This window comes from Mesorhizobium sp. M0771 (assembly GCF_040320155.1).
In the GTDB taxonomy this organism is placed as follows: Bacteria; Pseudomonadota; Alphaproteobacteria; order Rhizobiales; family Rhizobiaceae; genus Mesorhizobium.
On sequence record NZ_JAMYPC010000029.1, the window covers coordinates 1 to 56,663 of the forward strand.

General features: G+C 62.9%; 51 protein-coding genes, 1 tRNA gene, 1 pseudogene and 1 riboswitch (1 of these 54 running past the window's edge). Of the genes and pseudogenes, 24 read left to right on the top strand and 29 right to left on the bottom strand.

Annotated features, from left to right (window positions below; genetic code table 11):
- From NKI05_RS29050 to NKI05_RS29070, 5 genes and pseudogenes are all read left to right on the top strand, one after another.
- Window positions 1-234, top strand: a pseudogene (locus NKI05_RS29050) (S-(hydroxymethyl)glutathione synthase); the annotation flags it as partial.
- 64 nt (window positions 235-298) lie between these two features.
- Window positions 299-772: a YaiI/YqxD family protein gene (locus tag NKI05_RS29055; protein WP_023695438.1), complete on the top strand. Its 474-nt coding sequence runs from the start codon at window positions 299-301 to the stop codon at window positions 770-772.
- A gap of 21 nt (window positions 773-793) precedes the next feature.
- On the top strand, window positions 794-1,486 hold the full coding sequence (locus NKI05_RS29060) for a DUF1345 domain-containing protein (protein WP_023688301.1): 693 nt from the start codon (window positions 794-796) through the stop codon (window positions 1,484-1,486).
- A 137-nt stretch (window positions 1,487-1,623) separates the two neighbouring features.
- The gene (locus NKI05_RS29065) at window positions 1,624-2,499 is read left to right on the top strand and encodes a cytochrome b/b6 domain-containing protein (protein WP_023815380.1); all 876 of its coding nucleotides are present in this window, start codon (window positions 1,624-1,626) and stop codon (window positions 2,497-2,499) included.
- A 1-nt stretch (window position 2,500) separates the two neighbouring features.
- A complete protein-coding gene (locus NKI05_RS29070) occupies window positions 2,501-3,292 on the top strand; it encodes a molybdopterin-binding protein (protein ID WP_023815381.1) in 792 nt (263 codons plus the stop codon).
- 151 nt (window positions 3,293-3,443) lie between these two features.
- Here the strand turns inward: NKI05_RS29070 and NKI05_RS29075 are convergent, their stop codons facing one another.
- On the bottom strand, window positions 3,444-4,445 hold the full coding sequence (locus NKI05_RS29075) for a hypothetical protein (protein ID WP_023710640.1): 1,002 nt from the start codon (window positions 4,443-4,445) through the stop codon (window positions 3,444-3,446).
- A gap of 199 nt (window positions 4,446-4,644) precedes the next feature.
- A riboswitch (glycine riboswitch) is annotated at window positions 4,645-4,731 on the top strand.
- 149 nt (window positions 4,732-4,880) lie between these two features.
- On the opposite strand from NKI05_RS29075, the gene gcvT reads away from it, so the two are divergent.
- Genes gcvT through gcvP form a run of 3 tightly spaced genes read left to right on the top strand, consistent with a single transcriptional unit; the run spans window position 4,881 to window position 9,183 of the window.
- Entirely contained in the window at window positions 4,881-5,981 is a 1,101-nt protein-coding gene (gene gcvT / locus NKI05_RS29080; RefSeq protein WP_023815382.1) for a glycine cleavage system aminomethyltransferase GcvT, read from the top strand.
- A gap of 5 nt (window positions 5,982-5,986) precedes the next feature.
- Complete coding sequence (gcvH, locus tag NKI05_RS29085; protein WP_352793826.1) at window positions 5,987-6,355, top strand: glycine cleavage system protein GcvH; 369 nt, start codon at window positions 5,987-5,989, stop codon at window positions 6,353-6,355.
- Between the two features lie 17 nt (window positions 6,356-6,372).
- Window positions 6,373-9,183: an aminomethyl-transferring glycine dehydrogenase gene (gcvP, locus tag NKI05_RS29090; protein ID WP_023708464.1), complete on the top strand. Its 2,811-nt coding sequence runs from the start codon at window positions 6,373-6,375 to the stop codon at window positions 9,181-9,183.
- 12 nt (window positions 9,184-9,195) lie between these two features.
- On the opposite strand, the gene NKI05_RS29095 is transcribed toward gcvP, so the two are convergent.
- The 10 genes from NKI05_RS29095 to cpaB all read right to left on the bottom strand — a co-directional run bounded on the left by NKI05_RS29095 (window position 9,196) and on the right by cpaB (window position 19,378).
- Entirely contained in the window at window positions 9,196-10,359 is a 1,164-nt protein-coding gene (locus NKI05_RS29095) for a GGDEF domain-containing protein (protein ID WP_023704532.1), read from the bottom strand.
- 161 nt (window positions 10,360-10,520) lie between these two features.
- Window positions 10,521-10,967, bottom strand: a complete 447-nt coding sequence (locus NKI05_RS29100) for a hypothetical protein (protein WP_245261158.1) — start codon at window positions 10,965-10,967, stop codon at window positions 10,521-10,523.
- Window positions 10,968-11,124: 157 nt separating this feature from the next.
- Window positions 11,125-11,961 (bottom strand): PA3715 family protein, encoded by an 837-nt coding sequence (locus tag NKI05_RS29105; RefSeq protein ID WP_023725708.1) that lies wholly within the window; start codon window positions 11,959-11,961, stop codon window positions 11,125-11,127.
- A 146-nt stretch (window positions 11,962-12,107) separates the two neighbouring features.
- Complete coding sequence (locus NKI05_RS29110) at window positions 12,108-13,073, bottom strand: type II secretion system F family protein (RefSeq protein WP_023725707.1); 966 nt, start codon at window positions 13,071-13,073, stop codon at window positions 12,108-12,110.
- 1 nt (window position 13,074) lies between these two features.
- Window positions 13,075-14,040, bottom strand: coding sequence for a type II secretion system F family protein (locus NKI05_RS29115; RefSeq protein WP_352793828.1), 966 nt, complete (start codon window positions 14,038-14,040; stop codon window positions 13,075-13,077).
- A 4-nt stretch (window positions 14,041-14,044) separates the two neighbouring features.
- On the bottom strand, window positions 14,045-15,466 hold the full coding sequence (locus NKI05_RS29120; protein ID WP_023667600.1) for a TadA family conjugal transfer-associated ATPase: 1,422 nt from the start codon (window positions 15,464-15,466) through the stop codon (window positions 14,045-14,047).
- Entirely contained in the window at window positions 15,463-16,677 is a 1,215-nt protein-coding gene (locus NKI05_RS29125; RefSeq protein ID WP_023667601.1) for a CpaE/TadZ family protein, read from the bottom strand. Before NKI05_RS29125 ends, NKI05_RS29120 begins: the two co-directional genes overlap by 4 nt.
- Window positions 16,678-16,722: 45 nt before the next feature.
- Window positions 16,723-16,989: a hypothetical protein gene (locus tag NKI05_RS29130; RefSeq protein WP_023667602.1), complete on the bottom strand. Its 267-nt coding sequence runs from the start codon at window positions 16,987-16,989 to the stop codon at window positions 16,723-16,725.
- Between the two features lie 4 nt (window positions 16,990-16,993).
- Window positions 16,994-18,394, bottom strand: coding sequence for a type II and III secretion system protein family protein (locus NKI05_RS29135; protein WP_031262407.1), 1,401 nt, complete (start codon window positions 18,392-18,394; stop codon window positions 16,994-16,996).
- Between the two features lie 78 nt (window positions 18,395-18,472).
- Window positions 18,473-19,378, bottom strand: a complete 906-nt coding sequence (gene cpaB / locus NKI05_RS29140; protein ID WP_023701208.1) for a Flp pilus assembly protein CpaB — start codon at window positions 19,376-19,378, stop codon at window positions 18,473-18,475.
- Between the two features lie 257 nt (window positions 19,379-19,635).
- Between cpaB and parE the strand changes: the two genes are divergently transcribed.
- On the top strand, window positions 19,636-21,690 hold the full coding sequence (gene parE, locus NKI05_RS29145; protein WP_023667605.1) for a DNA topoisomerase IV subunit B: 2,055 nt from the start codon (window positions 19,636-19,638) through the stop codon (window positions 21,688-21,690).
- A 102-nt stretch (window positions 21,691-21,792) separates the two neighbouring features.
- Window positions 21,793-23,859, top strand: coding sequence for an FUSC family protein (locus tag NKI05_RS29150; protein ID WP_023815385.1), 2,067 nt, complete (start codon window positions 21,793-21,795; stop codon window positions 23,857-23,859).
- 4 nt (window positions 23,860-23,863) lie between these two features.
- Here NKI05_RS29150 and NKI05_RS29155 read toward each other — a convergent pair whose 3' ends face one another.
- A complete protein-coding gene (locus tag NKI05_RS29155) occupies window positions 23,864-24,985 on the bottom strand; it encodes a DUF2336 domain-containing protein (RefSeq protein ID WP_023815386.1) in 1,122 nt (373 codons plus the stop codon).
- 91 nt (window positions 24,986-25,076) lie between these two features.
- On the opposite strand from NKI05_RS29155, the gene NKI05_RS29160 reads away from it, so the two are divergent.
- Together NKI05_RS29160 and NKI05_RS29165 are read left to right on the top strand one after the other, a co-directional pair.
- Complete coding sequence (locus NKI05_RS29160) at window positions 25,077-25,589, top strand: MaoC family dehydratase (protein WP_444848965.1); 513 nt, start codon at window positions 25,077-25,079, stop codon at window positions 25,587-25,589.
- Window positions 25,589-26,464, top strand: coding sequence for an HpcH/HpaI aldolase/citrate lyase family protein (locus NKI05_RS29165; protein WP_023815387.1), 876 nt, complete (start codon window positions 25,589-25,591; stop codon window positions 26,462-26,464). Before NKI05_RS29160 ends, NKI05_RS29165 begins: the two co-directional genes overlap by 1 nt.
- Here the strand turns inward: NKI05_RS29165 and NKI05_RS29170 are convergent.
- Together NKI05_RS29170 and NKI05_RS29175 are read right to left on the bottom strand one after the other, a co-directional pair.
- Entirely contained in the window at window positions 26,461-28,362 is a 1,902-nt protein-coding gene (locus tag NKI05_RS29170; protein WP_023695448.1) for a CASTOR/POLLUX-related putative ion channel, read from the bottom strand. The genes NKI05_RS29165 and NKI05_RS29170 overlap by 4 nt on opposite strands.
- A 108-nt stretch (window positions 28,363-28,470) precedes the next feature.
- A complete protein-coding gene (locus tag NKI05_RS29175) occupies window positions 28,471-29,055 on the bottom strand; it encodes a nitroreductase family protein (protein WP_023695449.1) in 585 nt (194 codons plus the stop codon).
- 163 nt (window positions 29,056-29,218) lie between these two features.
- On the opposite strand from NKI05_RS29175, the gene NKI05_RS29180 reads away from it, so the two are divergent.
- Window positions 29,219-30,181, top strand: coding sequence for an RgsD C-terminal domain-containing protein (locus tag NKI05_RS29180; RefSeq protein WP_023815388.1), 963 nt, complete (start codon window positions 29,219-29,221; stop codon window positions 30,179-30,181).
- A gap of 59 nt (window positions 30,182-30,240) precedes the next feature.
- Here the strand turns inward: NKI05_RS29180 and NKI05_RS29185 are convergent, their stop codons facing one another.
- Together NKI05_RS29185 and thrS are read right to left on the bottom strand one after the other, a co-directional pair.
- Window positions 30,241-31,179, bottom strand: a complete 939-nt coding sequence (locus NKI05_RS29185) for a lysophospholipid acyltransferase family protein (RefSeq protein ID WP_023815389.1) — start codon at window positions 31,177-31,179, stop codon at window positions 30,241-30,243.
- An 85-nt stretch (window positions 31,180-31,264) separates the two neighbouring features.
- The gene (gene thrS, locus NKI05_RS29190) at window positions 31,265-33,238 is read right to left on the bottom strand and encodes a threonine--tRNA ligase (RefSeq protein WP_023815390.1); all 1,974 of its coding nucleotides are present in this window, start codon (window positions 33,236-33,238) and stop codon (window positions 31,265-31,267) included.
- A 206-nt stretch (window positions 33,239-33,444) separates the two neighbouring features.
- On the opposite strand from thrS, the gene NKI05_RS29195 reads away from it, so the two are divergent.
- Window positions 33,445-34,281 carry an SAM-dependent methyltransferase gene (locus NKI05_RS29195; protein WP_023815391.1) on the top strand — a complete coding sequence of 279 codons (837 nt, stop codon included), beginning with the start codon at window positions 33,445-33,447 and terminating at the stop codon, window positions 34,279-34,281.
- Between the two features lie 13 nt (window positions 34,282-34,294).
- Here the strand turns inward: NKI05_RS29195 and blaOXA are convergent, their stop codons facing one another.
- The 3 genes from blaOXA to NKI05_RS29210 form a co-directional block, all read right to left on the bottom strand.
- The gene (gene blaOXA, locus NKI05_RS29200; RefSeq protein WP_023667616.1) at window positions 34,295-35,110 is read right to left on the bottom strand and encodes a class D beta-lactamase; all 816 of its coding nucleotides are present in this window, start codon (window positions 35,108-35,110) and stop codon (window positions 34,295-34,297) included.
- A gap of 157 nt (window positions 35,111-35,267) precedes the next feature.
- On the bottom strand, window positions 35,268-35,636 hold the full coding sequence (yidD, locus tag NKI05_RS29205; protein ID WP_023667617.1) for a membrane protein insertion efficiency factor YidD: 369 nt from the start codon (window positions 35,634-35,636) through the stop codon (window positions 35,268-35,270).
- Window positions 35,637-35,759: 123 nt separating this feature from the next.
- Window positions 35,760-35,918, bottom strand: coding sequence for a hypothetical protein (locus NKI05_RS29210; RefSeq protein WP_023667618.1), 159 nt, complete (start codon window positions 35,916-35,918; stop codon window positions 35,760-35,762).
- Window positions 35,919-36,012: 94 nt separating this feature from the next.
- On the opposite strand from NKI05_RS29210, the gene NKI05_RS29215 reads away from it, so the two are divergent.
- Window positions 36,013-36,930: a LysR substrate-binding domain-containing protein gene (locus NKI05_RS29215; RefSeq protein WP_023667619.1), complete on the top strand. Its 918-nt coding sequence runs from the start codon at window positions 36,013-36,015 to the stop codon at window positions 36,928-36,930.
- Window positions 36,931-36,957: 27 nt separating this feature from the next.
- On the opposite strand, the gene tolA is transcribed toward NKI05_RS29215, so the two are convergent.
- Both tolA and NKI05_RS29225 read right to left on the bottom strand, forming a co-directional pair.
- Window positions 36,958-37,350 carry a cell envelope integrity protein TolA gene (gene tolA, locus NKI05_RS29220; protein WP_155923149.1) on the bottom strand — a complete coding sequence of 131 codons (393 nt, stop codon included), beginning with the start codon at window positions 37,348-37,350 and terminating at the stop codon, window positions 36,958-36,960.
- A gap of 40 nt (window positions 37,351-37,390) precedes the next feature.
- Entirely contained in the window at window positions 37,391-37,837 is a 447-nt protein-coding gene (locus NKI05_RS29225) for an iron-sulfur cluster assembly scaffold protein (protein WP_023691130.1), read from the bottom strand.
- A 241-nt stretch (window positions 37,838-38,078) separates the two neighbouring features.
- Here NKI05_RS29225 and folE point away from each other — a divergent pair, with 241 nt between their 5' ends.
- The 3 genes from folE to NKI05_RS29240 all read left to right on the top strand — a co-directional run bounded on the left by folE (window position 38,079) and on the right by NKI05_RS29240 (window position 40,264).
- Complete coding sequence (folE, locus tag NKI05_RS29230; RefSeq protein WP_023667622.1) at window positions 38,079-38,714, top strand: GTP cyclohydrolase I FolE; 636 nt, start codon at window positions 38,079-38,081, stop codon at window positions 38,712-38,714.
- 35 nt (window positions 38,715-38,749) lie between these two features.
- Window positions 38,750-39,208: a phosphoribosyl-AMP cyclohydrolase gene (gene hisI / locus NKI05_RS29235; RefSeq protein WP_023695458.1), complete on the top strand. Its 459-nt coding sequence runs from the start codon at window positions 38,750-38,752 to the stop codon at window positions 39,206-39,208.
- A gap of 84 nt (window positions 39,209-39,292) precedes the next feature.
- The gene (locus NKI05_RS29240) at window positions 39,293-40,264 is read left to right on the top strand and encodes a patatin family protein (protein WP_023667624.1); all 972 of its coding nucleotides are present in this window, start codon (window positions 39,293-39,295) and stop codon (window positions 40,262-40,264) included.
- Between the two features lie 15 nt (window positions 40,265-40,279).
- On the opposite strand, the gene recJ is transcribed toward NKI05_RS29240, so the two are convergent.
- The 4 genes from recJ to NKI05_RS29260 all read right to left on the bottom strand — a co-directional run bounded on the left by recJ (window position 40,280) and on the right by NKI05_RS29260 (window position 45,397).
- Window positions 40,280-42,064, bottom strand: coding sequence for a single-stranded-DNA-specific exonuclease RecJ (gene recJ, locus NKI05_RS29245; protein WP_023815392.1), 1,785 nt, complete (start codon window positions 42,062-42,064; stop codon window positions 40,280-40,282).
- A gap of 250 nt (window positions 42,065-42,314) precedes the next feature.
- Complete coding sequence (locus tag NKI05_RS29250; protein WP_023815393.1) at window positions 42,315-43,628, bottom strand: homoserine dehydrogenase; 1,314 nt, start codon at window positions 43,626-43,628, stop codon at window positions 42,315-42,317.
- A 50-nt stretch (window positions 43,629-43,678) separates the two neighbouring features.
- Window positions 43,679-44,896: an LL-diaminopimelate aminotransferase gene (locus tag NKI05_RS29255; RefSeq protein ID WP_023681615.1), complete on the bottom strand. Its 1,218-nt coding sequence runs from the start codon at window positions 44,894-44,896 to the stop codon at window positions 43,679-43,681.
- Window positions 44,897-44,986: 90 nt separating this feature from the next.
- A complete protein-coding gene (locus NKI05_RS29260; protein WP_023667627.1) occupies window positions 44,987-45,397 on the bottom strand; it encodes a hypothetical protein in 411 nt (136 codons plus the stop codon).
- 97 nt (window positions 45,398-45,494) lie between these two features.
- Between NKI05_RS29260 and phaC the strand changes: the two genes are divergently transcribed.
- From phaC to NKI05_RS29275, 3 genes are all read left to right on the top strand, one after another.
- Window positions 45,495-47,330, top strand: a complete 1,836-nt coding sequence (phaC, locus tag NKI05_RS29265; protein WP_023815394.1) for a class I poly(R)-hydroxyalkanoic acid synthase — start codon at window positions 45,495-45,497, stop codon at window positions 47,328-47,330.
- A 359-nt stretch (window positions 47,331-47,689) separates the two neighbouring features.
- Window positions 47,690-48,811, top strand: coding sequence for a D-Ala-D-Ala carboxypeptidase family metallohydrolase (locus NKI05_RS29270; protein ID WP_245261858.1), 1,122 nt, complete (start codon window positions 47,690-47,692; stop codon window positions 48,809-48,811).
- 324 nt (window positions 48,812-49,135) lie between these two features.
- Window positions 49,136-49,210: transfer RNA gene (locus NKI05_RS29275), tRNA-Glu, on the top strand.
- 145 nt (window positions 49,211-49,355) lie between these two features.
- On the opposite strand, the gene NKI05_RS29280 is transcribed toward NKI05_RS29275, so the two are convergent.
- The 3 genes from NKI05_RS29280 to NKI05_RS29290 all read right to left on the bottom strand — a co-directional run bounded on the left by NKI05_RS29280 (window position 49,356) and on the right by NKI05_RS29290 (window position 51,079).
- Entirely contained in the window at window positions 49,356-50,024 is a 669-nt protein-coding gene (locus NKI05_RS29280; protein ID WP_023705981.1) for a DUF2161 domain-containing phosphodiesterase, read from the bottom strand.
- 336 nt (window positions 50,025-50,360) lie between these two features.
- Entirely contained in the window at window positions 50,361-50,636 is a 276-nt protein-coding gene (locus NKI05_RS29285; protein ID WP_023815395.1) for a DUF6074 family protein, read from the bottom strand.
- 146 nt (window positions 50,637-50,782) lie between these two features.
- Window positions 50,783-51,079, bottom strand: a complete 297-nt coding sequence (locus NKI05_RS29290; protein ID WP_023688240.1) for a DUF982 domain-containing protein — start codon at window positions 51,077-51,079, stop codon at window positions 50,783-50,785.
- Window positions 51,080-51,358: 279 nt separating this feature from the next.
- Between NKI05_RS29290 and map the strand changes: the two genes are divergently transcribed.
- The 3 genes from map (at window position 51,359) to NKI05_RS29305 (ending at window position 54,372) form a co-directional block, all read left to right on the top strand.
- Window positions 51,359-52,192 (top strand): type I methionyl aminopeptidase, encoded by an 834-nt coding sequence (map, locus tag NKI05_RS29295; protein WP_023744793.1) that lies wholly within the window; start codon window positions 51,359-51,361, stop codon window positions 52,190-52,192.
- A gap of 113 nt (window positions 52,193-52,305) precedes the next feature.
- A complete protein-coding gene (locus NKI05_RS29300; RefSeq protein ID WP_352793838.1) occupies window positions 52,306-52,971 on the top strand; it encodes a JAB domain-containing protein in 666 nt (221 codons plus the stop codon).
- Window positions 52,972-53,118: 147 nt separating this feature from the next.
- The gene (locus NKI05_RS29305) at window positions 53,119-54,372 is read left to right on the top strand and encodes a tyrosine-type recombinase/integrase (protein ID WP_352793840.1); all 1,254 of its coding nucleotides are present in this window, start codon (window positions 53,119-53,121) and stop codon (window positions 54,370-54,372) included.
- A 377-nt stretch (window positions 54,373-54,749) separates the two neighbouring features.
- Here the strand turns inward: NKI05_RS29305 and NKI05_RS29310 are convergent, their stop codons facing one another.
- Window positions 54,750-56,663, bottom strand: the 3' portion of a protein-coding gene (locus tag NKI05_RS29310; protein ID WP_352793842.1) for an ATP-dependent helicase. The gene runs 9 nt beyond the window's last position; only the last 1,914 of its 1,923 coding nucleotides appear in the window; its start codon lies beyond the right edge, outside the window; it ends in the stop codon at window positions 54,750-54,752.

The following is a 56,663-nucleotide window of genomic DNA, read 5'->3' on the forward strand; positions in this document are numbered from 1 at the left end:
AAGGGTCTGTCCTTCATCCATCCCGAGCGCTTCCAGGAAGACGGCTGGTCACCGCCGGGCTTCACCGCTTTCGTTTCGTCGATCATCGAATCCGGTGTCGACCCCAAGCGCATGGACGGCATTCGCGGCCAGTTGAAGTCGATGGGCCTCGAGCCCTATGACTGTCTCAATCCCGGCCTGATGGATTACATAGCCACCTGGACGGCGAAGAAGTCGGGCGCGCTGCCGGCCTGACGGTACGAGATTTCTGGCATGGGGCCGGGTAACATGCCGGCCCCATGTCCGTTTTGGAGAGATAATGCCCGCACCCGCCATCTACGTCGACGCCGACGCCTGCCCGGTGAAAGCCGAGGTCGAGAAGGTCGCCGAGCGCCATGGTGTCGTCGTCACCTACGTCTCCAATGGCGGGCTGCGTCCGTCGCGCGATCCGATGATTCGCAACGTCGTCGTCTCTAAAAGCGCCGATGCCGCTGACGATTGGATCGTCGAGAACGCAAAACCCAACGACATCGTGATCACCGCCGACATCCCGCTTGCCGCTCGCACCGTGGCGCTCGGCGCGCATGTGCTTGGGCCAACCGGCAGGCCGTTCACGCCGGAGACCATCGGCATGGCGGTTGCAATGCGCGATTTGAAGCAGCATCTGCGCGAAACCGGCGAGAGCAAGGGCTACAATGCCAGCTTTGCGCCACAGGATCGCTCGCGTTTCCTGGGTGAGCTCGACCGTATCTTGCGGCGGGCTCTGAAATCCGTCACACCCGACCAGACGTGAAGCATCATCCGAGGTCGGGCTATGGCCGACACATCGCCGAATAACCCCTTGCAGCGGCACAAGCAGTTCTTTGTGTCGCTAGCCGTCGGTCTGGTCGTATTTGCCGCGGTATTGCCTTTGATTGGATCGCTCCCCGTCTCCACGCGGCTTGCCTATTCGATCTCGATTGCCGCCGATTCCTTCTTCGTCGTCTTCATCGCGCTCGTCATCGCCAAGATGCCGCTGCTGTCCGGCCGCTATCTCAGCAAGAACGCGCGCGAACTGGACCTCCCAGTGCTGGGCATCTTTGCCATCACGCTCGGCATCGTCGCCATGGCCATTGTCCTGCTGTTCCTTTTGATCAATCACAAGGATCGCGACCCCATCGAACTCGGCTTCGCCATGCTGTCGATCCCGCTTGGCTGGTTCACCATCCATGCCATGGCCGCCCTCCACTATGCGCATGTCTACTGGATGGACGGCGACGCGATCGATGCCGAAACCAAGAAGAAGATACCGGTCGGCGGCCTCGATTTTCCCGGCAGCAAACGGCCGGACGGTTGGGACTTTCTCTATTTCGCGACGGTGATCGGCATGACCGCGCAGACCGCCGACACCGCGATCACGACCTCGCATATGCGCCGCGTGGTGCTTGTCCATTCGATCCTGTCGTTCTTCTTCAACGCCGTCATCGTCGCCGCCGTCGTCAATCTCGCGGTGAGCCTCGGCAATTGAGTATCCGTGCCCGCGATAAACCCGTGCCCGTAATAAAAACGTGACCGCATGAAACATCGCTTTCGATAGCGACGTATTGGGAGGACAAAGGACGAGCGCGGCCATCCCAGGATCGCGCAGCCGGAGGCGAGGAAAAGATGGAAACCATTACCGTGAGTCAGCCCGGCGCAGGCGTCGATGCCGCCTCAACGAAGGATGCGACGCTGATCTACCGGCAATCGCGCTGGACCCGCCTGACGCACTGGCTGTGGGCGATCTCGCTGTTCTTCATGCTTTTGTCCGGCCTGCAGATCTTCAATGCCCGGCCGCAGCTCTACATCGGCAAGCAATCCGGCTTCGAGTACAAAAACACCGTCTTTGCCATCGGCGCCGAAAACACCGCCACCGGCCCGCGCGGCTATACCGAAATGTTCGGCCATCGCTTCGACACCACAGGCGTGCTCGGCTGGTCGGGCCCGGCCGGGCAGCAAACGTCGCGTGCCTTCCCGTCCTGGGCGACAATCCCGTCCTATTACGATCTCGGCACCGCCCGCGTCGTGCATTTCTTCTTCGCCTGGATACTGACAACCACCTTGGTCGTCTGGCTGGTCGCCAGCCTGGTCAACGGCCATCTGCGCCGCGATCTGGCGCCGCGCCTTGACGATCTCAAGCGGCTGCCGCAGGACATCATCGAGCACGCCAAGCTCAGGTTCCACCACACACGCGAATACAACACGCTGCAGAAAATGGCCTATGGCGGCGTACTGTTCGTGCTGTTGCCACTCATGATCATCACCGGCCTTGCCATGTCGCCGAGCATGAACTCGGTGCTGCCCTGGCTCAACGAACTGCTCGGCGGAAGGCAGACGGCGCGCACCATCCATTTCACGGTGATGGTGCTGCTGGTCGGCTTTTTCATCGTCCATATAATGATGATCCTCGCCGCCGGCCCGATCAACGAACTGCGCTCGATCATCACCGGCTGGTACCGCACCGATCCGCCAAGGCATGGCGACACCGAGAGGAGTGCGTGAGATGGCCAAATTCCAGATCAGCCGCCGAAAGTTCCTGACGGGCGCCGGCCTCGGCGTTTCCGGCATCATGTTGTCGGGCTGCGATGCCTTCGACAGCCAGCTCGGCATGGGCGATGGCCTGCGCAGTTGCCTCGAAAACGCCAATGGCCTGACCTACCGCGCGCAACGCTGGCTTGCCGGCCGCGATGCTCTGGCGCCGGAATTCACCGAGGCCGACATCCGCCAGCCGCAGCGGCCGAACGGCGTCACCGCGCCCGAGGATGACACCTACAAGGGCCTGCTCGCCAACAATTTCGCCGACTGGCGGCTGGAGGTAACGGGCCTGATCGAAAAGCCGCTGTCGCTCAGCCGCGAGCAGTTGGAGAACATGCCGAGCCGCACGCAGATCACCCGCCACGACTGTGTCGAAGGCTGGAGCTGCATCGCCAAATGGACCGGCACCCCGCTGTCGCTGGTGCTCGACCTGGCTGTGGTCAAGCCGCAGGCCCGCTATGTCATGTTCCACTGCCTCGATACGATCGATCGCAGCCTCTCCGGGGAAATCAAATATTACGGCACCATCGACCTGATCGATGCCCGCCACCCGCAGACGATCCTCGCCTACGGCCTCAACGGCAAGCCGCTGCCGGTCGAAAACGGCGCGCCGCTGCGCGTGCGCGTCGAACGACAGCTCGGCTACAAGATGCCGAAGTATCTCTACAAGATCGAGCTCGTCGACAGTTTTGCCAATATCGGCGGCGGCCGCGGCGGCTATTGGGAAGACAATGGCTATGACTGGTATGGCGGGATTTGATGGCCTCGCATTCTGACCGAGCACGATCTGACTCCGACCGAACCGAGCTTGCCTGAGGAAGCCGGTTTCGAGCGCGTGGCCGAACTTGGCGATTGGCCTGAAGACACTCCAATATCGTCCTCTGCAAAACGGTCGCAGAAAACGGCGCGGCTTAAGCAACCTTGTCGAGCAGTGGCTTGAGCGCCGGATGTATCTCCGGCGAGGCGAGTTTGATCAGCGTCAGCAGCGCGCGTTCATTGTCACGCAGCGGGCGGTCGGTGCCGATGCGATCGGCCAGCCATTTCGCCTCGCTGGCGTCGATCGTCTCGGCGCGGCGCGCGAGTGCCTCGGCGGCACGGTTCTTCGACTCCCATTCGGCCTCGATATCGCCGGGCGAACGATAGGCTTCCATGATGCCGGCCAGTCCGCCCGACACCATGCGGCTGAAGAAGCCACCAATTTCGGGCTCGACCTGGTCCAAGAAACTGTCACGACGCAGCGCCACATCGCGCGTCGGCGCTTCGTAGCCGGCCGAACACATGACGAAATTGGCGAGCGCCTTGACGAACAGGTCGTTCCAGGACGGGTCGTTGTGGGCCGCTGCGGTCTGCTCGTTGATCTGGAACAGCACCTCGGCCTCAACCCGTGTGATGGCGATGTTTCCGTCGCCGCCATAGGCATGGAGAATGCGGCGCAACAGATCGACCTCTGCCTTGGCGACCAGCCCGGGAACCAGCGCGCCGCCGAGCATCAGTGGTCCCTTGCCGTCGACCACCGCGTTGGCGACCTGCTCGAGCGCATAGGCGGAGAGCCGGCCGGGCGATGATTTCGCCCTTTCCAGCACATGCACCAGCAGCTCCAGTTCGGTCACACTGTCGACCATTCCGTCGCGCGAGATGGTCTGGATCAGCCAACCGGCATTGTCTTCAGAGATATAGCCTGCCGGCTTTTCCTGGTGGACGATGTAGTCGGTAACGGCCTCGACGAAGAATTCAGGCCATTGCGGGCATTTGTCCGTCGCTGTCGCATCGAGCGCGAACAGTGCTTCAGCCTCGCCGCGCGTCACCACGCCGTCGGCGAACACTTCGCGACGCAGCATGACGACATCTTCCGCCGTGATGCGGTCCTTCGAGGCCAGCCCCGCCACCGGCGCGCTCCCGATCCGTTCGCCCATCTGTCAATCCCCATCCGCCGTGCCCAACGCAATTGCCGGCCAAACCGTCAGCCCAGAATATCGCCATTGTCTTGAAAAACCGGCAAACGGCGTGGTTAGCGAAGACTGTAAAGACGACGCGCTTTACGTGTCGCTGGCAGGTGACAAGGTGTCGCCGACAAGCTATGGATGGCGCGTCGAGGGCTTAAGTTTTGAGTCCTACCTGTTTGCGGGAGAGAGCAGCGCGAGCTGCCGCCGAAGGGGAAATCGCCCGAAATCTCTCAGGCAAAAGAACCGTAGACGGGAAAGACACTCTGGAAAGTCGGGGCTTGCCCCCGCGCCGAAGGTGTAAGCGTCGCCGACAGAGTTCCGGTTGCGCGAGTCTCTCAGGCTTCAGACAGAGGGGCACGGACTGGTCGCCAGCAGCGGCCGATTGCGTGCGACTCTGGAGATGACATGACGGGCGACGACACGAAACACCTTCCTCTCGAAGATCTGCACACCGCCGCCGGCGCACGCTTTGGCGCCTTTGCGGGCTGGTCGATGCCGCTGACCTATCCGGCCGGCGTGATGAAGGAGCACCTTCACACCCGCGAACATGCCGGCCTGTTCGACATTTCGCATATGAAGCTGTTCGAGATCAGCGGACCGGGCGCTGCGGCACTGCTCAACCTCGCCAGTCCGCTCGATGCCGGCGCGCTTGAGATTTCACAGTCCAAATATACCTTCTTCCTCAACGAGGCCGCCGGGATCATCGACGATCTGATCGTCACCCGGCTCGGCGCCGAGCGCTTCATGGTGGTCGCCAACGCCGGGAATGCGGTCGAGGACGAGAAGCATTTGCGTGCGCTGGCGACCGATTTCGACGTGAAGGTCGATGCGCTCGATCGCGTCTTCCTGGCGATCCAGGGGCCCGAAGCCTGGGCTGCCTTGTCCCGCGCCGGCATCGAGACCGGCTCGCTCTTGTTCATGCATGGCATCGAGCCGAAGCAAAACTGGTTCATGAGCCGCTCCGGCTACACCGGCGAGGACGGCTTCGAGATCGGCCTGCCGGAGGCGGATGCGCGCGCTCTGGTCACGAAACTGCTCGAGGACGAGCGTGTGTTGTGGATCGGCCTTGCTGCCCGCGACTCGCTGCGGTTGGAGGCCGGCCTGTGCCTGCACGGCCAGGACATCACGCCGGAGATCGATCCGGCGAGTGCCGGCCTGATGTGGGCGATCCCCAAAGATCTCCGCGCCGGCGGGTCCTTCATCGGCGCCGATGCGCTGCGGTCCATCCTGGAGCGCGGGCCGTCGCAAAAGCGCGTCGGCCTGAAGCCGGACGGCCGCCAGCCGGTGCGCGCCGGCGCTGCTTTGTTCGATGCCGACGGCGATCCGGCCGGCTACGTGACATCAGGCGGCTTCGGCCCGTCGGTCGGCCATCCCGTCGCCATGGGCTATGTGTCAACGGCCTTGGCCAAGCCGGGCACGAAACTGTTCGCCGACGTTCGCGGGACCAAAATCCCGGTCGATATCAGTTCCTTGCCCTTCACTCCTCATCGCTACCGCAAAGGATAATTCCGATGGCAAAAACCTATTTCACACAAGATCACGAATGGCTGAGCGTCGAGGGAGGCATCGCCACCGTCGGGATAACCGACTATGCGCAGGAACAGCTTGGCGCTCTCGTCTTCGTCGAACTGCCTCAAATCGGCACCAAACTCAGTAAGGGCGACACCGCCGTGGTCGTCGAATCCGTCAAGGCGGCATCCGATGTTTATGCGCCGGTTGATGGCGAGATCACCGACGCCAACGGCGCGCTGTCCTCGGACCCGTCGCTGGTCAACTCCGCTGCGACCGGCGACGGCTGGCTGTGGAAGATGAAGCTCGCCGACGAAGGCCAACTCGCAGGCCTCATGAATGAGGCCGCCTACAAAGCCCATATCGGTTGACATCAGGACCTATTGCCATGAGCGCAGCACTTACCCCCTTCTCGGCCCGCCACATCGGTCCTGATGTAAACGACGTCAGAGCCATGCTTGCCGTGATCGGCGTTCCCTCCGTCGAGACGCTGATCAGCCAGGCCGTGCCGCAGTCGATCCGCCTCGATCTGCCGCTAGCCCTTCCCGCGCCGGCGAGCGAAGCCGAAGCGCTGGCCGAATTGTCGGCGATCATGGCAAAAAACAGGGTGCTGAAGAGCTTCATCGGCGCCGGCTATCACGGCGTCCATGTGCCGCCGGTCATCCAGCGCAACCTGTTCGAGAACCCGGCCTGGTACACCGCCTATACGCCCTACCAGGCCGAGATCAGCCAGGGCCGCCTGGAAATGCTGTTCAACTTCCAGACCTTGGTCACCGAATTGACCGGCCTGCCGGTGGCTTCGGCCTCCCTGCTCGACGAAGCGACGGCGGTGGCCGAAGCGGTCGGCATCGCGCTGCGCCATCACCGCGACAAGCGCACCAAGGTGGCGCTGGCCGGCACGCCGCATCCGCAGACGCTGGACGTCGTGCGCACCCGGGCCGAGCCGCTCGGCATCGAGATCGATGGCGAGACCATCGACGACAACACCGCCGCCCTGCTGGTCTCCTGGCCGGACACGTTTGGCGTCTATGGCGACCACAAGGCGGCGATCGAGAAGGCTCGCGCCACCGGCGCCGTGGTCGTCTTCATCGCCGATCCGCTTGCGCTCACGCTGACCGAAGCGCCGGCCAGGCTTGGCGCCGACATCGCCGTCGGCCCGATGCAGCGCTTTGGCGTGCCGATGGGCTTTGGCGGCCCGCACGCCGCCTATTGCGCCGTCTCCGACAAGCTGACCCGGCTGATGCCCGGCCGCCTCGTCGGCCAGTCGATCGACAGCAAGGGCCGTCCCGGCTATCGCCTCGCCCTGCAGACGCGCGAACAGCATATCCGCCGCGACAAGGCGACCTCCAACATCTGCACCGCGCAGGCGCTGCTTGCCAACATGGCGACCGCATACGCGATCTGGCACGGGCCTACTGGTTTGCAGGCGATCGCAGCCCGAATTCATGAGCTCGCCAACGGCCTCGCAGCAGGCCTGAAAACCGCTGGTGTTTCCGTGCTCGGCTCAAGCCGTTTCGACACGGTGACGGCCGAAGTGAAGGGCAAGGCAGCTTCGATCGCCGCTGCCGCTGAAAAAGGTGGCCGGCTGCTGCGCGTCATCGATGCCGACCGCATCAGCATCGCCTTCGACGAAACCTCGACCGAGGCGGATCTCGAGGCTATCGCCGCCCTGTTCGGCGCCAAGTCCGGCGCTACTGAGGCCGGCGCGATGCCCGGCAAGCCGCGCGGCAAGGAGTTTCTGACCCAGCCGGTTTTCCGCGAAAACCACTCCGAGACCGACATGATGCGCCTGCTGCGCAGGCTAGCCGACAAGGATTTGGCGCTCGACCGCACCATGATCCCGTTGGGCTCCTGCACCATGAAGCTCAACGCGGCGGCCGAAATGATGCCGGTCAGCTGGCCTGTTGTCGCCAACCTCCATCCCTTCGCGCCGGCCAGCCATTCGGCCGGCTATCGCGCCATGGTCGGCGAGCTGGAAGGCTGGCTGGCGGAGATCACCGGCTTCGACGCCGTCAGCCTGCAGCCCAATGCCGGCAGCCAAGGCGAATATGCCGGCCTGCTCGCCATCCGCGCCTATCACCGTTCGCGTGGCGAAGGCCATCGCACCATCTGCCTGATCCCCCAGTCCGCGCATGGCACCAATCCGGCGAGTGCGGCGATGGCCGGCATGAGCGTCGTCGTCGTGCGTTGCCTGGAGGACGGCAATATCGACATGGACGATATGCGGGCCAAGGCCAACGAGCATTCGAAGAATCTCGCAGCCCTGATGTTCACCTATCCCTCGACGCACGGCGTCTACGAGGAAGGCGCGCGCCACCTGTGCGCTCTCATTCACGAGCATGGCGGCCAGGTCTATTTCGACGGCGCCAACCTTAACGCCCTGGTTGCTTTGGCGCGGCCCGCCGATATCGGCGCCGATGTCTGCCACATGAACCTGCACAAGACCTTCTGCATCCCGCATGGCGGCGGCGGTCCGGGCGTCGGTCCGATCGGCGTCAGGGCGCATCTGAAACCCTATCTGCCGGGTCATGTCACCGAAGGTTCGGCGCATGCCGTGTCCGCTGCCCCGTTCGGCAGCGCTTCCATCCTGCCGATCACCTGGATGTACATCCGCATGATGGGCGCCGCCGGCCTGAAGCAGGCGACGGAGACGGCGATCATCTCGGCCAATTATGTGGCGACGCGGCTCGCGCCGCACTTCCCGCTTCTCTACAAGGGCAGGCACGATCGCATCGCGCATGAATGCATCCTCGACACGCGCGTCCTCAAGGAGAGCGCCGGCATCAGCGTCGATGATATCGCCAAGCGGCTGATCGACTACGGCTTTCACGCGCCGACCATGTCGTTCCCTGTCGCCGGCACGCTGATGGTCGAGCCCACAGAGTCCGAGCCCAAGCGCGAACTCGACCGGTTCTGCGAGGCGATGATTGCCATCGCCGGCGAGGCAGCGAAAGTGGCGAAGGGCGAATGGCCGCTCGAGGACAACCCGCTGGTCAATGCCCCGCACACGGCGGCCGAAACCCTTGCCGGCCAGTGGACTCACCCCTATTCGCGGCTGGAAGCGGCCTACCCCGCTGGCGATGTCGATACGGCGGCCAAATACTGGCCGCCGGTCTCGCGCATCGACAATGTCGCCGGCGACCGCAACCTCGTCTGCTCCTGCCCGCCGTTGTCGGAATATCTCGGCGCCGCCGAATAACACTCTGGCCTGTCAGGCTGAACGCAAGGCCGGTCCGTCGGCCTTGCCGTTGAGGACAAGCACGCGATTTCGCCCGTCGTTCTTGGCCGCGTAGAGCGCCCGGTCGGCCTCGGCCAGCACTTCATCCAGGCTGCTGCCGTCTTCCTTGCCAAAGCCAATGCCGCCGCTGACGCTGCTGCGCAACGGCCCGCGCGGCGTCGGCACCACTTCCGTGCCGAAGGCGACGCCGATCCTGCTGGCGAGATCGTAGGCCTTGTCTTCGGTCATCCGAGACATGACCAACGCGAACTCCTCGCCGCCCAGCCGGAAGGCGTCGACGCCAACCCTGTCATACTTCTTGATGACTGCGGCGAAACGGCAAAGCACCCGGTCGCCGACGGGATGGCCATAGATGTCGTTGGTCCGCTTGAAGTGGTCGAGGTCGAACATGGCGACCGACATGAACGGGCCGAAGACGCGCTCGCCATAAAGCGAGTTCAAAGCCCGCCGGTTCATGAGACCGGTCAACGGGTCGGTCAAGGTCTCGGCCTTCAGTTCGATCTGTGCCTGCAGATGATGCAGCGACAGCGTCAGCGCGCCGAGCGCCGTCATGCAGGCGACTGCCACGACCGAATTCAACCGCTCGGCCCAATTGTCGGGTGCGACGCCGAGCACCCACTGGCCCTTGACCAGAAGCACGGCGCCGCAGAGCCCGAAGGATACGCCGCAGACGCCGCTTAGCGCCGAAACGACCAGCAGAATGCCGCGATCCTGACTGCCCTTGATCCAGAACATCACCCCGATCGAGGCGAGCAGCACTGTTACCGTCGTATAGGTGAGGATGAAGCCGACACCATCGAAACCGAGATAGGTCACGCCGGCGCAGACAGCCATCGCAAGCATGGCCGGCAGGACAGCGCGGCTGTAATTTCGCACACCAAGATATTGCATGGCCGAAAGTGAAAGCGCCAGGAAACCGAGGCTGAGCAGCGCCAGCGCCGCCTGGCAAAGCAAGGGACTGGGCTCCCTCGTGTAGCGCCAGAAGACGATGACGTGGGCGACAAGGACGAGAATGCCGCACGCCACCGTCAGCACGAAGCGTGCACGCGGCGCCGTGAACCAGATCACAAACATGGTGACGCTCAGGCATGTGCCCGACAGCGCAGCCGCCAGCAATAGCGAACTGAAATCCAGCATGGATGAGCGGCAACCTTTGGGATCTTCGATTTGTGGCGCATCATAGGCATGCAACCGGCCGGAGATACCGTTTTCGGCCGGTTTTCAAAGCAACCTGCCGACAGGGTTTACAAAGCATCGACTGCCGTCCCGCGAAGCTCGGCACGCGAGTGTCCCTAGTCTCAGCCCTTGTTGAGCAGCGCCAGATTGGCGTTGATCACGCTCGGGTCGGCCATGCCGGCCCTTGCTTCCATGAGCAGCGCTCTCGCCTTGTTCTTGTTGCCGCGCAGCAGCTGCGAATAGCCCATATTGTTGACAATCTGCGGCTTGCGCCCGGCAACCTTCAAAAGCTGGTCGTAGGCGCGGTCGGCGAAGTCGAAGCGGCCGAGTTCGTCATAGGAGGCGGCAAGCCCCATCCATCCCTCGGCACTGTCGGCCTTCAGTTCCACGGCCTTGCGGAAATGCTGTTCGGCAAGGCCGTAATTGGCCTCGCGGAACTGCGCCTTGCCTTGCGCAAGGTCGGAGGTGCTGACGTCTTTTGCCACCGGTTGGATCGATGTGGTCTTGGTTTTGTCGACGTTGTCGGTCGTGCAGCCGCCGACCATCAAGACGGCCGCTAGCGCGGCCATTACCGTGAAACTTCTGTGACGCATGCCCCTGGCCCCAATCGCCCGATTTACCGGGTCGTTCTCTGAGGAAGCAGACTACAACAGGGCGATTAAACTTCAGTGCGGAAACGCGCCTAAAATTTGGTTTCGGGCACAGAAGCCATTAACCAACCGAAGCCTATTCCGGCTCCAGCGCCTTGAGCCCCGCCGGAAACTGATAGCGCCTGCCGTCGTAGCGCAGCCGGTAGGTTCGTTTCATGGACCTGCCGGGATGGGACTGGCACTCGCCATTCTTGTCGACAGACGGATTGTCGGTGTCCAACCGCTCGAACACTGTGATGTCGTGATAGCCGTGATGTCTCGCCGGGCTCATCGCCAGGCTGACCCGGTTGGATTGAAAGGATCCTGCGCAATTGGTGTCGCCTTCGCCGCCAAAGCCGGCCACGATGATGCCGTCGAGCACCAGGCGCAGAGCACCGCCGTCAAGGGCATAGAGCCGCAGGTCGGTTTCACTGTAAGGATTCGGCTGCGAATGGTTTGCCATGTCGATGCGCAGGCCGAAGGCGCTGACATCGGGCGCCAATCTGTAGCGCCCGGTATCGAAGTCGATCTCGCGGATGCCGACGGCATCATCGGTCATCAGCCCGGGCTGGAGCAGGCGCTGGCGCACCTGCCGGGTCTTCCTGTCGACGACCAGAAGCTCGACATCGCCGAAATGCCCGTCGTCGCTGGATTGGGAGCTGTCGATCAGCGGCACGGCGACCAACAACAGGTCGTCATGGGCGGGCCAGATCTTGCAGACCACGCCGAATGGCGCATCGCCATCCCAAAGCGTCTGGGCGATGCTGGTATGAGGTTCGAGCGTGAAGGAGGCGCCATCGGCACTCTTTTGGGCCTTGGGATATGCCTGCTGCACCAGAGCGGCAGAGTCGCCGCAATCGTCGGCCGCGGCCGAGGCCGGCGACAGACTGGCCGCGGCGAGGCCGAGGAAGGCGGTGCACAAGACTATTCGCATGGACGGCTCACTCATTTTGCTTTTTGCGGACTTTGCCGAAGGAGAGCGGCCAAACCGGCCGGATATGACATCCAGGCGAAGCGTAGTTGAAGTGAGTAACCGCAGAAAGCCGCCGGGCGGCCACTTGGTATCTACTGCCTTGCTATCTACTGAACCGCCGTCATTTTGACGATGATCGGGATGACGGCGATCATCAGCACCACCGGCAGGATGCACACCACCACCGGCACCGACATCTTGGCCGGCAAGGCATGTGCCTTCTCCTCGGCCAACGACATGCGCTTGTGGCGCATTTCGTCAGAGAACACGCGCAGCGCCCCGGCGAGGCTGGTGCCGAGTTCCTTCGACTGCTGCAAGAGCGTGGCGAAGGAGCGCACCTCGTCCAGGCTGAGGCGGTCGGCGAGCGCCTTCAATGCATCGTCGAGGCTGCGGCCGGCCCTGAGTTCCAGCGACACCAGCTGCAGGTTTTGGCTCAGCGACGGATAGGTCTTGGCCAGTTCCTTCGAGACGCGCTCGATGCCGGCCTCCATGCTCATGCCGGCATCGGAGCAGACGATCATCAAATCCATGAAGTCGGGAAAGCCGTTGCGGTATTCGCGCATCTTTTCCCGCACCTTTTGGCTGAGCACCAGGCCGGGCACGAAATAGCCGGCGGCTCCCGACAGGATGATGAAGGTCCAGCGGCTGGTCGCGGTGGAATCGGCGCTGCCCATCCAATGGTTGACCAGGAACGCGCCGATCGCTGCGCCCACCAGGCAGGCGAAGCGGATCAGGAAGAATGTGCCGACCGCGCGCGGCTCCATATAGCCCGCCTGGATCAGCTTCATACGCAGCCGGGCGACATTTTCCGGATCGCTCTTGGCGTAGAATTCCTGCGCCCGCTTCACCGCCTTCTCGCGCACGACGCTCTGGTTCTTCTTCGGCGCCACCTCGGCCTGTTGGGGAGTCTTGCTGTCGTCGATCTTGAGCCGGCGCTTGAGATCGTTGCGGTCGCCTTTGGCCACCACCAGCGGCCATGCCACCGCGCTGCCGCCCAATGCCAGCAGCATCGCGGCTACCGGCATCAGCGACGTCGGCGCCAGCGAGGCAAGAAACTGGATCACCTGCTCCATCTCAGAACCGGAAGTTCGACATCTTGAACATGATGATGTTGCCCAGCATCAGCCATGTCACCGAACCGCCCAGCAGATACCAGGTCTTCGGCACATCCCAGACGCTTTGATAAAATTGCGGCATCATCACCATGATGGCGGCGAACAGCAGCGCCGGCACCGCCGTCAGGATATAGGCCGACATACGACCCTCGGTCGAAATGGCGCGCACCTTGCGGCGCAGCTTGCCGCGTTCGCGGATCGTCGTCGACAGCCCGTCGAGGATCTCGCGCAGATTGCCGCCCGAACTCGTCTGGATGGAAACCGCGGTGACGAACAGCGGCAGATCCTCCTGGCCGACGCGATCAAACAGTGAATTCAACGCCGAAACCAGGTCGGAACCATAAGTCACCTCGTCGGAGATAACGCCGAATTCGGTGCCGATCGGATCGGGCATCTCGCGCGACACCATGGAGATCGCCACCGGAACCGGATGCCCGGCCTTCAAGCCGCGCGTGATCAATTCCAGCGCCTCCGGCAACTGCACGCCGAAACGCTTCACCCGCCGGGCACGCTTGGAACGCAGCACAATTACCGGCAGCAGCGCTGTCAGCACCACAAACAGCAAAATGGCGAGCAACAGCGGCAGGCCGTACCAGAGCGCGACGAGCATCATCGCCAGCGCCACGCCCGTCGTCATCGTCAGGAATTTCGGCAAGGGCATCACCATGCCAGACTGCGTGCGCAGCGCGCGAAAACGGTCGGGCGAGAAGAATGACGTGCCGGAATCGAGGCCGCGTTCCTTGCGCAGCTGGATCAGCACCTGTTCCTGGCTGATCCTGTTTTCCTGCAGCTTCATGCGCCGGTTGATAGCCAGGCGCTTGTCGCTGCGGCCGGCATAGAGCAGATAGCAGCCTTCGGCGATCATGATGCCGGTCAGCGCTGCCGCGGCATAAACGACATAGATCGGGCTGAAATTCTCGAACACCCGGCTACTCCTGCGGCCGGCCGGGTTCGAAATATTTGCCGGGGAATTCAATGCCCATATTGCGCAGGTCCTCGAGGAAACGCGGGCGAATGCCGGTCGCCTCGTAGTGACCGAGGATCTTGCCGTCGGCCTCCATGCCAGTGCGCACGAAGCGGAATATCTCCTGCATCTGGATGACGTCCCCTTCCATGCCGGTCACCTCGGCGACGCTGGTCACCTTGCGCTTGCCGTCCGACAGTCGCGTCAGCTGGACGATAAGGTCGAGCGCGCTGGCGATCTGACTGCGGATCGACTGCACCGTCATCGGCATGCCGGTCATGCCCAGCATCTGCTCGAGGCGTGAAATGGCGTCGCGCGGCGTGTTGGCGTGGATGGTCGCCATCGAGCCTTCATGTCCGGTGTTCATCGCCTGCAGCATGTCGAAGGCCTCCTCGCCGCGGCACTCGCCGAGGATGACGCGGTCGGGGCGCATGCGCAGCGCGTTCTTGACCAGGTCGCGCTGCTTCAGCTCGCCATGACCTTCGATGTTGGCGGGGCGCGTTTCCATGCGCGCGACATGCGGCTGCTGCAGCTGCAGTTCGGCCGCGTCCTCGATGGTGATCAGCCGTTCGTCTTCCGGAATGAAGGCCGACAATGCGTTGAGCATCGTCGTCTTGCCGGTGCCGGTACCGCCCGAGATGATGGTCGTTTTGCGGGCGTGGACTGCAGCCGCCAGCACCTCGGCCATGTTCTGGGTGATGGCGCCGAACTCGACCAGCTTGTGCAGGCCGAGCTTGTTCTTTGAAAACTTGCGGATCGACACCAGCGGCCCGTCGACGGCGACCGGGCGAATGGCGGCGTTGAAGCGCGAGCCGTCGAGCATGCGGGCATCGACCATCGGTTGCGATTCGTCGACCCGGCGGCCGACGGCGGCGACGATCTTGTTGACGATGCGCAACAGGTGCGCCTCGTCCTTGAACGGGATATGGACCTGCTGCAGCTTGCCCCGCTTTTCGACGAAGCAGTTCTGGTGGCCGTTGATCAGGATATCGTTGATGTCGGGATCCTTGAGCAGCGGTTCCAGCGGCCCGAGGCCGACCATCTCATCGACGATGTCGTCGACCAGTGCTTCAAGTTCGACGGTGTTGATCGCCATACGCTCCTGGCGGGTCTTTTCCGACACGAACTCCTGCACCTGCCGGCGCATCTCATCCTTGGGCAGGCGCTCCAGCGCGACCAGGTTGATTTCCTCGAGCAGCAGTCGGTGGATGCGCACGCGGGCATCGAGCACCTTGTTGGCGCTTTTTCCCGGTGTTGTCTCCGGCTTCGGCGGCAAGGCCTTGCGGTTCGTCGGGATGACCACGGCGTGATGCGCGACCGGCGCCGCCTCGGCCGGCTTCAGCGCGCGGACGTCACGGTTCTGCAGGGTCGAGAAGCGGCTGGTCATCCGGCTTTCCTCTTCAGGAGGCCCCTGCCGATGCCGAACAGCGAGCGCGATTTCTCCGGCGTCACCACGGCTTCTTCCGGCAGGATGATCCTCTTCAGATCGTTGACGACGTTGGCGTTCGGGTCGATCTCATGCAGCGGCACGCCGCGGTCGACCGCTTCACGCACAAGCCGGTAATTGTTGGAGATGCCGCCGACGAAATGCTCGCCCAGGATTTCCTGGACATCCGCCTGCTTGATGCCGTTGTCGAACATCTTCTGCTCGAAACGATTGACGATGACGTTCGGCTTCACTTCCTTGCCGGCCGTCTCGTAGACCGCCTGGATCAGCCGCTGCGTGTGGCGCAGGCATGGCACCGTCATTTCGGCGACGATGTAGAGCTTGTTGGAGCCGAGCAGCACCGTCTCCGTCCACGGAAACCAGGTGCGCGGCATGTCGATGACGACGTTATCGAAATAGGCCGAGACGAGATCGAGCATGCGCACCACGACATCGGTCTTGAACGAGCGCATTTCCGACGGATGCGTTGGCGCCGCCAGCACGCAGAGCCCGCTCGCATGCTTGGACAGCATCACATCCAGCAGCTGACGGTCGAGGCGCTCGGGCTGGTTCTCGATTTCGGTGATGTCGAAGCGCGGCTCGAGGTCGAGATATTCGGCGCAGGCGCCTTGCTGGAAATTGAGGTCGACCACGCAGGTCGACGCGCCGCGCGTCACCGAATGATGCAGCTGGAAGGCGGTCTGCAGCGCCAGCGTCGTGGTGCCGACGCCGCCGGCGGCCGGCATGAAGGTATAGATCTGCGACTCGGTGTTTTCCTCGCGCCCCGGCCCTTGCAGCGCGCGCACGACCGACCGCACCAGATCGGCGGTGGTGATCGGCTTGACCAGGAAATCGGCGACCTGGAGCTGCACCAGGATACGCACTGCGGCTGCGTTGAATTCCTGGGTGACGACGACCACCGGAACGCGGCCTTCAAGCCGGCGCATGATGCGCTGCAGCGACTCGATCTCTTCCAGCTTTGCCGCATCCATGTCGACGATGAGCGCGCCGAAATCGGCTTCCTGGACCTCGCCGCGCAGTTCGGTAATGTTCTTCTCGACGGTCGAAAGCTGGATCACCTCCGAGGCCGCGAACGCGGTGCGCGTATCCTGCGCAAAGGTCCGGTCGCTAGACACCAGCAGGATCTTCTTGGTCTTGATGCCGCTTGCCATTTTGTCAGCCTGTCAGGTCATTCCCGGTCAAATCACCGGGGCAAATCAATCGGTTGTCGCTGTCGGTTGCACGGCCTTGGCAGCAGCAGCCTGGTCGGCGGCGTTGACTGCCGCCTCACTGCGCTGCGCCGGCACCAGCAGCCTGGTGTTCTGGACGCCGTATTTCCAGGGATCGACCATCTGCATGGCCGTATTGGCGGCCTGTGCGTTGCCGGCGGCAATCGTCGGTCCCTCGGAGCGGACATAGTCGTCGCTGGTGCAGCCGCCGGCGAGGCCGGCGATCAGCAGGGCGATGCATGATTCCACGCGCATGGCTTCAATCCTTCGGCAGGTCGAGGAAATGCCCGACGGTGGTGACCGCGGCCGGCTGTGGCGTACTGCCGCTGGCCATTGCCACTGCACGATTGGCTTCGGACGATTTCACTTCCTCGGTGTTGTTGAGGAAATAGTCGACATTGCTGGCCGGCTGCGTGCCGTCGGTCGGCTCGAGCAGCTTCTTCGACGGATCGACCGGCTTGACCAGATAGGGGGTGACGATGATCACCAGATCGGTCTCGCGCCGCTGATAGGATTTGGAGGAGAACAGCGAGCCGAGCACCGGCAGCTTGCCGAGGCCGGGTAGACGCGATGTGGTAATGTCGTTCTGTGACTGCAGCAGGCCGGCGATCATGAAGCTCTGGCCATTCTTCAGGTCGACGGATGTTTTGGCGCGGCGCACGATAAAGCCCGGGACCGAGATATTGCCGATATTGTAGGAGGCCGAAGCGTCGATCGAGGACACTTCCGGCGCGATGTCGAGGCTCACCAGCCCGTCCTTGAGAACCGTCGGCGTGAAGTCGAGGCTGACGCCGTATTTCTTGTAGCTGACGGAAATCTTGCCATTGTCCTCGGAGACCGGGATCGGGAACTCGCCGCCGGCGAGGAAGCTTGCCGTCTGGCCCGAGCGGGCGATCAGGTTCGGCTCGGCCAGCCGCCTGGCGAGACCACGTTCCTCCAGCGCCTTGATGGCGACGTCGATCGACAGGCCGTTGGACAGCAGCCGGCCGATGATCTCGCCATTGCCGGCTCCCGGCACCGTGCCAGGATCGAGGGTGACGTCGCGCCCGCCAATGCCGTAAGCGAAATTGGCGCTGTATTTGGCGCCGAGATCCTGTCCGGCCTGGCGATTGATCTCGACGAAGCGGACGTTGAGCTGAACCTGCTGCGAGGACGAGATGTTGACCGAATTGATCACTTCTTCATTGCCGGAGAAGCGGCTGGCGATCTTGCTTGCCTTCTCGGCGGCGACCGCGTCATCGGCCTCGCCCGACAGCACGACGCGGCCATTGGCCGAGCCGACCTTGATCTTGGCGTCCGGCACGCTGGCGCGAATGGTGCTGGCCAGCTGGTCGGTGTCCAGCGTCACCTCGATGTCGACGGTGCCGACCAACTGCTTGTTCTCGTCGAACAGCGCGATGCCGGTGGTGCCGAGATTGTTGCCCAGCACATAGAAGGATTTGTCGGTCAGCGGATTGACGTTGGCGATCTCCGGATCGCCGATGACGATCTGGTAGAAGGCGGCATTGGTCATGACCGTCTTCGGCTTGCCCTTGGCTACCTTGATCGACGCATTCGTTGTGGACGAGACATGGACGATATCGTTGTCGGCCTTGGCTGGCGCACTGAGGCCGAGCATTGCGGCCGCGGCCAGGCAAGCCCCCACCGCAAGCGCCCGCATTGGGCGCAGCCCTTTCGTAGTTCGAAATGCATGAAGTCCCGACATCTGTCCCGTCCCTCGCCCGGTCCCCACCGGCAGTTATTGCTGGTCCCGCGCAGGAACCTGGTATTCTTCGACCTGCGTGCCGCGCGTCACGATGATCGTCTTGAATTTCGGCTTCTCAGGCTCCTTGGTCGCGGCAGTGAACAGCGCGCCGGCAGCGGCCTGGACGCCGGAGGCGACCGATCCGCCGAAGGACGAGATGGTGGTGACGCCGTCCTTGGCGGCCCCTCCGTCTGCGGCCGAGCGGAGCGACAGCGACAAGGTGCCGACGGTGCGGGCAAGCGCCACTTTCTGCGCGCCTTCGGTCGTCACCTCGATGGTGACGGAATTGGCGATCTGCGGTGCGGTCTGGCGCTCGTCGGCGCCCTGCCCCACGGTCAGCACCTTGGCGTCGGAGACGACAATCTCGGAGGTAACGGTCGATCCGGCAGCGCCCTGTGCGTTCTTGGCCACTTCCTGGATTTCGCCCGCATCGCGTGTCAGCACCACGTCGACCCGGTCGCCCGGCATGACGAAGCCGCCGACACCGGCGATCTCGTCGGTGCGGATTGTCACCGCCCGCATGCCGGGCGTCATCATGTTTGATAGCGTCGCGCGGCCGTTCGGCCCCGACAATTTGCTGATCAGCACCGGCTCGTTGACCTCGATCGGCGACAATACCACGCGGCTGCCTTCGGCGAGCAATGCATTGACTGTGGTGAACGCGCCCTGCGGCACCGAATCCTCGGACCATGGGATTTCGCTGAGCTGCGCCCGGTCAAGCTCCATGCCGTAACGCAGCGGCGCGTTGGCCACCACTATGGTCTTGAAGACGACCTTGGGGACGGCGGGCGCCGGGATCGACGCCGTTTTCTCTTCGGCATCGGCCTTGGCCTGGCTTTTCACCCAGAAATCCGCGGCAAAGATTGAAATCGCGCCGAAGACGGCAGCGATGCCAATCATCGTTATGGCCTTGCCCCTCACAACCAACCCCTGACATTCGTGGTCTTTTGTTTTGTTGAGGCGACGCTAGGCCGCTTTGTTAAAGATTCAGGAATCGCGGCCGCTCTCGCTGGACCTATTTCCGCCGGCTTGGTTATCGAAAGGTTTTAGGATAAGAAGGGTTTAATCCCCGAACGTAACAGGAACTTCCGTCGCTTGGCGCCGAAAAGCGTGGCAGTATCGACGGGTGATTCGCGGCACCGGATTCTATGGCAGGCATGGACGACAACAACGATCTTTTCGGCAATCTGGAAAAGCAGCCCCAATCGGCTCGGACACCGGCGCGGCCGGCCGACCCGCTGCTGCAGGCCACGAAACGTTCCGTTGCGACCAAGGACGGCAGCGAGGGCTATAGTGCCGCCGACATCGAGGTGCTGGAGGGGCTGGAGCCGGTGCGGCGCCGTCCCGGCATGTATATTGGCGGCACCGACGACAAGGCGATGCACCATCTGTTTGCCGAGGTCATCGATAATTCGATGGACGAGGCGGTCGCCGGCCATGCCACCTTCATCGATGTCGAGCTGTCGGCCGACGGGTTTCTGACCGTCACCGACAATGGCCGCGGCATTCCGGTCGATCCGCATCCGAAATTCAAGAAACCGGCGCTCGAAGTCATCATGACGACGCTGCATTCGGGCGGCAAGTTCGATAGCAAGGTCTATGAGACCTCCGGCGGTCTGCACGGTGTCGGCGTCTCGGTCGTCAATGCGCTGTCGGACCATCTCGAAGTCGAGGTCGCGCGCGGTCGCCAGCTTTACCGCCAAAGGTTCTCGCGCGGCGTTCCGGTGAGCGGGCTGGAGCAGCTCGGCGAAGTGCACAACCGGCGCGGCACCAAAATCCGCTTCCATCCCGACGAGCAGATTTTCGGCAAGGGCGCCGCCTTCGAGCCGGCGCGGCTCTATCGCATGACCCGCTCGAAAGCCTATCTGTTCGGCGGCGTCGAGATCCGCTGGAGCTGCGACCCATCGCTGATCAAGGAAAAGGACCAGACGCCGGCCAAGGCGGAGTTCCATTTCCCCGGCGGCTTGAAGGACTATCTCAAGGCATCGCTCGGCGATGATTTCCAGGTGACCCGCGAAATCTTCGCCGGCAAGAGCGAGAAGCAGGGCGGCCACGGTTCGCTGGAATGGGCGGTGACCTGGTTCGGCGGTGACGGCTTCGTCAACTCCTACTGCAACACCATCCCGACCGGCGAAGGCGGCACGCATGAGGCCGGCTTTCGCAATGTGCTGACGCGCGGGCTTCGGGCCTATGCCGACCTGGTCGGCAACAAGCGCGCCTCGATCGTCACCTCCGAAGACGTGATGATCTCGGCGGCAGGCATGCTGTCGGTGTTTATTCGCGAGCCGGAATTCGTCGGCCAGACCAAGGACAGGCTGGCAACGATCGAAGCCATTCGCATTGTCGAGACCGCCATCCGCGATCCCTTCGACCACTGGCTGGCCGACAATCCGCAGGAAGCCTCCAAGCTGCTGGAATGGGTGATTGCGCGCGCCGACGAGCGGGTGCGCCGGCGCCAGGAAAAGGAAGTGTCGCGCAAGAGCGCGGTGCGCAAGCTGCGCCTTCCCGGCAAGCTCGCCGACTGCACGCAGAATGCCGCCGCGGGCGCCGAACTGTTCATCGTCGAAGGCGACTCGGCCGGCGGCTCGGCCAAGCAGGCGCGCGACCGCGCCAGCCAGGCGGTGCTGCCGCTGCGCGGAAAAATCCTCAACGTCGCCAGCGCCGGCAACGACAAGCTAGCCGCCAACCAGCAGATTTCGGACCTGATTCAGGCGCTCGGCTGCGGCACGCGCTCGAAATACCGCGACGAGGATTTGCGCTACGACCGCGTGATCATCATGACCGACGCCGACGTCGACGGCGCTCACATAGCCTCGCTGCTGATCACCTTCTTCTACCAGGAAATGCCGAATCTGGTGAATGGCGGCCATCTCTATCTGGCGGTGCCGCCGCTCTATTCGATCCGGCAAGGCGGCAAGGTTGCCTATGCCAGGGACGATGCGCACAAGGACGAGCTGTTGCGCACCGAATTCACCGGCCGCGCCAAGGTCGAGATCGGCCGCTTCAAGGGCCTGGGCGAGATGATGGCCGCGCAGCTCAAGGAAACCACCATGGACCCGAGGAAGCGCACGCTGCTCAGGGTCGATGTCATCGACGCCGTGGCCGCGACCAAGGATGCTGTCGACGCGCTGATGGGCACCAAGCCGGAAGCCCGCTTCCGCTTCATCCAGGAACGCGCCGAATTCGCCGCGACGGAAGTGCTGGATATCTGAGCGCTGGCCAACTCTTCGTTTTGACGCAGTTCCGGGCGGAAAACCGTTTCACACTTTTCCTGGAACTGCTCTAGCCTGCGCTTCCGATACGGAGACCAGCTTATGATCTGGGCGCGGCTGAAGAGCTACTTCGAAACCAGTTTGGCGGGCCTGACGCAGCCGACGCGCTCGGATTGGATTTTCGCCCTGCGCACGGTTTCGGCCGGTCTGATCGCGCTTCTCGCTGCTTACGCGCTAAAACTCGACCACCCGCAATGGGCGATGATGACGGTCTTCATCGTCGCCCAGCCGGTCGCCGGCATGGTGCTGGCGAAAGGTTTTTACCGGCTGCTCGGCACGCTGGCCGGTGGACTTGCGGCGATCGGCATCACCTCGGTTTTCGGCACCAATCCCTGGCTGCTGGTCACGGCGCTGTCCGTCTGGATTGGGCTGTGCACGCTGGTTTCGTCGCTGCTGCGCAATCCGGAAGCCTATGGCGCCGCACTTGCCGGCTATACCGCGATGATCATTGGGCTGCCGGCTTTCGGCCAGCCGCATGTGATCGTCGATCTCGCTGTCGCGCGCTGCGCCGAGATCGTGCTCGGCATCGTCTGCGCCGGCCTGACCAGCCGGCTGATCCTGCCCAAGCTGGCCGCTGACGCCATCATCTCCAGGCTGAAGCGCAGCATCCTCGACCTTGCAACCTATGCGGGCGGCGCTTTTTCCGGCGGCGACCCGGCGAGACTGGCCGGCCTGCACGGCAAGCTGATCACGGACGCCCAGATGCTGGCCGAGATGCGCACCTATGCCCGGCTCGAAGCCCCGAGCTTCGCCACCCGCGCCCATCCGGTCCGCCTCACCATCGGTCAGCTTCTGTCGGCGCTGTCGGCGGCACGCGCGCTGCATTCTCACGCCGCGCCGAAAAACGCAGCGCTCATTCCGGTGCGCTCGGAACTGCAGTCGCTGGTCAGCGAACTGGCAGCCACGCCCGAGGCGCTGGAGGACACGTCGCCCTGGGTGACGCGGCTCGACGCGATTGCCGGCAAGGCCCGGCAAATGCCCGATGCCTCGACCGATCAGGACGACAGGGTCGGCACCATCACGCGCCTCACCATCGCCGCCGATTTCGCCGAAGCCTTCAAGCAGGTGCTGCGCGGCCTCGACGCCCTGCGCGCACCGGTGACGCGCCCGAGCCGGAGCAACAGGCAGCTGCCTGCGCTGGTGGTGCATCGCGATTATCCCGGGGCTTCGCGCAATGCCATACGCGCCGCCCTTGCCACGCTGGCGGTCGCCGCCTTCTGGCTGACGACGAAATGGTCCGACGCGGCCGGCACCGTTATCCTCGTTGCGGTCGTCTCCAGTCTTTTCGCCGCGCGGCCTGACCCGGTGCGGGTGTCCTGGGGCTTCTTCAAGGGTACGCTGCTGGCTTTGCCCTTTGCCTTCCTTGTTGGCCAGGTCGCGCTGCCTGCTTTGCCCGGCTTCGGCTGGTTCACGCTGTTTGTCGTGCCGATCCTGGTACCGACGGCGCTGGGCATGGCCAATCCGCGCACCGTCGGCGTGGCGACGGCCTTTGCAATCAATTTCCTCGCCTTCCTCAGCCCGCATCAGGCGATGGCCTATGCACCAGGCCCGTTCTTCGCCGGCTCGGCGTCGGTGCTGGTCGGCATCCTGCTGGCTATCTGCGTCTTCATCGTGGTGCTGCCGGTGGATCCATGGCGCGCGGCCAACCGCATCGTGCGCGCCATGCGCGAGGATCTGGCGCGGCTGTGCCTGCATGAGCGGGTGCCGCGGCGTTCGGCCTTCGAGAGTCTGGCCTATGACCGCATCAACCAGCTGATGCCGCTCTTGCAAAATGCCGGCAGGAAAGGCGATGCGATTCTGGGCGGCGGGGTCGCCGCCGTTACCGTCGGCCTTGAAATCCTGCGTCTGCGCGCCGCGCAGCAGAGCCCGTCCACTCCTTCCGACACCGCGCTCTCGATCGCCAATTTCCTGCGCGGCCTGGCGCGTGAACTGCTCTTTCGCGCACCAGGCGAGCCCCAGACGGCGACCATCACTGTGGCCCGGCAATATGCAGCCGGCCTCTCAGAGCGCAGCGGTAGTGCCGACACGCTGCAGATCGCAGCCTCGCTGCGCATCATCGCCGCCGCGATCGAGGATTTCCCGGATTTCTTCACCAGGGACCGTGGCTAGGGCGTCAGGCCGCGGCTATCGCCAGCGCATGCCCGCGCGCGTTTTCCCGCAGCGCGTCGAGATGGATCGACTTGACCAGGCCGGCGAGATCGCCCTCAGTGGATTGACCTCCGAGTTCCTTCAGCATCAGCCAGCTGACTTCCTGCACGCCGGCGAGGCGCTTGCCGTTGGCGACTTCGCGCCAGATCTTGAGCGCGCGCAGGATGATGCCATGGGTGGAAGCGGCAAGGCCGGCGCTGCGGAACAGCGCCTGCAACGCAACGTCCTGGCCGCCGGCGAGCAAGGCCCGCACCCGCTGCTCCGACTGCTGGCTGAGCGCAACCAGGGCCGAGCCGAAAAAGTCGACCTTGCCGTGGGCAATGGCACGGATGATGAAACTTGCGGTCAGGTCGCCGCGCAGGCGCAGATGTTCGATAAGTGCCGCATGTTCCTCCGCGCGCGTGCCTTCGACCAGCCGCACCGAAGCCTTGACGCAAGCATCGCGCGTGACGCGCTCGGCTCTGGCCGCCCCCATCAGCGCCATCACCAGCGGCGAAGCCTTCAGCGTTTCGCCGAGCTTGACCAGCAGCATGTGCCGGCAGTCGGCCGGCAGCCGCACATCCCTGACCATTGCCTCGCGCAAATGAGCGATATGGCCATGCCGCTCGGCCATGCGGCGGAAGCTGAGCGACGCGATATCGGCGCCGTCATTGGCGAGCAGCGCCGCACACGCTTCCGGTTCGCCGATCTCGGCGATCGCCGCGGCAACCGCCATCGAAACGACCGGCCGGTCGGCGATCAGTTTTTGCGTCGCCTTGTGCCCGGCCGCGACGCGGTCGATCAGGTCGGCGTCCGTCAGCAGCGGGGAGCGCGCCAGCACCAGGGCTGCCACTTCCGGCTGATCGGAGGCAAGCGCGCTGATGATCTGCAGCGGCGCGTGATGGCTCATCGACAGCGCTTCGGCCATAGCCAGCCGCACCTTCGACGAGGCGTCGTCGAGCAGCAGCGTCAGCGCCGCTTCGGCCGCGCAACGGTCTTCGAAAGGCAGGTCGGAATTGACGTAGGCGCGGGCCAGCGCGCTCGCCGCCGCGGCGCGCTCCGAAACTCTCGCGGTGTAGATCCATTTGAGAAAATGCGAGACAACCATACTGCCTGCTACGCCCCTTGCCGGAAAGCTTCCGGCCCCAGGAATGACCCTAGGCAGAAATGGTTTACGAACGGTTCACCATGTTTATTAACTGGCTTGCGGGTGGCATGGGCAGCGCCTATCAACCGTCAGGCAGCGGAGGAGAAAAACGATGCCCGGGCTTTATCTCGAAGAGTTCGTCGTCGGACATGTCTTTCGGCACACGCTGCGCAAGACCGTCACCGAAAGCGATAACATGCTGTTCTCGGTGATGACGCTGAACCCGCAGCCGCTGCACATCGACTTCGACTTCGCCGCCAAGAGCGAATGGGGCAGACCGCTGGTCAATTCGCTGTTCACGCTCGGCCTGATGATCGGCATTTCCGTCAATGACATCACCGTCGGCACCACAATTGCCAATCTCGGCATGAAGGAGACGGTGTTTCCGCACCCGGTCTTCCACGGCGACACCATCCGTGTCGAAACGACGGTGCTCTCAGTCAGGGACTCGAAATCGAAGCCGGACCGCGGCATCGTCGAGTTCGAGCATCATGCCTACAATCAGAACGATGTGCTCGTTGCCAAATGCACGCGCCAGGCGATGATGATGAAAAAGGCGGCCTGATGCGCTCGCTGCTGTTTGTGCCCGGGGATTCCAAAAAGAAACTGGAGAAGGGTTTTGGCGCCGGCGCCGACGTGGTCATCGTCGACCTTGAGGATTCCGTGGCGCCACAAAACAAGCCGTCGGCACGCGACATCGCAGCACGCTTTATTGCCGGCAACAGGCAGCAGACAAGCTCCGCCATCTATATCAGAGTCAACGACCTATCGACCGGGTTGACCGACGATGATCTGGCCGCCCTGGTTCCAGTCAAACCCGACGGCATCATGCTGCCGAAGTCGAACAGCGGCCAGGATGTCCAGCAGCTATCCGTAAAGCTCCGCGTACATGAGGCCGAAAACGGATTGCCGGATGGCGCGATCAAGATCCTGCCGATCATTACCGAGACCGCTGCTGGGTTGCTGGCCGCCGCGACCTATGCCGGGGCAAGCGCCAGGCTTGCCGGCCTCACCTGGGGTGCCGAAGATCTGTCGGCGGCGATCGGCGCGCAGGCTGCGCGCGACGACAACGGCCGCTACACCGATGTCTTCCGCCTTGCCCGCACCATGACCATCCTTGCCGCCGGCGCAGCTGAAGTCGCGGCGATCGACACGGTTTTCCCCGCCTTTCGCGACATGGCCGCCTTCGAAGCCGAATGCACGGAGGCCGAGCGTGACGGCTTTACCGGCAAGATGGCGATCCATCCGGCGCAAGTGCCGGTCATCAACGCCGCCTTCACGCCATCGGCGGAGGCAGTGCAACGCTCGCAGGCCATCGTCGCGGCCTTCGAGGCGGCCGGAAATCCCGGCGTGGTCGGCATTGACGGCAAGATGTATGACCGGCCGCATCTCAGGCTCGCCGAACGGCTTCTGGCTCGCGCCAAGGCAGTCCGGGTTTAGTCCCGCGCCAGCACGATGACCCGGTCCTCAGGAAGGTAGGCCAGCGCTTGCGACTTCAACGGGTTGACGGTGACGCCGCCCAGAGCCCGCTCATCACTCTGCGCAGCGCGAACGCGCCTATGTCCGATGGCGATCTCGCCGCGCAGCCGCGCCGATTCCGCGATCGTCCAGAACGTCACCGGCTGATCGGTGGCGACATAGTGGCCGACCGGACGCATGTAGATTTCGGAGCCCTCCTCGTCGAGCAGGTCATCGAAGATCGCTGCGAGATGCTGGTTCTCCGATGCCTGCGCCAGCATCAGGCTGACCAGCCGGTTGCTGACGACGAAGTCATCGGCCTTGGTCACCGCCGCCAACTCGCGGTTGCGCACGTCGATCATTTCGCTGACAATCGAGATATGCGTGCCGGCATCGTCTGCGATTTTGCGCAAATGCAGCAGCGTCACCAGCGTGCGCGTATCGGCGGGCTGCGCTGCCATGGTCTCGCTGTAGCCGAGGACGAGCACGTGGTCGTAAGAAGGCACGTCCAGACTTGCCAGTGCTGTTCTGCTCGACGTGTCGGTGATGCGGCAGGAAACCGCCAGATTGTCGCCGACGACCGGCAGTCCGGCAACTTCCTGCTCGAGGCCAGGCGTATCGGCGGCGATGGTCAGGATTGACCCAGGTGCGACGTAGCGCGACAGTTCATAGGTTATGATCGGACCGCGCCGGTTCCAGCCAAGGATCAGCGTGCGCTCCGGCTTCGCCTCGATGGGCTGATGGCGAAGAATCGCCGCGGCATCGATCTTGGCTCCGGCGCTTCCCAGCTTGATGGCGGCATCGTCCTCGGCAATGATGATGGCGCGCATGTCCTTGCCGATTACCAGCTCCGACGGCGGGTTGAGATTGACGCGCCCCTGCTGGTCGCAGAGCCCGATCAGCGCGCAATGCTCATACGCCATCACTGCCTCGCCGAAGGTCTTGCCGGTGAGATCAGGCTGCTCGGTCGTGTAGATTTCGCAGCCGTCGAAATCGAGCAGCTCCGAATAGACGCCGCTGAGACCCGACTGCCGGCTCGAATGCACGACGATGCGCGAGATCAGCTGGTCGGCCAGGACAAGCTGTACCTCGGCCCCGCCGACGACGCGGGCGACCTCGGCGTTCTTTCCGTCGCGGATCTCGGCGGCGATGTTATAGGGCGCCGTGCGCCGGTTCGGGTCGTTGGCCAGCGCCAGCACCGTCTTGATCACCTGCGAATCCGGGTCGTCGCCGTCCGGCGACAGCACGATGATCGAGCGCGAGGTCTGCGGGTTGACGATGGCCAGATCGTAGAGGTCGGTCGGGTCGCCGCTGCGGCAGATGATGCGTGTATTGCCCAGTCTGCCGACTTTGGCGGCGATCTCGTCCTCCATCACCACCTTGTCCATATTGGCCATGACGACAATGCGCGGATGGCGGCGGCTGGCATTGGCAATGACGAGTTCGGAGATGACGTCGAAGATCGACGGCGACCAGTTGAGGATGATGGTGTGGTCGCTCTCCAGCACCCGCGAACGGCCCTTGCGCAATTCATCGAGCTTGCTGTCGACGCCGGCGCTGAGCACGCCGATGAGGGCCGACACGACGAAGATGCCGGCGAGCGTGACAAAGAGCATGACGAGACGAAAGGCCCAGCCGGTGTCGCCGCCCATCGTGCCGGAATCGAGCGTGCGCATCAGCGATTCCCAGAATGCTTCGAAGAAGTTCAACGGCTCGCCGCCCTCCGGCGCAATGCGGGTCACCGCAAGGAAAGCCGCGGCGGCAATGATGATCAGCAGCGAAGCAACTGCGAGCCAGCCGATCAGCGCGATCGGGCCGGCGGCCATGCTCTTGTCAAACCCGTAGCGCAGCCGGGTTCCCAGCGAGTCTCGTTTCTTCATGTCGCCGGCAACCCCCAATATTCCCCATGGTCGATGCGCCGACCCCAACGCATCGCCGAAGCCGCTGTCTTAGCCGGTGTTTAAATAAAGGGGAATCGCTTTCGGGTGTCAGTCGTTCCACGGCCCCGCATAATCGGCATAGAGCTTTGCCGGATCGGGCCGCGGCCGTTCCGGCGCCGGTCCCTGATAGGAGCCAATATGGATAAACCCGACAACACGTTCCTGTGGCGCCAGTCCCAGCAGCGCCCGGCCCTCCGCCACGTCGGAATACCAGTTGCTGATCATGTTGGTGCCATAGCCCAGCGCATTGGCTGCGATCATCAGGTTCATCGCCGCCATGCCGCCGGACAGGAACATTTCCCATTGCGGGATTTTTGGATTGTCCTTCGGAACCGACACCACGCCGATCACCAGCGGCGCGCGGGAAAACCGCGCCAGCTCCTGGTTGCGGCGGTTTTCCGGCAGCGGCCCTTCGCGCTGTTCGGCGAGCGCCGCCAGCTTCCTGCCGATCTCGAGTCGCGCCTCGCCGCGATAGAGGATGAAGCGCCACGGCTCCAGTCGGCCGTGATCGGGCACACGGCTTGCAGCCGCGATCATGGTCGCGATATCGCCATCGCTGGGCGCCGGTTCCTTCAATTCAGGAATCGGTGCGGAGTTTCGGGTCAGCAGGAAGTCGATGATCGGCGACGCCATGGGGCCAGGTCTCCTAAAGCACTCGATTTTGAGCTGAAGCGCGCCATTGCGGGTGGGGCGGCTCGTGCATTCGCGCGGACGCGCCGGACGAAAGAGCCGTTGCCAAGGCGGATCGGACTCTTAAGCCTTGAAATTGCCACCGCCTTGGGCTTCAACGCAAGGCATGTTTGAGGGGACATCGCGCCTTTTCCTGATTTGGCTCGCCGTAGCGCTGTTTGCGCCGGCCTCGATGGCCATGGCGCAGAATGCCGACGGCATCGGCAATCTGAAACTCCCCGATATTTCGAGCTATGCACCGCCCAAGGGCGAGACGCCGCTGGCACTAGGTGGCGGCGGCGCCATAACGCTGTCGGCCCAGTTGACCGACAAGGGCGCCGACATCACGCGCGGCATCGTCTGGCGCGTCTTCAAGCCCGAGGCCGCCGGCGACGGCAAGCTGCCGATGGTGGCTTCCGCGCATGGCGGCAGCGCCGTGTTCCAGCTCGAACCCGGCAGCTATCTGGTCCACGCCTCATACGGACGCGCCGGCGCCACCAAGCGCATCACCGTCGGCAAGGACGCCAGGCGCGAAAGCCTGGTGCTCGATGCCGGCGGCCTCAAGCTCGACGCGGTGCTGTCGGGCGGCGTGCGTATTCCGCCGAAAAAACTGCGCTTCTCCATTTACGAGGGCACCGCCGAGGCCAATGGCGACCGCGCTTTGATCATTCCCGATGTGGAGCCCAACAGCGTCGTGCGGCTCAACGCCGGCGTTTATCATGTCGTCTCCACCTATGGCGCGGTCAATGCCGTCATTCGCTCCGACATCCGTGTCGAAGCCGGCAAGCTGACCGAAGCCACCGTCGAGCATCGCGCGGCGGAGGAGACCATGAAGCTGGTGCGCGAGACCGGCGGCGAGGCTATCGCCGATACATCCTGGTCGCTGCTCAACGAATCCGGCGATCCGATCAAGGAGGCCGTCGGCGCCTTCGCCTCGATGGTGCTGGCCGAAGGCCAATACACCATCATCGCCAAGAACCGCGACCGCATCTACCAGAAGGATTTCACCGTGGTCGCTGGGCAGAACCAGGAGATCGAGGTGCTGGCCACTGATGCCTCTGCGATCGATCCGGAGGAAGGCGCCGACTGACCGGCGCGCCCATTGGCATCGGTTTGGCTGCTCAGTTGAAGTGGTAGTTCAGGGCTACGTCAGGCGGCCTTGCACAGGCGGCGCTTCAGGAAGTGGACCCGGCCGCGCGGCGCGTCGGGCGCTAGGTCGAAGACACCGCGATGAAGACGGTCGAGCAGCGTCTTGCGGTCGCGCAATGGCTCCAACTCATCCCAGCTCAGCACATCGCCGACGCGCACGTCGATCGCCTTGCCGGACAGCCGCGCAAATTCGCGGATGAGCATTGAAAGGCGCAACGTCAGCGACGCCTTGCCGACGAATTTCGCCAGCCTTCCTTCGCGCTCGGCCATGTTCATCGGACCGCTGACCAGATGGAACAGCCGGCCGTTCTGACCTGAAAAATGCATCGGCACCACCGACGCCTTGGCGTCCTGCACGAGGCGCGCCGGAAACATCTTCCACGGCAGGTCGCGCGCCCGGCCAAAGCCTTTCGGCGCGGTGGCGACGCCGCCGGCCGGAAATACGACGATGGTGACGCCCTCTTTCAACAGCCGCACTGCCTCGTGGCGCACCGCCATGTTGTTCTTCACCGCGTCCTTGGTCTCGGAAAAGTCGATCGGCAGCGAGTACGGTTCCATCTCGCGGATCTTCAGCAGATCCTTGTGGATCATGACGCGGAACGGACGCCCGAGCTGCTCGACGAGCGACAGCACGGCAATGCCGTCGCCAATGCCGAACGGGTGGTTGGCGACGATCACCAGCGGCGTGTCGGGCAGCCCCGCCGGCGGCCACTGATCGGTGCTGCGCACCTTGACGTCGATCAGCTGCAGCATGCGGCTGAACACCCGCTCGCCGGTCGGCGCCACCTGGCGGCGCCAGAAATCATAGAGCGCGGCATACCGGTCGCGCCCCGACAGACCTTCAATGGAATGGATGAACCAGCGCGTCAGCGCCGGCTGGCTCGCATTGGCGTAGGAGAGTTCGGGAAACGGTCTTTCCCGTATCTTCAGCTTGAGCATGGGGGCTCGTTACAAGGTTGGCGTGACAGGCATGTGAAAATGGCGGTGGATCGCTCCACCGCCATTTCTCCGAAATATTGATTGCTCAGGCCGCGTTGCGCCTTCGGTCGGGCGAAACAGCCTCGTCGGAAAGCAGCTTCAGCGCGTCGGCCAGCTTGAGCGATTCCTGATCGCGCGAGCCAAGCCGGCGGATGTTGACCGTCTCCTCCTCCGCCTCGCGCTTGCCGCAGACGAGGATCACAGGAACCTTGGCCAGCGAATGCTCACGCACCTTGTAGTTGATCTTCTCGTTGCGCAGATCCGGTTCGGCCAAAAGTCCTGCCGCCTTCAACTGTGCGACAACCTTTCGCGCATAGTCGTCAGCATCCGAGGTGATCGTCGCCACAACCACCTGCAGCGGCGCGAACCACAGCGGGAAATGGCCGGAATAATGCTCGATCAGGATGCCGAGAAAGCGTTCCATCGAACCGCAGATGGCGCGATGCACCATCACCGGCTGCTTCTTTTCCGAATCCGAACCGATGTAGAAGGCGCCAAAGCGTTCCGGCAGATTGAAGTCGACCTGCGTGGTGCCGCACTGCCATTCGCGGCCGATGGCGTCCTTCAGCACATATTCGAATTTCGGCCCGTAGAAAGCGCCCTCGCCCGGATTGATCGAGGTCTTGATGCGGTTTCCCGATCGCGTCCTGATCGTATCCAGCACGTTGCCCATGATCGCCTCGGCATGATCCCAGGCCTCGTCGGTGCCGACGCGCTTATCCGGCCGCGTCGACAGCTTCACGCTGACATCGTCGAAGCCGAAATCGGCGTAGGTCGACAGGATCAGATCGTTGATGCGCAGGCATTCCGCGGCCAGTTGCTCCTCGGTGCAGAAGATATGCGCATCGTCCTGCGTGAAGCCGCGCACGCGCATCAGCCCGTGCAAGGCGCCGGACGGTTCGTAGCGATGCACATTGCCGAATTCCGCAAGCTTTACGGGCAGATCGCGATAGGATTTCAACCCATGCTTGAATATCTGCACGTGGCCCGGACAATTCATCGGCTTCAGCGCGAACACGCGGTCGTCGTCGGTGTCGTCGCCGGCCACCGTCACCTTGAACATGGCATCGCGATACCAGCCCCAGTGGCCCGACGTCTCCCACAGGCTCTTGTCGAGAACCTGCGGTGCGTTGACCTCCTGGTAGCCTTGCTCGTCGAGGCGGCGGCGCATGTAGTTGACCAGATTCTGGAACATCTTCCAGCCCTTGGCGTGCCAGAAGACGACGCCCGGCCCCTCTTCCTGGAAATGGAACAGGTCCATCTCGCGGCCGAGTTTGCGGTGGTCGCGCTTCTCTGCCTCTTCCAGCATCGTCTGGTAGGCATCGAGTTCAGCTTGCTCGGCCCAGGCCGTGCCGTAGATGCGGGTCAGCATGGGGTTGTTCGAATCGCCACGCCAATAGGCGCCGGCCACCTTCATCAGCTTGAAGGCGTTGCCGATCTGCCCGGTGGAGGCCATGTGTGGGCCGCGGCAGAGGTCGAACCAGTCACCCTGGGAATAGATCTTGAGATCCTGGTCTTCGGGAATGGCGTCGATCAGCTCGAGCTTGTAGCGCTCGCCCTTCTCGGCAAAGACCTTTTTCGCCTTGTCGCGCGACCAGACTTCCTTGGTGAACGGCTTGTTACGCGCAATGATCTCGCGCATCTTCTTTTCGATCACCGGGAAATCGTCAGGCGTGAACGGCTCGTTGCGGGCGAAGTCGTAATAGAATCCGTTCTCGATCACCGGCCCGATGGTCACTTGCGTTCCCGGCCACAGTTCCTGCACGGCCTCCGCCAGCACGTGTGCTGCATCATGACGGATGAGCTCCAGCGCGCGCGGATCGGTGCGGGTGATGATCTCGACCTTGCCGGACTTGCCAAGTGGGTCGGAAAGATCGCGAACGGTGCCGTCGATCGCATAGGCGACGGCTTTCTTGGCCAGCGACCTCGAGATCGATTCGGCGAGGCCTGCACCGGTCATCGCCGCGTCATAGTCGCGGACGGAGCCATCGGGAAATGTCAGGGAAACGGAATTCAGCATTTGTATCTCCTATCCAGTCCCGCAAACGAGCGCGGGTGGTCGTGGTGTGAAGCCGGAGGCATCCGGCAGCGGGCGGGTTTTAGAGGCCACGCGGCATCAGGTAAAGAGCCCTCGTTGGCGCAGCTGTCAGGAAATGGCGCGACAGATGTCGCATGCCAGTCGCACAGGCTTGCGAATTTCCCCGACACGAGGTTGGAATCCCCGGCATGGAAGACGCAAAACCCAGCCGAACCGCCTTGGGCGTCGCGCGCATGCGGGCCTTCCACCAGTTCTCGCAGCAGGCGGCGCTGTTTCGCGACCCATATGCGAGTGCGATACTGGGCGATGCCGCACCGACGGTGCAGGAGCTCGAGCAGGAAGGTGAGCGCAGCCGGCGCATGCGCCTGTTCGTGGCAGCGCGCGCCCGCCTCGCCGAGGACTGGCTGGCTGCGGCGGTGCGCCGGGGCGTCCGGCAAGTGGTGGTGCTCGGCGCCGGCCTCGACACTTTCTCGCTGCGCAATCCGTACCCTGATGTCGCGGTGTTCGAAGTCGATCACCCGGCGACACAGGCCTGGAAACGCAAATGCATCGCCGATGCTGGTCTTGCCGAACCCCGGGCCACCATGTTCGTGCCGGTCAACTTCGAGCGCCAGCGCCCCGCGGATGAACTGACGTCGGCCGGTTTGCGGCAGACCGAGCCCAGTTTCTTCATCTGGCTGGGTGTCGTTCCGTATCTGAGCCAGGACGCAATCTTCAGCACCCTGTCCTGGATTACCGGCATGCCCGGTTCGGAGGTCGTCTTCGACTACAGCGAGCCGGCCGAGAACCGCGATGCGGCTGGACAGGCTGCCCTCTCTTTCCATGCGGCGCGCGTCGCCGCTGCCGGAGAGCCCTGGATCAGCTTCTTCGTGCCCGCGGCACTGGCGCAATCGCTGCGCGAGCTCGGCTTCGATGAGATCGAAGATCTGGAAAGCAGCGACATCGCCGCCCGCTTCTCCAGGACGCCAAAGGCGGATACAAGGAATTCCGGCGGCCACATCCTTCGTGCCCGCCGGAGCACTTGAAGCTAAAGCAAGTTCACTTCACCAGTTGCGGCAACTCCCTCAGTAACGCCGCGCGTGTCGCCGGGCCTTTCGGCATGTCGATCGGCTTGGTGTCGACGACCAGCCGGGCGAAGACGATCCGGCGGCCGCCCTTTTCGGCCCAGCCGACGAACCAGCCCAGCGCGCGCTTGTCCTTGCTGTTTCCCAGCCTGGTGCTGCCGGTCTTGCCCCGCACCGTCCAGCCGCCGGCCTGGAAAGTCGGCAGGATGGCTCGGGTCATCTCATGCGCCTTGGCAGAAACCGGCATCTTGCCGGCGAGCAGCTGGCGCAGGAAGGCTGTCTGTTCGACCGGCGATATCTCAAGCGAGGAATTTATCCAGGATTGCGTGAGCCCGTTGTCCTTGTCGGCATCGCCCGAGACATCCATGTTGCCGTAGCCGAATTTCGAGACGTAGCCGGCAAAGCTTTTTGCGCCGAGCCGGCGCACGATCTCGCGCGAATACCATACGATCGAGTCGCGCTCCCAGATAGTCGGGTCGACGGCTTTGTGGTCGCGGCTCACGGCCCTGAATTCAGGCTTGTAGTCCCAGGTCGGCGTATGCGCATCGCTCAGGATACCGCTGTCGTAGCCGATCAGCGCCAGCGGCACCTTGAAGGTAGACGCCGGGCTGACGCGTTGGTCGCAGACGCCGCTTTGATAGAGCGTCTCGCCGCTCGCCGCGTCCTGGATAAGCGTGCAGGCGACATCGCCAAGCGGCGCCGATTGCGCCCGCATCGGAAATCCCAGAAACCAGGCCAGCAGGAAGAGGACCGCGGCAATGATGAAGGGATGGGTTTCGATCCGACGCATGTGGGCTCTCCTGGGAATGAACAGGAGGCGCTTAGCGAAGTGTCTTGGCTCGATTTTGACTCAAATGCGCAGTCTTTGTGCAGCCCGTTGTTAACCTTACCGGATTGTAAAGAAATGCCGCGCTGGCGATCTGGATCAGGGACCAGCGCGCCCGCCGTCAGGCCTCGCCGCGCTTCCTGCCGATCTGCCAATAACGCCATGGCATGAACCAGACATAGCGCTGATCGAGTACCTCCGGCACGCGATCGATGCCATGCGAACCGAAAGGGCCGCAGCGCAGCACGCGGAACAGCCCCATGAAGCCGCCGGCCCACAGACCATGGCGGGCGATCGCCTCATGCGCGTATTCGGAACAGGTCGGCAGATGCCGGCAGGAATTGCCGACAAATCCGGACAGCGTCAGTTGATAGAGGCGCACCAGCGACGTGCCGAAAATGCGGCCGGGTGTTTTGCGCCAGGGACCGGGCCAGTTGCGCCCGCGCCGGGTCCGTCCGGCGGCATGCACATGCCGATGCTGGTCGCCCACCGCAGTCTCTTTCCGAACGCGACCCGAAACCGGCTTCCGGGTCAGCTTGCGTTTCCAAACCGATAGATGTGAGCTTCGGCCGGCAAACGCAATCCTCTTCACTCACTCGCCTCTTTGTCGGCTTCAGGGTCGCGAGCGGCGAAAGGGATGCCGCTCCGCTGGAGCCGCCCAGCGGGTGGCCGGCCTTTGCTCGGTGCGCTGCACATGATGCTGCCTGTCGCCACGCCATTGAAACGTCGCGATCCGCATCACATCGCCAAAGATTTCCAGAAACTGGATCATGTCCGTGTCTCCTCTAAGAGCGGATTAGACGCCCGCTGGCCTTCGCCTTCAAACGAGTATAATTTCCGGTTCGGATAACTTCGGGTTATGCGAAATGAAGCGCGGACGGTTGCCCCTGACGGCGTTGCGAAGTTTCGAGGCAGCCGGCCGGCAATTGAGCTTTAGCCGGGCCGCCGAGGAGCTGTTCGTCTCGCAGGCCGCCATCAGTCGGCAGATCCGCGAACTCGAGCAGTTCCTGCACCAGCCCTTGTTCCACCGTCATCACCGCCGCGTCGAGTTGACCGAGGCCGGCCAGCGCCTGCTCGATCAGCTGGTCAGGAGTTTCGATGACATCGACAGGCTGCTTTCGGACCTGGTGGCTGTTCCGGCGCAGTCGGTGGTCCGCGTCAGTGTCGAGCCGTCGCTGGCCTCGGTATGGCTGTTGCCGCGGCTCAACCGCTTCAGCCAGTTGCGGCCCGATATCGACGTTTCCCTCGAAGTTGACCCAAGGCCGATCGAGTTCCGCAGCGATCAGCCCGAACTCGCCTTGCGCTTCAGCGCGCGCGCCACCTCATGGCCGCGCAGCGAGGCCGAATGGCTAGCCTCGACCGTCGATTCACCGGTCCTGTCGCCGGCCTTGCTGGGATCGGGCCCTGCCCTCGAAAAGCCGCTCGACCTTGCCCGCTACACGCTGTTGCACGAGGAAAATCGTCAGGGCTGGGCGCGCTGGTTCGAAGCGGCTGGCGTCGCCGCCGACGCCATTCCGGCGCGCGGCCCTATGCTGGCGGATGTGTCGCTGTCGAAGCAGGCCGCCCTGCTCGGCCACGGCGTGGCGCTGGGCGACCTCTTGCAGATCGGCGAGGAGATTGCGTCCGGCGCGCTGATCAAGCCGTTCGACATCGACGTCGCATCCGGCGCCTACTGGCTGGTGGCCAGGAGTTTGAAGGACCTGCCGGAGCCGGCTAAGGCCTTTGCCGACTGGGTGAGAAGCGAATTTGCCGAAAGCAGACGGGCGCAGGAACAGCAGACCTAAGCCGTCGTGCTTCTTAAGCCCTCGGTTCTATTTCTGCTGCGCGCCGGATGACATCACTCGGCCGTCGAAATTGACCGTCGTCTCGCGCCAAGCCTGGTAGCTATCGGCATAAATCGCAAGGCCAATGAAGGGCGCACAACGGGTAATCGCCCGAACTGCGCTGTCATCGAACTTCTTGCCCTGTGGTTCTGTTGCAAGATTGAGTACCTTCGGCGGCGCCGCCAGCGAACCATCCCGGTTAAAGCTGATTTTGACGCGTGTGGCCACAAGTTCGTCGCCGACGGGGATAATCCAGCAGCCAGCCAGCTTGTCAGCGAGGTAGGCGGCAGCCTTCTGCTGCGAGGCGTTTTCTGCGCCGGCAGCATAGCCACTCGTGACCAGCGAAACCACAAGGCCCGAAGCCACCATCAACCAATGCAAACACTTCCTCCGTCATGTCCTGCGCGAAGCCCGCGCTATGTCACGCTGCTTCTTCTGCGCGTTTCTTCTCGATTTGACCGATGGCATCGACGACCGCATCGAAGGTCAGCATGGTCGAGGCATGGCGCGCCTTGTAGTCGCGCACCGGCTCCAGATATCTCAGATCGGCAAAGCGGCCTTGCGGCGGCGCGCCGTTTTCCTTGAGCATCTTCAGCATGGTGTCGCGCACCGCCCGCAATTCGTCGGCGCTGGCGCCGATGACATGTTGAGCCATGATCGAGGACGAGGCCTGGCCGAGCGCGCAGGCCTTCACGTCATGCGCGAAATCGGTGACGACGCCATTGTCCATCTTGAGGTCGATGGTCACCGTCGAGCCGCACAATTTGGAATGGGCCTTGGCCGTCGCATCCGGATGATCGAGCCGGCCGACGCGGGCGATGTTTCCGGCAAATCCCAGAATTTTCGCATTGTAGACGTCGTCAATCATATTTTTCCAATCCGTCGCCGCCAAGCGAACAGCGATTGCCGTTGTACCGTCTTTCATTCGCTGCGTACGACCATATATAATGGTGGCAGTCGGGTATCGACAAGGCAACGCAAAGCCATCGTCCTTGCCCATTTCGTTCACGCCGCTTGCGGGCTGGAAACCGGGCGAGTTTTCAGCACCCGAAAGGTCGTGGTCCGTTCAACTCGTTCCTCCTGAGAGAGGAACTACGGGAGACGCCTTTATGGATGCCGTCATCAAGAAAATAATGCCCCCTTCCGACTATCTGGACAAGCCGGTCACCGACAGGCCGAGCGAAGCCGAGGTCGAGGCCGCCGTGCGCACGCTGTTGCGCTGGACCGGCGACAATCCGGACCGCGAGGGCCTGATCGACACGCCCAAGCGCGTCACCAAGGCCTTTCTCGAAATGTTCAACGGCTATGACATGTGCCCGGCCGAAGAGCTCGGCCGCACTTTCGAGGAAGTCGCCGGCTATGACGATCTCGTCATCGTCAGGGACATCCAGTTCCACTCGCATTGCGAGCACCACATGGTGCCGATCATCGGCAAGGCGCATGTCGGCTACCTCCCGGATGGCAAGGTCGTCGGCCTGTCCAAGATCGCCCGTGTGGTCGATATCTTCGCCCATCGCCTGCAGACTCAGGAGGCCATGACCGCACAGATCGCCGGCGTCATCCAGGACGTGCTCAATCCGCGCGGTGTCGCCGTCATGATCGAGGCCGAGCATATGTGCATGGCCATGCGCGGCATCCGCAAGCAGGGCTCCACCACGCTGACCTCGACCTTCACCGGCGTGTTCAAGGACACGCCCGAGGAACAGGTCCGTTTCGTCACCATGGTGCGCGGCCTCGGGGCGTAAGCCTCTCGCCGGCATCGCTAGATCAAGGACCGGCGATGTCGGCACTAACATTTCCCAAGGCTCCATCAGACAAGAAGGCGCTCGAAGAAGGCGCGGTGTTTTCCCCGCGCTTCGATGCTGCCGGGCTGGTCACCGTCGTCGTCACCGACGCCGCTGACGGTATGCTGCTGATGGTCGCGCATATGAATGCCGAGGCGCTGGCGCTGACGCTCGAAACCGGCATCGCGCACTACTGGTCGCGCTCGCGCAGCACGCTGTGGAAGAAGGGCGAAACATCAGGCAATTTTCAGACCGTCGTCGAGATGCTCACGGATTGTGACCAGGACGCCATATGGTTGCGCGTCAAAGTGTTGGGCCACGACGCAACTTGTCACACCGGCCGGCGTTCATGTTTTTATCGGACGGTGGGGCTAATCGGCGGCAAGGCAACGCTTGCCGACGATGGCAGCACGCCGCTGTTCGATGCGGAAAAAACCTATCGGAAGCCCGCGTGAACCATTCAACAGTCGCAAACCACTCATATTCACTATTCTCAAACGTCCTTCCTGTAGAACGGACGCGGGACAAGGGAGATCATGATGCTCGAGTGGGCGTCATTGCGTAGCAGACCGGACGTGCGGGAGGCCAATGGCCCCTCATCGTCCGGCGGGGTGCCTGACCCGCAACCCGCGGGCAAGACAGGCATTTCGCTCGCGCTGGGCGGCGGCTGCGCACGCGGCTGGGCGCACATTGGCGTGCTGCGCGCGCTCGACGAAGCCGGCATCGAAGTCTCAATGATCGCCGGCACCTCGATCGGCGCGCTGGTTGGCGGCTGCTATCTCGCCGGCAAGCTGGACGAACTCGAGGAGTTCGCCCGCAGCCTGACCAAGCGGCGCATCTTCGGCCTGCTCGATCTCAATCTGCGCGGCAGCGGCCTGTTCGGCGGCATGAAACTGGACGTCAGGCTGCGCGAGCACATGGCAGGCATCCGCTTCGAGGATCTGACGAAACCCTTCGTCGCCGTTGGCGCCGAAATTCGCACCGGCCATGAGATCTGGCTGTCCAGCGGTTCGCTGATCACCGCGATGCGGGCTTCCTATGCGCTGCCCGGCGTGTTCGAACCGGTGAATTGCAACGGCCGCATTCTGGTCGACGGCGCGCTGGTCAACCCGGTTCCGGTTTCGGTCTGCCGCGCCTACGAGCAGCCGCTGGTCGTCGCGGTCAACCTTCACTACGATCTGTTCGGCCGCGCCGCCGTCATCAAGCACAGCGCCGGCGAACTGCTCATCGAGAAGGACGCGCCCCGGCCAGGCCAGGCCAGCCCCGACCACCAGCCGCACCAGAGCCGTCTCGGCATCACCGGCGTCATGGTCGAAGCTTTCAACATCATCCAGGACCGGATTTCACGCGCAAGGCTGGCGGGCGATCCGCCCGACATGTCGCTGCAACCGAAACTCAGCCATATCGGCTTGACCGAATTCCACCGCGCGGATGAGGCGATCAGCGTCGGTTACCAGGCGACGATGGCGCAGATCAGCGAGTTGAAGCGGCTGCAGACGGTTCTCGCTTAAACCAATTCGGCAATGTCAGGCTTTGGCTGCATCGGTGATGCGGAACTGCACCGTGCGGTTGCCGTTCCAATAATTCCCCGACAGCGAGCCGGCTACATGGATCGTGTTGCCCCTGTTCTTGAACAGGAATTCGCCCAGCGCGGTATCGACGGATCGAAAGGCGATGCCCTGGATGCGGCCGCCGCTTTCCGACTGCAGATCGGCCCGGATGTGGTTGGTGCCGACGGCCCGCGCGTCGGCCAGCCGATGGCGCGGCAGCGCGAACACCGGCGCGACATGGCCGGCGCCGAAAGGCCCGGCCTTTTCCAGTGCATCGAGCAAAGCAATCGTCGCGCCCTCGGCGGCGAGCGCGCCGTCGACGGCCAGACTTTCTTCGTCCTGCAGCCGGAACACTTCGGCCGCCGCGCGCTCCTCGAAGAAAGCACGGAGTTCGCCGAGCTTGGCGCGTTCCACCGTGATGCCGGCGGCCATGCCGTGGCCGCCGCCCTTGACGATCAGCCCGGCATCGGCGGCTGCGCGCACCAGCCGTCCGAGATCGAAGCCCGACACCGAACGGCCGGATCCGGTGCCGATGCCATTGGCGTTGAAGGCGATGGCGAAGGCCGGCCGCCGCGCATGGTCCTTCAGCCGCGAGGCGATCAAGCCGACAATGCCGGGATGCCAATTGGTGCTGGCGGTGACGATGATGGCCGGCCCGTTGCCGCCGGCAAGTTCGGCGTCAGCCTCGGCGCGCGCCGCTGCCAGCATCTCCAGCTCCATCTGCTGGCGTTCCTGGTTGAGCCGGTCGAGTGTCTCGGCAATGGTCCTGGCCTCAACCGGATCGTCGGTGGCGAGCAGCCGGCTGCCAAGTGCTGCATCGCCGATGCGGCCGCCGGCATTGATGCGCGGCCCAATCAGATAGGCGAGATGAAAGGTGCTTATCGGCTCACCGATGCGGGACACCCGCGCCAGTGCGGCGAGCCCCTCATTCTTCTGCTGCCGCGCCATCTGTAGTCCCTTGACGACGAAAGCGCGGTTCACGCCGATGAGCGGCACCACATCGCAAACCGTGGCCAGCGCCGCCAAGTCGAGCAACGACAACAGGTCCGGTGGCGCTGCGTCGGGCAATCGGCTGCGCAGGACCCTCGCCGTCTGCACCAGAGTGAGGAAGACGACACCGGCGGCGCACAGATGGCCTTGCCCGGAAAGGTCGTCCTCGCGATTGGGATTGACGACCGCGGTCGCCTCCGGCAGCGGGCCGCCGACCTGATGGTGGTCGAGCACCACCACATCGGCGCCTGCGGCCTTGGCGGCATCGATGGAGACAGCGCTGTTGGTGCCGCAATCGACGGTGACGATCAGCGTCGCGCCGCGCGAGACCAGTTCGCGCATAGCCTCCGGATTGGGGCCGTAGCCCTCGAAGATGCGGTCGGGAATGTAGATCTCCGAAGGCACCGAGAAATGCGTCAGGAAGCGCTTGAGCAACGCCGAAGAGGCGGCGCCGTCGACATCGTAGTCGCCGAAGATTGCCACCTTCTCCTTGGCCATGACCGCTTCGGCGATGCGGGTCGCAGCCTTGCCCATGTCGGTCAGCGAAGCCGGATCCGGCAACAGATTGCGGATCGTCGGATCGAGGAAGCGCTCGGCCTGGTCCGCGGTGACGCCCCGCCCGGCGAGCACGCGCGCCACAATGTCGGGCACGCCGTGGCCCTGCGCTATGGCGAGCGCAGTCATGTCCTGCCGCTCGCTCAACCGGTGTTCCCAGGAAACACCGGTCGCCGACTGCCTGACATCGAGGAAGAAGCGTTTGTCGCCCGTCATAGGAGGCGTAATCTATAGATTGTCATTTCCGGCAATATGCGACGGCTAAACAGGAAAGTCTCAAAACTTTTCCACATCCTGGTGACGCGCCTTGATCTCGCGGCTCACGCCTCCGCCCGAGCCCGATGATGATTGGTGGGTTCGACCTGAAATCTCAATCCGGCTCCAAATCAAAAAGATAGAGCATTATGGCGTCTGAACCACTTTTCAGCAGCAGCATCAATCGGTTAAAGGAGAAAAATGACTTGGCTTAGCCCGCACGCTCGATGCGGATAACCTGCGGCTTGTCTGTGAGGTGGCCGTCCTTGGTGATGCCGTCGACAGCCTTGCGCACGGCTGCTTCCGTGGTCTCGTGGGTGACCAGGATCACCGTCTTTTGCGCGTCCGTCTCGCCGCTGACGGCATGCTGGACGATCGATTCCAGCGAAATATCATTGTCGGCCATGCGCTTCGCGATCGCGGCAAAGACACCGATGCGGTCGTGCACGGTCAGCCGGATGAAATAGCCGCCGGCATGGCTGCGCATCTGCGCCTTCTTGTAGGGGCGCAGTTCCTTGGCCGGCAGGCCGAACACCGGACCGTGCTGGAAGCCCGGCCGGCTCTTTGCGATGTCGGCGATATCGCCGACCACGGCGGACGCGGTGGCGTTGCCGCCGGCGCCCGGGCCGGAGAGCAGCAGTTCGCCCAGAATGTCGGTTTCGATGGCCACTGCATTGGTCACGCCATGCACCTGTGCGATCACCGACGCGGTCGGCACCATGGTCGGGTGCACGCGCTGCTCGATGCCGCTGTCGGTGCGCTGCGCGACACCGAGCAGTTTTATCCGGTAGCCGAGATCGGCGGCAGCGCGGATATCGGCCTGGCTGATATTGGAAATGCCTTCCATGTAGATGTCGTTGGCGGCGATCTTGGTGCCGAAGGCCAGGCTGGTCAGGATCGACAATTTATGCGCCGTGTCATGGCCCTCGATATCGAAAGTCGGATCGGCTTCGGCGTAGCCCAGCCGTTGCGCGTCCTTCAGGCACTCGTCGAAGGAGATGCCCTCGGCCTCCATGCGGGTCAGGATGTAGTTGCAGGTGCCGTTCAGGATGCCGAAGACGCGGGTGACCGAATTGCCGGCCATCGCCTCGCGCATCGTCTTGATGACCGGGATGCCGCCGGCAACTGCCGCCTCGTAGTTGAGCAGCACGCCCTTCTTCTCGGCGATTTCGGCAAGCGCCACGCCGTGCTTGGCCAACAGCGCCTTGTTGGCGGTGACGACGTGGCGCCCAGCCTCAAGTGCTGCCTTGACCGACGAACGCGCCGGGCCTTCATCGCCGCCGATCAACTCGACAAAGACGTCGATGTCGGCGGTCTGCGCCATCTTCACCGGATCATCGAACCATTTGGCGGCGCTGAGGTCGACGCCACGGTCGCGCTTGGCATTGCGAGCCGAAACAGCGGTGACGATGACATCGCGTCCGCACTGGCGCGTCAGTTCCGCTGCCTTGTCGCGCAGCACGCGCGCCACCGAGGCGCCAACCGTACCCAGACCCGCAATTCCAACACGCAACGCTTCAGCCATGCCCGGCGACGCCCCTCAAAAAATCTGCTCGAATAAGATGTGCGGCGACTTTAGCGATGCGCGGCGAGCGGCACCACATTGTTCGGCTGCTTGGCGCTGGACGCCAGGAAGCGCTTGATGTTGCGCGCCGCCTGCCGGATCCGGTGCTCGTTCTCGACCAGAGCGATGCGGACGTGATCGTCGCCATGCTCGCCAAAGCCGATGCCCGGCGCCACCGCGACGTCGGCGTGCTCGATCAGGAGCTTGGAAAACTCAAGCGAGCCGAGATGCTTGAACGGCTCCGGGATCGGCGCCCAGGCGAACATCGAGGCAGCCGGTGCCGGAATGGTCCAGCCGGCGCGGCTGAAGGCATCTACCATGACGTCGCGGCGCTTCAAATAGACCTCGCGAACTTCGGCGATGTCGGCGCCGTCGCCATTCAGCGCATGCGCCGCCGCCACCTGGATCGGCGTGAAGGCGCCGTAATCGAGATAGGACTTCACCCGCGTCAACGCCGAGATCAGCCGCTCATTGCCGACGGCGAAGCCCATGCGCCAGCCAGGCATGGAGAAGGTCTTCGACATCGAGGTGAACTCGACGCAGACATCGATGGCGCCCGGCACCTGCAGCACCGAAGGCGGCGGATTGCCGTCGAAATAGATCTCCGAATAGGCAAGGTCCGACAGGATGATGATGTCGTTCTTCTTGGCGAAGGCGACCACGTCCTTGTAGAAATCGAGCGAGGCGACCAGCGCCGTCGGGTTCGACGGATAGTTGAGGATCAATGCCAGCGGCTTCGGGATCGAATGACGGACACCGCGCTCGAGCGCCGGGATGAAGCCGTCATCCGGCTCGACCTGCAGCGAACGGATGACGCCGCCCGACATGATGAAGCCGAAAGCATGGATCGGATAGGTCGGGTTGGGGCACAGGATCACGTCGCCCGGCGCGGTGATCGCCTGCGCCATATTGGCGAAGCCTTCCTTCGAACCGAGCGTCGCCACCACCTGCGTGTCGGGATTGAGCTTCACGCCGAAGCGGCGCTGATAATAGGCGGCCTGGGCGCGGCGCAGACCTGGGATGCCGCGGGAGGAGGAATAGCGATGCGTGCGCGGATCGCGCACCACTTCGCACAATTTGTCGACGATCGCCTTCGGCGTCGGCAGGTCCGGATTGCCCATGCCAAGGTCGATAATGTCGGCGCCGCGCGAACGGGCGCTGGCCTTCAGCCGGTTGACCTGCTCGAACACGTAGGGCGGAAGCCGGCGGACCTTGTGAAATTCTTCCATGTCAGTTCCAGACGATTTAAGATTGGCTTTAGCACAGTTGGCTTGGCTAGGCGCCTTTGGCAAAGACCGCTTTCGGCGCGCGATATAGCCTTATTTGCAGGTAGGGTCGAGGGCGGGATCGCATTTGGCTTCGATCTGCTTCAGCGTGTCCTTGCCATGGTTCTTCGCCAGCGAGTTCAGCGCCGCCGGGCTGGTGGACGGGGCACCGCCGCCGCCCTTGGCCACTTGCCCCTGCTGTTCGCCCTTCAACTGGGCAAGCTTGGCCTGCGTCTCCTCAGGGGTGAGTTGCTTTGCCGCCACCTGCGGTGGGATGTTGAGATTGGGATAAGAGCCGGTGTCCTGCGCGCCCTGGGTCAGGCCGACATTCATCCCGTTGCCGGTGTTGGCGCTCGTGCAGCCACTTGCCGCCAGCAGCCCTGGCGCCAGACAGGCGATTGCAACCGCGATGCGGCAAAAGCGGCCTGCCCCCGAAAAAATGGTCTCGCCGGTGTTAATCGTCATATTGTTTTCCTGGCAGCCGGGGTACAGCGCATTGGACCCGGTCAGATGTCCCATGATAATATGTCAAGAAAACGCCTCGGGAGGAACCCCGCGAGCCATGTCCAAAACACCTGATTCGAGCAAAGCGGAAGATGATCAATCTTCGACCGTCGAGCAATATCTGGTGAAAGACCCGGAACGCTTCGCGTTGAACATGGCGCGCATGGTCGAGCAGGCCGGCAAAGCCGCCTCCGCCTGGGCCGAGCCGCGCGAAAAGGGCGAGGTGCGCGATCATGTCGCCGAACCCGTGGTCGACATGGTAAAAACCTTTTCCAAGCTCAGCGAATATTGGCTGGCCGACCCGCAACGCGCGCTGGAAGCGCAGACGCGACTGTTCGCCGGCTACATGACGGTCTGGGGCAACGCCATCCAGAAGGTTAGCCCGAATGCCGAGGCGCCCGAAGATGCGGTCAAGCCCGAGCGCGGCGACAAGCGTTTTCAAGACCCCGAATGGGGTCGCAACGCTTTCTTCGATTTCCTCAAACAGGCCTATCTCGTCACCTCGCGCTGGGCGGCCGACCTGGTCGAGCACGCCGAAGGCCTCGACGATCACACCCGCCATAAGGCCAGCTTCTACGTCAAGCAGGTGTCCAATGCCATCTCGCCGTCGAACTTCATCCTGACCAATCCGGAGCTGTTTCGAGAAACCGTCGCCTCGAATGGCGAAAACCTGGTGCGCGGCATGAAGATGCTGGCCGAAGACATCGCCGCCGGCAAGGGCGACCTGAAGCTGAGACAAGCTGACTATTCGCCCTTCGAGATCGGCAAGAACATCGCGACATCTCCCGGCAAGGTGGTCGGCCGCAGCGATGTCGCCGAAATTATCCAGTACGATCCGACGACGGAGACGGTGCTCAAGCGCCCGCTGCTGATCTGCCCGCCCTGGATCAACAAGTTCTACATCCTCGATCTCAACCCGCAAAAGTCCTTCATCCGCTGGGCGATCGAGCAAGGCCATACCGTGTTCGTCATCTCCTGGATCAATCCCGACGAGCGGCACGGCGCCAAGGGCTGGGAAGCTTACATACGGGAAGGCCTGCAATACGGCCTCGACATGATCGAGAAGGCGACCGGCGAGAAAGAGGTCAACGCCATCGGCTATTGCGTCGGCGGCACGCTGCTGGCGGCCGCACTCGCACTGCTGGCACAGGAAGGCGACAACCGCATCAAATCGGCGACCTTCTTCACCACGCAGGTCGACTTCACCCATGCCGGCGACCTGAAAGTCTTCGTCGATGAGGACCAGGTGGCAGCGGTCGAGAAATCGATGAACGAAAAGGGCTACCTCGACGGCACCAAGATGGCGACCGCCTTCAACATGCTGCGCTCGGGCGACCTGATCTGGCCTTATGTCATCAACAATTACATGCGCGGCAAGGATCCCCTGCCCTTCGACCTGCTCTACTGGAACGCCGATTCCACCCGCATGGCGGCTGCAAACCACTCCTTCTACCTGCGCAACTGTTATCTCGAGAACAATCTGACTCGTGGCGTGATGGAACTCGCCGGCCGCACTGTGTCGCTGGCCGACGTCACCATCCCGGTCTACAACCTGGCGTCGAAGGAAGATCACATCGCGCCGGCCCTTTCGGTGTTTCTCGGCTCGCAATATTTCGGCGGCGACGTCGAGTTTGTGATGGCTGGTTCCGGCCACATTGCCGGTGTCGTCAACCCGCCGGCAGCCAAGAAATACCAGTACTGGACCGGCGGCAAACCGACGGGCGATTTTGGCCAGTGGCTCGCCTCGGCGGTGGAGCATCCCGGCTCCTGGTGGACGCACTGGCAGCACTGGATCGAAACCCAGGACGACACCCTCGTTCCGGCCCGCAAACCGGGCAAGAATATGAAAACCCTGGGTGATGCCCCCGGCACCTATGTGAAGGTCCGCGTGTAACGCCGGCACCTTTTGCAGGTGCCTGTGTGTAACGGAATGTAATGTCTGGTGAGTTGACGGGCCGGCAAAACGGGGCGAAATGGTGTCGTCAACCTTCAAGAAGCCTCAATTGGCCTCCAACGAGCAAATAATTCAGAGGCTTGCAGAATTGACACAAGTCTCGTTTCCGGTTTGGGAACACAAGGTTATTGGATGTGAACGTTTCGACGCCGCACCAATAGCAGGCCGACCGGACACCGAGGGGGAATCTAGTTTTGAAATCAGTAGGATCGCGTCTCGCGGGGAGAGAAGGTCGCACTATAGCGGCAGCGCTTTTCTCCGTGCTTCTGGCGTCCTGCACCTCCGCTGGCGACCCCACAATGTCCGCCGGCATGCCTGGCTACAACGCGACCGCTTCTGACATCGCCGCGGCTTCCGGCGCCAGCCCTGCGGCGCCGGGCGATTCGACCGTGCAGGTCACATCCACCGGGCCGCAGATGATGATGACGGCAGCGGGCGATGCGACACTGCCCGAGCAGGTCGCCTATGTGCCGGTGGCCAAGCCCGGCACCGGCTTCCCGGTCAATGTTCCCGCCGGCTCCGAAACCATTGTCGGCCAGACGCCGCAGTCGCTGCAGCAGTCAGCACAGACCGCGGCCGCAACGGACGCCGTGGCGCAGAAGATCGCCGCCGCCGATGCCGGCGTGACCGCACCGAAAGCGACGGCAGCGGCACCCGCGACCAACGAGGTCTACGTGACCGCCGCGCCCCAGCAGATCGACACGCCGAAGAAGGGCTTCCTGGCCTCACTGTTCAGCACCACGCCAACCTCGGCGGCACCTGCTCCGCTGGTCAACTCGCGCTCGGGCGAACAGCCTGCGGTTGCTTCCCAGAAGGCCGTCCCGGCAAAGCCGATCATCACGCTAGCGTCAGCCAATTCCGCCGACAAGCCCTTGCAGCTTGCCTCGCTTGGCAACGAGAGCAACCACATCACCGGCAGCGATGCCTTGCCCGGCGTGCGCCAGACGGCGCTGTTCGAGATCAAGCGCAAATCCGGCCTCGACGACGAAAGCGACGTCGACCTGAACGAGGACGAGGGTTCGGGCGGCGCCTATCAGGTGGCCTCCGCCGCCGGCCTCGCCCGGCTGGCGCCCAATGGCCTGTTGAAGCAAAACGAGAGCGTCGACGTCGCCTGCCTGAAGCCGTCGCTGGTGCGTGTGCTGAAGACCATCGAAGGCCATTACGGCCGCAAGATGATGGTCACATCAGGCTACCGCGACCCGGCCCGCAACCGCCGCGCCAACGGCGCCAAGAATTCGCTGCACATGTATTGCGCCGCCGCCGACATCCAGGTTCCCGGCGTCTCCAAATGGGAACTGGCGAGCTACATCCGAACCATGCCCGGCCGCGGCGGCGTCGGCACCTACTGCCATACCGAATCCGTTCACGTCGACGTCGGCCCCGAGCGCGACTGGAACTGGCGCTGCCGCCGGCGGGGTTAGCATCCCCATTCGGCAAACGGGCCGAGGGGCTGTTAGCAGCCCGCCGTTTTTTCCGATTACCTATCAGCGACGTTCGAGATTTGCCGAGGCACCCGCGACTTCGTCATCCTATGGCGAAGCAAGGAGCGCAGCGACGCAGCGCAGACGCGAGGATGACGACTGCGCGGCGCGTTCGTCCAAAGATGTGCAACGACGCGAGGCCAGAAAACCTGCGCTGGCTCACCAAACTGGCCGTTTTCGCCCCTCTTGAAAAAAGTTTCCGCATCTGGCGGCTGATGGGTTGCCGGTTGGCAACAACGCAATTATAAGCCGCTTCGTCTGAGCGCGCCCATCGTCTAGCGGTTAGGACACCGCCCTTTCACGGCGGTAACAGGGGTTCGATTCCCCTTGGGCGTACCAGATCTTTCAGGAAAACAAGAAGCCTCGCGGCAGCCGCCGAACTAGCAGCGGCTGGAACGGTGGCGCGGCGAATCGGTTGAAACGGCGAACAGCGGCTGCCGTGCCGAGGTTTCCCTCGGCGCCTGCTCGCGGCAATCTCCGGCACTCACCCTTGGTCGTGCGCTACCTGCGGCCAGCGCTGTAACGCCGCGTGGCCACCCTCGGTCAGCGCGTAGACGCCGCGCTCGGCCCTGGCGAACCAGCCATAGACATTGTCCAAGAGGATGCTGGGCGCGCGTGGCGAAATCGCTTTCAGATCGCGCGGGCGTTTCGGCCCGTCGGTCATGGCTGCGGCGCAGGCCAGCGCATCCTGCCGGTAGGCGGTCATGATCGGCGCGCGCGAACCGCCGCCGACCACCGGATCGCCGCGCCGGCGCCGGTGTTCCTCCATCAGCCGGGAGCGGCGCTTCGGATCGCGGCGCGGCGGCAGAGCCGCCGGGCTGAGCAGCAATTCGACCTCCCCCTTGCCGCTGACAGCCAGAAGCCCGAAGCCGAGCCGCCGGCACAGCGCGCGAAAACGGCGGTCGTGCTCGCGGCCCTTGCCACGCGCCGACATGCGCGCCGCCAGCCACACTTCGTCGCATGCCGCGGCGCGATCGACACCTTGCAGCACCAGTTCGAGGTTGAACTGCAATTTCAGTTCGCAGATGACCAGCACAGGCGGCTCGCCGTCGCGCACCGCCACGATATCGCAGTGGCCGACTTCGCCCTTGACCGTGAACTCCAGGCTCTCGAGAAACCGCTTCACCGGGATGTAGAGAGACGTTTCCTGCATCGCGCAGGCATAGCCGATTCGGACCGGACCGGCACAGGGATCGCCGAGAGGCCGACGCCTTGCGCTAAACCGCGTCGATCCCACCATCTGCAAAAGGCATCCGTCAGGCAGGTTCTCCGGCGTGACGGTCCCGCCATAGCGCTCGACGATTTCCTTGGCAATGACCGACGTCGCCAGGGCCGAGCGCGACCAGTATTTCATCGCCTGTCTCGCGTTCAACAAGGCGCTCGCCGTGGCTGGGACGGCACAATCGACAGCGTAAGACCCGAGATCCGTCGACGCCAAGACCGGTCCACGGTTGGCCACAGTGAGCGCGTGTCGGTGCTCTGTTCGAAGCTAGAGGCGGGTGCGCGTCCGGCGCTGCCCCGGTGCGGCATCGTCCGCCTTGAAATTCATCTCGTCCTGGACCGCGGCAAAAAACCGGCGGACATCGTTGGCCGCCGAAGCTGCATCGCTGCCGGCTGCGACCGCCTTGTCGAGGAGTTCGCGCGCCGTGGCCTTCCAGAACGACGTGGCCGTGTCGCCGTGCAGTCTGCCCAGCCTTGCGGCGACCTCGCGCACCAGCACGGTCTGCCGATCTAGCGGGAAGGTACACACATTGGCTGAAGACATGTTCTGCACCATGAAACCGACGCAACGAATCAGACGCTGCTCTATGGCTCATGCCTAGCTGTGAAGTCGGAAACGGAACCTTAACGCCGCGGAGTCCGCGCCGATTGGAACGAGTCGGTTGGCCGGCCTCCAGGCCAAGCAGAACTCTAGACCCTCAGGCCCCTCGCCTCGCCGGCGCGCTTGGCCGTAACCATCATGTCCCTGGCCAGCAGGCCACTGACCCGGCAAAACGCCATGAAGGCGCGCCATGCGTCCTCAGTCCTGACCACATCCACCGTGGCCCCGAAACAGGCATTGAACGCCGCTTCATAGACCTTGCCCTGTCGCTTCTTTGGCCAGTCATGCAGGATATCCAGCGCCTGTTCGACGCTGTATATTTCCTCTACCGGCAGCCCGGGCGCGGGCGCGATGCGCACCGGCACCTCGAATTGCAATCTGTCCATTCTATATCTCCCGAACTGGCGTCGACCACAGCAACGCCGTTCGTCGTCAAAAGTTGCTTTGGCTGCTTTTGCGCGAAAATGTGTCGTCAGTGCGATCTCGGCATTCGGAGGAGATCGCGCACCTGGATGTCATCTGAGCGGCCGTACAAGCCAGGAAAATCGCCAGTATCAGTCCATTGCCGGCAGTTCTTCCTTGAACCTTGCGGCTTGCAGTGCCAAATCTGGGGAAATTTTCTAACGGGCTGATATGCGCCGCCCGCTTACAGGCAAACGGACACTATGGTCACCTATCTCGACGCCGCCACGGCACCCCTCAGGAACACCGGCCAGATCCGCCTCTACGGCGAAGAAGGATTTGCCGGCATGCGCAAGGCCTGCGATCTCACCGCGCGCTGCCTTGATGAACTGGTGCCGATGGTCCAGCCGGGTGTCACCACCGAGACCATCGACCGTTTCGTCTTCGAATTCGGCATGGACCAAGGCGCGCTACCGGCGACGCTCAACTACCGCGGCTACACCAAATCGTCCTGCACCTCGATCAACCACGTCGTTTGCCACGGCATTCCAGACAACAAGCCGTTGAAGGATGGCGACATCGTCAACATCGACGTCACCTACATCCTCGACGGCTGGCACGGCGATTCCTCGCGCATGTATCCCGTCGGCACCATCAAGCGCGCCGCCGAACGCCTGCTTGAAGTCACTCATGAGTGCCTGATGCGCGGAATCGCGGCGGTCCGGCCCGGCGCCCGCACCGGCGCCATCGGCGCCGCCATCCAGACCTATGCCGAGGCAGAGCGCTGCTCGGTGGTGCGCGATTTCTGCGGCCACGGCGTTGGCCAGTTGTTCCACGACGCACCCAACATCCTGCACTATGGCACCGCCTCGGAAGGCGTCGAGATGCGGCCGGGCATGATCTTCACCATCGAGCCCATGATCAATCTTGGCCGGCCGCATGTGAAAGTGCTGTCGGACGGCTGGACGGCGGTGACGCGCGACCGCTCGCTGTCGGCGCAGTACGAACACACGATAGGCGTCACCGAAACTGGCTGCGAGATTTTCACCCTGTCGCCAAACAAGCTCGACCGCCCCGGCCTGCCGGCGGTCAGCTGAAAACAAGATCGCCTCAAGCCGCGGCTTTGAGGCGCCGTCGCCGAAAAAACTCGACCGCGCGCTGCTTACCGCTCTAATCTGCCGTCGAAGCCTTCGGGGAGTGTGTGGGGTCGATGGGGAAGAGTGGCGACGACGAACGGGGGTTCTTCTCCGAGCGGTGGCTTGAACCACCGGCGAAGAACAAGGCACCAAGAGACAAATCGACGGAGAAGCCACACTATCACGGCCATCGCGACCGTTTGCGCGAGCGCTTCGTTGCCGGCGACGCAGACGTCCTGCCCGACTACGAACTTCTCGAACTGCTGCTGTTTCGCCTGATCCCGCGCGTCGACACCAAGCCGATCGCCAAGGCGCTCTTGGCGCGCTTCGGCACTTTTGGCGAAGTGCTTGGCGCACCGGTGGCGCTGCTGCAGGAGGTGAAGGGCATCGGCCCCGCCGTGGCGGTCGACCTGAAGGTGATTGCCGCTGCCGCGCAGCGCATGGCGCGGACCGAGGTTCGCGACCGCGAGGTGCTGTCCAACTGGACGCAGCTTCTTGCGTACTGCCGCTCGGCGATGGCGTTCGAGAACCGCGAACATTTCCGCATCCTGTTCCTCGACAAGAAGAACGTGCTGATCGCCGACGAGGTACAGCAGGTCGGCACCGTGGACCACACGCCGGTCTATCCGCGCGAAGTGATCAAGCGCGCGCTCGAACTGTCGGCCAGCGCCGTCATCCTGGTGCATAATCATCCCACTCGGCCCTTTTCAATCACGCACGATCACGCTTTAGCACGTTGATACATATCGATTTTTCGACTTGTCGTAGAGTCGGACATTGTGGCATATTGGGGTCGGTTTTAGGGGGATCAAAGCCCATTTTGAACCCAACCACAGACCCCTACTACCCGTCAGCCGATCCCACTCGAAAGCCTACGGGAGACCCCAGTGCCAAGCCTTACCGATGGAGAGATTCGCCACGCTTTGAAGCAGGTCGAGGAGACCAGTAAGCAGCAGAACCTTGTCGATGGCGAGGGTCATGGAACAGGCCGCCTCGTTCTAGTGATAAAGCCAATGCCGACCCGCATAACGGCGGACTGGATGGCTCAGCAGTGGCGAGACCAAAAGCGTCTCAAGAAAAAGCTCGGCTCGTATCCGTCAATGAGCCTTAGCCAGGCTCGCGAGATTTTCAGACGCGACTTTGCCGACATGATCCAGAAGGGACGCAGCATCAAGATAGCCGGTGACACGCGACCCGGCACGGTCGCCGATCTGTTCGAGGCTTACGTGGCGTCGCTTAAGGCAGATGGAAAACCGTCTTGGAAGGAGGCCGAAAAGGGCTTGAACAAGATCGCCGATTCACTCGGTCGCAACCGCCCTGCCCGCGACATCGAGCCTGACGAGATCAGGGACCTCATTCGCCCGATCTATCAGCGAGGCAAACGGTCTATGGCCGATCATGTTCGCAGCTATATTCGATCAGCATACAGTTGGGGGCTGAAATCCGAGCATGACTACCGATCAACCTCGGTCCGTCGCTTTCGTCTCGGCTACAATCCAGCTGCGGGCATCCCAACCGAACCGAAAAATGTTGGAACGCGATGGTTGGAAGAGGAGGAGTTCATCCGTCTCTATCGTTGGCTCGAATCTCCTGATGCGCCGGTCCACCCCCCTTACACGCGTGCCGTAAGAATTCTTATGTTGACCGGACAGCGCGTCGAGGAGATCGCTCGGCTGCACGTCGATCAATGGGATGCGGCCGAGCGCATCATCGACTGGTCCAAGACCAAGAATGGAAAGCCTCACGCCATCCCCGTACCCAAGATTGCGGCCGAGCTTATTGGGTCGATCAAGCCGAATGAATTTGGTTGGTTTTTCCCATCGGCAACTGACCCGTCCAAGCCTGTCAGTCATGGAACACTCTATTCGTTCATGTGGCGCCAGCGCGATCGCGAGGTCATCCCTGTCGTGACAAACCGCGATCTCCGGCGAACCTGGAAGACGCTTGCCGGCAAGGCTGGGCTCTCAAAAGAGATCCGAGACCGACTACAGAACCACACGCTGCAGGACGTCAGTTCCAAGAGCTACGATCGCTGGAATTACATGCCGGAAAAGCGTGCTGCCATGGCGCGGTGGGACAAGTTTGTCCGCGATATCCTGGTGAAGAAGAAGCGTAAAGCCACATTCAAGGAAGCTGCGTAACGATTGCTATTACTCCCCGGCGTCACATCTGTGATCGCTGGCAGACGTTTCGAGCTTCACCTAAAAACAGATCTCCGAAGGCAGAGGTCACAGGTTCGGGTGCGCCATTTTTATATCGTGAAAACAGTCCGTTAGCAAGGCATTTTCCCCACGAGGATATGTCGGGAAACACGTCGCGGAAGCACCACGGAAGCAGTCGGACGTGTGTTTGGGTTAGCTTAGTCCGACCACCGTCTAGTTAGACGCCGGCCAAAACTGACCACTGGTTGGGGCAATAAGTACGCGTGCGCGATGACGACGGGCCAAGGATGGCTCAACGTCTAAGATTTATTCGAGGTTTTGGCCCGAGTGTAACAACCAGCTTGAGCACCTCAGGCCTAAAAAGCCGGCGCCGCCCCTTCCTCAAGCCCCATTTCTCGGAGAAAGCGCGAAGGCGCTTTTCGGTAACCTTGGTATTGTTCGGCGCGTGTTAGAACCAGCTGCTTCTTAGTGCGCGTGATGCCTACAAAGCAGTTACGGCGCTCTTCCTCTAACTCGGATGGCGGTGCCATATGTTTGAGACTTTGCCACGAGGGCAATACCGATTCAGCCATACCGATCATCCAGACCCGATCGAATTCCAAACCTTTTGCCGAATGAATGGTAAGAAGCCGCACCGCCGTCGGGTCGAGAGGCGGCTCCTTAGGCCGCAGCTTCATGCCTTGAAGAAGCTCATCAAGGTCGGGCGGCGCACCCTTCTCGGCCCGGATGGCTTGATGCGCTGTTTTCCAAGCGGCATTGTCTTCTGCCGCGTCGCTTACGACGCCCTCCGGCGTTTCGGCCGTCGTCATGAGGAAGGTGATCGCTTCGGTAACTATCTGCTGCCAACTGGACCGGGACCGCACGAGCCGAAGGGCTATCGCAGACAGGTTCGTGGAAATTTCGTTCTGGCTCGATTCGGCGGCAAGCGCCCAATGTTCTAGGTAGCCCGTCCCGGTGGATGCCGCTTCAGCAAGTAGAAGCGCCGCATCAAGCTGCAAGCCAGCAATACGATTCCCGGACGCAGCAAGCGCCGTGAATACCTGCCGGTCGCCGGGTCGCAGGGACAGGTCAAGGCAGCTCTGAAGCCAGACAAACTGCGGAGAAATAAACCGATCACGCCGCGTTGCGATCGAGGCCGCGACACCGCGCGCTTTCAATGCAGCTAGCACAGGCTGAAGGATCGCTCTCGTTCGCCCCAGAACCGCAACCTCGCCGCGTTCGGCAGCAGTGATCCCTGCGATATCGTCAGCTACGCCCTCGGCTTCTTCGGCGTCCATTCTGAAGGTCCGTTGTAGGATTGCGGTGCCATCGCCGGGGAGTGTCGGAACAAGCGGCTCCTTACCGGGCGTCCTATCAGAGTTGTATCCTATGAGATTGTTTGCCGCCTGAACAATGGCGGGAGGGCAGCGCCGATTTTCCACCAGCTGGATCAGGCCCGGCGAAAAATGCTCTCGAAACTCTACAATCTGCTGATAACTAGCTCCAGCCCACTGGTAGATGATCTGGTCGTCATCGGCGACGGCAAAAATGTTCTTGAAGTCCTCGCCTGCAAAAAAGCGCACAAGGCGATACTGCGCGGGCGTGGTGTCTTGGAATTCGTCGATGAGCCAATAAGGGTAGGTTTGCCGAGTCCGGGCCGCGACAGCGGGAACGGTGTGGGCCAATCGGCAGGCGTCCAAAATCATGCCGTTGAAGTCGAGCGCATTATTGGCGCGTAGGGCTGCTTCGTAGATCGCATACACGCGAGCCGCGCGCTCACCTGCTACCGGATCACGGAAGCGGCGCGCCGTCTTTTCGGGGCTGACAAGGCTGCTTCGCAACTGGTCGATCGCTCTCAGCCATCGAACGTCATCGGGCGTGAAGTCCGCGCCGTCGGCTGCCGCAGCCTCAAGCGCTTCGCGCAACAGTTCCTTCCGGTCATCGTCCTGATCGTAGATACCGAAGTCCGGCTTGATACCTATGTGGGATCCATGCTGACGCAAAATCTGCGCGCAAAAGCTATGGAATGTGCCGATGAAAGTTCGATCTGTCAGGCCCGGAACCAGAGTTTCGACGCGCTCCCGCATCTCGTCTCCCGCTTTCGTCGTGAAGGTCAGCGCGAGAATTCGGAAATTTCGATTCCGGCTTTCGTTCAGTATCCGTGCGATACGTGCGGTGAGAACGGTCGTCTTTCCGACGCCCGGCCCGGCGAGGACAAGTGCGGAGCCTTCCTTCCAGTCGGCAGCTTGACGCTGTGTAGGGCTAAGTCTGTCGAGCGCCGTTTGAAGCTG

Excerpts from the sequence above, each read along its gene's own strand:
- NKI05_RS29135 (WP_031262407.1), bottom strand. The coding sequence starts at position 18,394 with ATGCGGGCGCTTGCGGTGGGGGCTTGCCTGGCCGCGGCCGCAATGCTC.
- map (WP_023744793.1), top strand. The coding sequence starts at position 51,359 with ATGGTCACCTATCTCGACGCCGCCACGGCACCCCTCAGGAACACCGGC.
- NKI05_RS29175 (WP_023695449.1), bottom strand. The coding sequence starts at position 29,055 with ATGGCGTCGCCGATCATCGACTTCCTGCTGACCCGAAACTCCGCACCG.
- NKI05_RS29105 (WP_023725708.1), bottom strand. The coding sequence starts at position 11,961 with ATGCGAATAGTCTTGTGCACCGCCTTCCTCGGCCTCGCCGCGGCCAGT.
- NKI05_RS29070 (WP_023815381.1), top strand. The coding sequence starts at position 2,501 with ATGGCCAAATTCCAGATCAGCCGCCGAAAGTTCCTGACGGGCGCCGGC.
- NKI05_RS29165 (WP_023815387.1), top strand. The coding sequence starts at position 25,589 with ATGCGCTCGCTGCTGTTTGTGCCCGGGGATTCCAAAAAGAAACTGGAG.
- NKI05_RS29180 (WP_023815388.1), top strand. The coding sequence starts at position 29,219 with ATGTTTGAGGGGACATCGCGCCTTTTCCTGATTTGGCTCGCCGTAGCG.
- gcvH (WP_352793826.1), top strand. The coding sequence starts at position 5,987 with ATGGCAAAAACCTATTTCACACAAGATCACGAATGGCTGAGCGTCGAG.
- NKI05_RS29250 (WP_023815393.1), bottom strand. The coding sequence starts at position 43,628 with ATGGCTGAAGCGTTGCGTGTTGGAATTGCGGGTCTGGGTACGGTTGGC.
- thrS (WP_023815390.1), bottom strand. The coding sequence starts at position 33,238 with ATGCTGAATTCCGTTTCCCTGACATTTCCCGATGGCTCCGTCCGCGAC.
- cpaB (WP_023701208.1), bottom strand. The coding sequence starts at position 19,378 with ATGATTGGCATCGCTGCCGTCTTCGGCGCGATTTCAATCTTTGCCGCG.
- NKI05_RS29120 (WP_023667600.1), bottom strand. The coding sequence starts at position 15,466 with ATGACCAGCCGCTTCTCGACCCTGCAGAACCGTGACGTCCGCGCGCTG.
- NKI05_RS29170 (WP_023695448.1), bottom strand. The coding sequence starts at position 28,362 with ATGAAGAAACGAGACTCGCTGGGAACCCGGCTGCGCTACGGGTTTGAC.
- NKI05_RS29095 (WP_023704532.1), bottom strand. The coding sequence starts at position 10,359 with ATGCTGGATTTCAGTTCGCTATTGCTGGCGGCTGCGCTGTCGGGCACA.
- NKI05_RS29130 (WP_023667602.1), bottom strand. The coding sequence starts at position 16,989 with ATGCGCGTGGAATCATGCATCGCCCTGCTGATCGCCGGCCTCGCCGGC.
- NKI05_RS29195 (WP_023815391.1), top strand. The coding sequence starts at position 33,445 with ATGGAAGACGCAAAACCCAGCCGAACCGCCTTGGGCGTCGCGCGCATG.
- NKI05_RS29055 (WP_023695438.1), top strand. The coding sequence starts at position 299 with ATGCCCGCACCCGCCATCTACGTCGACGCCGACGCCTGCCCGGTGAAA.
- NKI05_RS29210 (WP_023667618.1), bottom strand. The coding sequence starts at position 35,918 with ATGATCCAGTTTCTGGAAATCTTTGGCGATGTGATGCGGATCGCGACG.
- NKI05_RS29300 (WP_352793838.1), top strand. The coding sequence starts at position 52,306 with ATGGGGAAGAGTGGCGACGACGAACGGGGGTTCTTCTCCGAGCGGTGG.
- phaC (WP_023815394.1), top strand. The coding sequence starts at position 45,495 with ATGTCCAAAACACCTGATTCGAGCAAAGCGGAAGATGATCAATCTTCG.
- hisI (WP_023695458.1), top strand. The coding sequence starts at position 38,750 with ATGTCGGCACTAACATTTCCCAAGGCTCCATCAGACAAGAAGGCGCTC.
- NKI05_RS29065 (WP_023815380.1), top strand. The coding sequence starts at position 1,624 with ATGGAAACCATTACCGTGAGTCAGCCCGGCGCAGGCGTCGATGCCGCC.
- NKI05_RS29270 (WP_245261858.1), top strand. The coding sequence starts at position 47,690 with ATGTCCGCCGGCATGCCTGGCTACAACGCGACCGCTTCTGACATCGCC.
- folE (WP_023667622.1), top strand. The coding sequence starts at position 38,079 with ATGGATGCCGTCATCAAGAAAATAATGCCCCCTTCCGACTATCTGGAC.
- gcvT (WP_023815382.1), top strand. The coding sequence starts at position 4,881 with ATGACGGGCGACGACACGAAACACCTTCCTCTCGAAGATCTGCACACC.
- NKI05_RS29150 (WP_023815385.1), top strand. The coding sequence starts at position 21,793 with ATGATCTGGGCGCGGCTGAAGAGCTACTTCGAAACCAGTTTGGCGGGC.
- NKI05_RS29260 (WP_023667627.1), bottom strand. The coding sequence starts at position 45,397 with ATGACGATTAACACCGGCGAGACCATTTTTTCGGGGGCAGGCCGCTTT.
- NKI05_RS29060 (WP_023688301.1), top strand. The coding sequence starts at position 794 with ATGGCCGACACATCGCCGAATAACCCCTTGCAGCGGCACAAGCAGTTC.
- NKI05_RS29280 (WP_023705981.1), bottom strand. The coding sequence starts at position 50,024 with ATGCAGGAAACGTCTCTCTACATCCCGGTGAAGCGGTTTCTCGAGAGC.
- NKI05_RS29075 (WP_023710640.1), bottom strand. The coding sequence starts at position 4,445 with ATGGGCGAACGGATCGGGAGCGCGCCGGTGGCGGGGCTGGCCTCGAAG.
- NKI05_RS29225 (WP_023691130.1), bottom strand. The coding sequence starts at position 37,837 with ATGATTGACGACGTCTACAATGCGAAAATTCTGGGATTTGCCGGAAAC.
- NKI05_RS29290 (WP_023688240.1), bottom strand. The coding sequence starts at position 51,079 with ATGGACAGATTGCAATTCGAGGTGCCGGTGCGCATCGCGCCCGCGCCC.
- blaOXA (WP_023667616.1), bottom strand. The coding sequence starts at position 35,110 with ATGCGTCGGATCGAAACCCATCCCTTCATCATTGCCGCGGTCCTCTTC.
- NKI05_RS29285 (WP_023815395.1), bottom strand. The coding sequence starts at position 50,636 with ATGTCTTCAGCCAATGTGTGTACCTTCCCGCTAGATCGGCAGACCGTG.
- NKI05_RS29110 (WP_023725707.1), bottom strand. The coding sequence starts at position 13,073 with ATGGAGCAGGTGATCCAGTTTCTTGCCTCGCTGGCGCCGACGTCGCTG.
- NKI05_RS29185 (WP_023815389.1), bottom strand. The coding sequence starts at position 31,179 with ATGCTCAAGCTGAAGATACGGGAAAGACCGTTTCCCGAACTCTCCTAC.
- NKI05_RS29240 (WP_023667624.1), top strand. The coding sequence starts at position 39,293 with ATGCTCGAGTGGGCGTCATTGCGTAGCAGACCGGACGTGCGGGAGGCC.
- recJ (WP_023815392.1), bottom strand. The coding sequence starts at position 42,064 with ATGACGGGCGACAAACGCTTCTTCCTCGATGTCAGGCAGTCGGCGACC.
- NKI05_RS29155 (WP_023815386.1), bottom strand. The coding sequence starts at position 24,985 with ATGGTTGTCTCGCATTTTCTCAAATGGATCTACACCGCGAGAGTTTCG.
- gcvP (WP_023708464.1), top strand. The coding sequence starts at position 6,373 with ATGAGCGCAGCACTTACCCCCTTCTCGGCCCGCCACATCGGTCCTGAT.
- NKI05_RS29125 (WP_023667601.1), bottom strand. The coding sequence starts at position 16,677 with ATGGCAAGCGGCATCAAGACCAAGAAGATCCTGCTGGTGTCTAGCGAC.
- NKI05_RS29100 (WP_245261158.1), bottom strand. The coding sequence starts at position 10,967 with ATGGCCGCGCTAGCGGCCGTCTTGATGGTCGGCGGCTGCACGACCGAC.
- NKI05_RS29255 (WP_023681615.1), bottom strand. The coding sequence starts at position 44,896 with ATGGAAGAATTTCACAAGGTCCGCCGGCTTCCGCCCTACGTGTTCGAG.
- parE (WP_023667605.1), top strand. The coding sequence starts at position 19,636 with ATGGACGACAACAACGATCTTTTCGGCAATCTGGAAAAGCAGCCCCAA.
- NKI05_RS29215 (WP_023667619.1), top strand. The coding sequence starts at position 36,013 with ATGAAGCGCGGACGGTTGCCCCTGACGGCGTTGCGAAGTTTCGAGGCA.